At 67.3% G+C, this 46,638-nt stretch carries 41 protein-coding genes and 1 pseudogene; 25 read left to right on the top strand and 17 right to left on the bottom strand.

Annotation, left to right across the window (positions count from 1 at the left end; genetic code table 11):
• A partial coding sequence (locus B4L26_RS05585; protein ID WP_290716831.1) for an AAA family ATPase occupies positions 1-1,563 on the top strand: 1,563 nt, incomplete at its 5' end.
• Between the two features lie 262 nt (positions 1,564-1,825).
• Here B4L26_RS05585 and B4L26_RS05580 read toward each other — a convergent pair.
• A complete protein-coding gene (locus B4L26_RS05580; protein ID WP_290716829.1) occupies positions 1,826-2,584 on the bottom strand; it encodes a hypothetical protein in 759 nt (252 codons plus the stop codon).
• Between the two features lie 226 nt (positions 2,585-2,810).
• Here B4L26_RS05580 and B4L26_RS05575 point away from each other — a divergent pair, with 226 nt between their 5' ends.
• Positions 2,811-3,896: an alpha/beta hydrolase gene (locus B4L26_RS05575; protein ID WP_290716827.1), complete on the top strand. Its 1,086-nt coding sequence runs from the start codon at positions 2,811-2,813 to the stop codon at positions 3,894-3,896.
• Between the two features lie 21 nt (positions 3,897-3,917).
• Here the strand turns inward: B4L26_RS05575 and kstR are convergent, their stop codons facing one another.
• On the bottom strand, positions 3,918-4,583 hold the full coding sequence (gene kstR, locus B4L26_RS05570) for a cholesterol catabolism transcriptional regulator KstR (protein WP_290716825.1): 666 nt from the start codon (positions 4,581-4,583) through the stop codon (positions 3,918-3,920).
• 105 nt (positions 4,584-4,688) lie between these two features.
• Here kstR and B4L26_RS05565 point away from each other — a divergent pair, with 105 nt between their 5' ends.
• The 3 genes from B4L26_RS05565 (at position 4,689) to B4L26_RS05555 (ending at position 8,159) form a co-directional block, all read left to right on the top strand.
• Entirely contained in the window at positions 4,689-6,932 is a 2,244-nt protein-coding gene (locus B4L26_RS05565) for an acyl-CoA dehydrogenase (RefSeq protein WP_290716822.1), read from the top strand.
• Between the two features lie 88 nt (positions 6,933-7,020).
• Positions 7,021-7,605, top strand: a complete 585-nt coding sequence (locus tag B4L26_RS05560; RefSeq protein WP_290716820.1) for a hypothetical protein — start codon at positions 7,021-7,023, stop codon at positions 7,603-7,605.
• Positions 7,602-8,159, top strand: a complete 558-nt coding sequence (locus tag B4L26_RS05555) for a hypothetical protein (protein ID WP_290716818.1) — start codon at positions 7,602-7,604, stop codon at positions 8,157-8,159. Before B4L26_RS05560 ends, B4L26_RS05555 begins: the two co-directional genes overlap by 4 nt.
• A gap of 25 nt (positions 8,160-8,184) precedes the next feature.
• Here B4L26_RS05555 and B4L26_RS05550 read toward each other — a convergent pair whose 3' ends face one another.
• The 3 genes from B4L26_RS05550 to B4L26_RS05540 are packed head-to-tail and all read right to left on the bottom strand — an operon-like array spanning position 8,185 to position 10,622.
• The gene (locus B4L26_RS05550; protein ID WP_290716815.1) at positions 8,185-9,087 is read right to left on the bottom strand and encodes an alpha/beta fold hydrolase; all 903 of its coding nucleotides are present in this window, start codon (positions 9,085-9,087) and stop codon (positions 8,185-8,187) included.
• On the bottom strand, positions 9,087-9,977 hold the full coding sequence (locus B4L26_RS05545) for an alpha/beta fold hydrolase (protein WP_290716812.1): 891 nt from the start codon (positions 9,975-9,977) through the stop codon (positions 9,087-9,089). Before B4L26_RS05545 ends, B4L26_RS05550 begins: the two co-directional genes overlap by 1 nt.
• A 9-nt stretch (positions 9,978-9,986) precedes the next feature.
• Positions 9,987-10,622: a TetR/AcrR family transcriptional regulator gene (locus tag B4L26_RS05540; RefSeq protein ID WP_290716810.1), complete on the bottom strand. Its 636-nt coding sequence runs from the start codon at positions 10,620-10,622 to the stop codon at positions 9,987-9,989.
• A gap of 170 nt (positions 10,623-10,792) precedes the next feature.
• On the opposite strand from B4L26_RS05540, the gene B4L26_RS05535 reads away from it, so the two are divergent.
• The 14 genes from B4L26_RS05535 (at position 10,793) to B4L26_RS05470 (ending at position 25,040) form a co-directional block, all read left to right on the top strand.
• On the top strand, positions 10,793-12,262 hold the full coding sequence (locus B4L26_RS05535; RefSeq protein ID WP_290716807.1) for an aldehyde dehydrogenase family protein: 1,470 nt from the start codon (positions 10,793-10,795) through the stop codon (positions 12,260-12,262).
• A 34-nt stretch (positions 12,263-12,296) separates the two neighbouring features.
• Positions 12,297-13,190 (top strand): SDR family NAD(P)-dependent oxidoreductase, encoded by an 894-nt coding sequence (locus B4L26_RS05530; RefSeq protein ID WP_290716804.1) that lies wholly within the window; start codon positions 12,297-12,299, stop codon positions 13,188-13,190.
• Between the two features lie 22 nt (positions 13,191-13,212).
• Entirely contained in the window at positions 13,213-14,397 is a 1,185-nt protein-coding gene (locus tag B4L26_RS05525; RefSeq protein ID WP_290716801.1) for a cytochrome P450, read from the top strand.
• An 8-nt stretch (positions 14,398-14,405) separates the two neighbouring features.
• Positions 14,406-14,597, top strand: coding sequence for a ferredoxin (locus B4L26_RS05520; protein WP_290716798.1), 192 nt, complete (start codon positions 14,406-14,408; stop codon positions 14,595-14,597).
• Between the two features lie 117 nt (positions 14,598-14,714).
• Positions 14,715-15,506: an MlaE family ABC transporter permease gene (locus B4L26_RS05515; RefSeq protein WP_324550305.1), complete on the top strand. Its 792-nt coding sequence runs from the start codon at positions 14,715-14,717 to the stop codon at positions 15,504-15,506.
• Between the two features lie 28 nt (positions 15,507-15,534).
• Positions 15,535-16,386: an MlaE family ABC transporter permease gene (locus B4L26_RS05510; protein ID WP_290716796.1), complete on the top strand. Its 852-nt coding sequence runs from the start codon at positions 15,535-15,537 to the stop codon at positions 16,384-16,386.
• Positions 16,387-16,388: 2 nt separating this feature from the next.
• Positions 16,389-17,591 carry an MCE family protein gene (locus B4L26_RS05505; protein ID WP_290716793.1) on the top strand — a complete coding sequence of 401 codons (1,203 nt, stop codon included), beginning with the start codon at positions 16,389-16,391 and terminating at the stop codon, positions 17,589-17,591.
• Positions 17,588-18,610, top strand: a complete 1,023-nt coding sequence (locus B4L26_RS05500; RefSeq protein ID WP_290716791.1) for an MCE family protein — start codon at positions 17,588-17,590, stop codon at positions 18,608-18,610. The genes B4L26_RS05505 and B4L26_RS05500 overlap by 4 nt, the downstream gene beginning before the upstream one ends.
• On the top strand, positions 18,607-19,704 hold the full coding sequence (locus B4L26_RS05495; RefSeq protein WP_290716788.1) for an MCE family protein: 1,098 nt from the start codon (positions 18,607-18,609) through the stop codon (positions 19,702-19,704). Before B4L26_RS05500 ends, B4L26_RS05495 begins: the two co-directional genes overlap by 4 nt.
• A gap of 2 nt (positions 19,705-19,706) precedes the next feature.
• A complete protein-coding gene (locus B4L26_RS05490; protein WP_290716786.1) occupies positions 19,707-21,062 on the top strand; it encodes an MCE family protein in 1,356 nt (451 codons plus the stop codon).
• On the top strand, positions 21,059-22,180 hold the full coding sequence (locus tag B4L26_RS05485) for an MCE family protein (RefSeq protein WP_290716784.1): 1,122 nt from the start codon (positions 21,059-21,061) through the stop codon (positions 22,178-22,180). Before B4L26_RS05490 ends, B4L26_RS05485 begins: the two co-directional genes overlap by 4 nt.
• Positions 22,181-23,653: an MCE family protein gene (locus B4L26_RS05480; protein WP_290716781.1), complete on the top strand. Its 1,473-nt coding sequence runs from the start codon at positions 22,181-22,183 to the stop codon at positions 23,651-23,653. It begins immediately after the preceding gene.
• Positions 23,650-24,555: a hypothetical protein gene (locus B4L26_RS05475; protein ID WP_290716779.1), complete on the top strand. Its 906-nt coding sequence runs from the start codon at positions 23,650-23,652 to the stop codon at positions 24,553-24,555. The genes B4L26_RS05480 and B4L26_RS05475 overlap by 4 nt, the downstream gene beginning before the upstream one ends.
• Entirely contained in the window at positions 24,552-25,040 is a 489-nt protein-coding gene (locus B4L26_RS05470) for a twin-arginine translocation pathway signal (RefSeq protein WP_290716777.1), read from the top strand. The genes B4L26_RS05475 and B4L26_RS05470 overlap by 4 nt, the downstream gene beginning before the upstream one ends.
• A gap of 24 nt (positions 25,041-25,064) precedes the next feature.
• Here B4L26_RS05470 and B4L26_RS05465 read toward each other — a convergent pair whose 3' ends face one another.
• Both B4L26_RS05465 and B4L26_RS05460 read right to left on the bottom strand, forming a co-directional pair.
• The gene (locus B4L26_RS05465; RefSeq protein ID WP_290716774.1) at positions 25,065-25,682 is read right to left on the bottom strand and encodes a TetR/AcrR family transcriptional regulator; all 618 of its coding nucleotides are present in this window, start codon (positions 25,680-25,682) and stop codon (positions 25,065-25,067) included.
• Positions 25,683-25,695: 13 nt separating this feature from the next.
• Complete coding sequence (locus B4L26_RS05460) at positions 25,696-27,228, bottom strand: class I adenylate-forming enzyme family protein (protein ID WP_290716772.1); 1,533 nt, start codon at positions 27,226-27,228, stop codon at positions 25,696-25,698.
• A 145-nt stretch (positions 27,229-27,373) separates the two neighbouring features.
• Here B4L26_RS05460 and B4L26_RS05455 point away from each other — a divergent pair, with 145 nt between their 5' ends.
• Positions 27,374-28,582, top strand: a complete 1,209-nt coding sequence (locus tag B4L26_RS05455; protein ID WP_290716770.1) for an amidohydrolase family protein — start codon at positions 27,374-27,376, stop codon at positions 28,580-28,582.
• A 4-nt stretch (positions 28,583-28,586) separates the two neighbouring features.
• Here B4L26_RS05455 and B4L26_RS05450 read toward each other — a convergent pair whose 3' ends face one another.
• Both B4L26_RS05450 and B4L26_RS05445 read right to left on the bottom strand, forming a co-directional pair.
• Entirely contained in the window at positions 28,587-31,052 is a 2,466-nt protein-coding gene (locus tag B4L26_RS05450) for a GNAT family N-acetyltransferase (protein ID WP_290716767.1), read from the bottom strand.
• A 40-nt stretch (positions 31,053-31,092) separates the two neighbouring features.
• Entirely contained in the window at positions 31,093-32,127 is a 1,035-nt protein-coding gene (locus B4L26_RS05445) for a hypothetical protein (protein WP_290716765.1), read from the bottom strand.
• A gap of 112 nt (positions 32,128-32,239) precedes the next feature.
• On the opposite strand from B4L26_RS05445, the gene B4L26_RS05440 reads away from it, so the two are divergent.
• Positions 32,240-33,826, top strand: a complete 1,587-nt coding sequence (locus B4L26_RS05440; protein ID WP_290716763.1) for a class I adenylate-forming enzyme family protein — start codon at positions 32,240-32,242, stop codon at positions 33,824-33,826.
• A gap of 4 nt (positions 33,827-33,830) precedes the next feature.
• Here B4L26_RS05440 and B4L26_RS05435 read toward each other — a convergent pair whose 3' ends face one another.
• From B4L26_RS05435 to B4L26_RS05425, 3 genes are read right to left on the bottom strand one after another with little or no spacing between them, the layout of a single operon-like run.
• On the bottom strand, positions 33,831-35,387 hold the full coding sequence (locus B4L26_RS05435) for an AMP-binding protein (protein WP_290716761.1): 1,557 nt from the start codon (positions 35,385-35,387) through the stop codon (positions 33,831-33,833).
• Between the two features lie 46 nt (positions 35,388-35,433).
• On the bottom strand, positions 35,434-35,829 hold the full coding sequence (locus B4L26_RS05430; protein ID WP_290716759.1) for a Zn-ribbon domain-containing OB-fold protein: 396 nt from the start codon (positions 35,827-35,829) through the stop codon (positions 35,434-35,436).
• Positions 35,826-36,983, bottom strand: a complete 1,158-nt coding sequence (locus B4L26_RS05425) for a thiolase family protein (protein WP_290716757.1) — start codon at positions 36,981-36,983, stop codon at positions 35,826-35,828. The genes B4L26_RS05430 and B4L26_RS05425 overlap by 4 nt, the downstream gene beginning before the upstream one ends.
• Positions 36,984-37,154: 171 nt before the next feature.
• Between B4L26_RS05425 and B4L26_RS05420 the strand changes: the two genes are divergently transcribed.
• Together B4L26_RS05420 and B4L26_RS05415 are read left to right on the top strand one after the other, a co-directional pair.
• Complete coding sequence (locus B4L26_RS05420) at positions 37,155-38,462, top strand: phenylacetate--CoA ligase family protein (RefSeq protein WP_290716755.1); 1,308 nt, start codon at positions 37,155-37,157, stop codon at positions 38,460-38,462.
• Positions 38,459-39,148 (top strand): hypothetical protein, encoded by a 690-nt coding sequence (locus tag B4L26_RS05415; protein ID WP_290716752.1) that lies wholly within the window; start codon positions 38,459-38,461, stop codon positions 39,146-39,148. The genes B4L26_RS05420 and B4L26_RS05415 overlap by 4 nt, the downstream gene beginning before the upstream one ends.
• A gap of 59 nt (positions 39,149-39,207) precedes the next feature.
• Here the strand turns inward: B4L26_RS05415 and B4L26_RS05410 are convergent, their stop codons facing one another.
• Positions 39,208-39,849, bottom strand: a complete 642-nt coding sequence (locus tag B4L26_RS05410) for a TetR/AcrR family transcriptional regulator C-terminal domain-containing protein (protein ID WP_290716750.1) — start codon at positions 39,847-39,849, stop codon at positions 39,208-39,210.
• 23 nt (positions 39,850-39,872) lie between these two features.
• Positions 39,873-41,222, bottom strand: a complete 1,350-nt coding sequence (locus B4L26_RS05405) for an acyl-CoA dehydrogenase family protein (RefSeq protein WP_290716748.1) — start codon at positions 41,220-41,222, stop codon at positions 39,873-39,875.
• 101 nt (positions 41,223-41,323) lie between these two features.
• Between B4L26_RS05405 and B4L26_RS05400 the strand changes: the two genes are divergently transcribed.
• Entirely contained in the window at positions 41,324-42,421 is a 1,098-nt protein-coding gene (locus B4L26_RS05400) for an amidohydrolase family protein (RefSeq protein WP_290716746.1), read from the top strand.
• Positions 42,422-42,503: 82 nt separating this feature from the next.
• Here B4L26_RS05400 and B4L26_RS05395 read toward each other — a convergent pair whose 3' ends face one another.
• Positions 42,504-43,652 carry an acyl-CoA dehydrogenase family protein gene (locus tag B4L26_RS05395; protein ID WP_290716743.1) on the bottom strand — a complete coding sequence of 383 codons (1,149 nt, stop codon included), beginning with the start codon at positions 43,650-43,652 and terminating at the stop codon, positions 42,504-42,506.
• Between the two features lie 104 nt (positions 43,653-43,756).
• The gene (locus B4L26_RS05390) at positions 43,757-44,656 is read right to left on the bottom strand and encodes an enoyl-CoA hydratase (protein ID WP_290716740.1); all 900 of its coding nucleotides are present in this window, start codon (positions 44,654-44,656) and stop codon (positions 43,757-43,759) included.
• A gap of 64 nt (positions 44,657-44,720) precedes the next feature.
• Here B4L26_RS05390 and B4L26_RS05385 point away from each other — a divergent pair, with 64 nt between their 5' ends.
• The gene (locus B4L26_RS05385; protein ID WP_290716738.1) at positions 44,721-45,494 is read left to right on the top strand and encodes an SDR family oxidoreductase; all 774 of its coding nucleotides are present in this window, start codon (positions 44,721-44,723) and stop codon (positions 45,492-45,494) included.
• Positions 45,495-45,544: 50 nt separating this feature from the next.
• Here the strand turns inward: B4L26_RS05385 and B4L26_RS05380 are convergent.
• Positions 45,545-46,638 (bottom strand): annotated as a pseudogene (locus B4L26_RS05380) (HNH endonuclease); the annotation flags it as partial.

The raw sequence follows: 46,638 nt of genomic DNA, 5'->3' as shown, positions 1-46,638 counted from the left end.
CGCAAGTACATCGAGAAGGATGCGGCCCTGGAACGCCGATTCCAGCCGGTCCAGGTGGGCGAGCCCTCGGTCGAGCACACCATCGAGATCCTCAAAGGGCTGCGCGACCGCTACGAGGCGCACCACCGGGTGTCCATCACCGACGGTGCACTGGCCGCGGCCGCGTCGCTGGCCGACCGCTACATCAACGACCGGTTCTTGCCGGACAAGGCGATCGACCTCATCGACGAGGCGGGGGCGCGCATGCGCATCCGCCGGATGACCGCGCCGCCAGACCTGCGCGAGTTCGACGATCGCATCGCCGAGGCGCGCAAGGAGAAGGAATCGGCGATCGACGCCCAGGACTTCGAGAAGGCCGCGAGCCTGCGCGACAAGGAGAAGCAGCTCGTCGCGCAGCGCGCCGAGCGTGAGAAGCAGTGGCGCAGCGGCGACATGGACGTCGTGGCCGAGGTCGACGACGAGCAGATCGCCGAGGTCCTCGGTAACTGGACCGGCATCCCGGTCTTCAAGCTGACCGAGGAGGAGACGACGCGTCTGCTCCGCATGGAGGACGAGCTGCACAAGCGGATCATCGGCCAGGAGGATGCCGTTAAGGCGGTCTCCAAGGCGATCCGCCGCACGCGCGCCGGGTTGAAGGACCCCAAGCGCCCGTCGGGGTCGTTCATCTTCGCCGGCCCGTCCGGCGTCGGCAAGACCGAGCTGTCCAAGGCGCTGGCGAACTTCCTGTTCGGCGATGACGACGCGCTCATCCAGATCGACATGGGTGAGTTCCACGACCGGTTCACCGCGTCGCGGCTCTTCGGCGCGCCTCCCGGCTACGTCGGGTACGAAGAGGGCGGCCAGCTCACCGAGAAGGTGCGGCGCAAGCCGTTCTCGGTCGTGCTGTTCGACGAGATCGAGAAGGCCCACCCGGAGATCTACAACTCGCTGTTGCAGGTCCTCGAGGACGGCCGTCTCACCGATGGTCAGGGCCGCACGGTCGACTTCAAGAACACCGTGCTGATCTTCACGTCGAACCTCGGCACCTCCGACATCTCGAAGGCCGTCGGCATGGGCTTCTCGAAGTCCAACGACGGTGACTCGCAGTACGACCGGATGAAGCAGAAGGTCAACGACGAGCTGAAGAAGCACTTCCGCCCGGAGTTCCTCAACCGCATCGACGACGTCATCGTGTTCCACCAGTTGACGTCGGATCAGATCATCGAGATGGTCGACCTGATGATCGGCCGCGTCGAGAAGCAGCTCAAGGCCAAGGACATCGACCTGGAGTTGACCGACAAGGCCAAGTCGCTGTTGGCCAAGCGGGGCTTCGACCCGGTGCTGGGCGCGCGGCCGCTGCGTCGCACGATCCAGCGCGAGATCGAGGACCAGCTCTCGGAGAAGATCCTCTTCAACGAGGTCACCCCGGGCCAGATCGTCGTCGTCGACGTCGAGGATTGGGACGGCGAGGGCGACGGCGACGGTGCGAAGTTCACCTTCACCGGTTCACCCAAGCCGCGCGAGGTCCCCGACGCCCCGGCCGAGCTGACCGAGGTCGGCGACGCCAGCGGCGAAGCGGTCTAAGCTCACCGAAACCGATATCGGCCCGGCACCTGTGAGGTGCCGGGCCGACATCGTGTTCGGGGGAGGAGGTGGCGGGTAACCGGTTGCCACCAAGCCGACGCAGACAGGGCGAATAGGACGTAGACGGCAGCGGCCCGGTGCTTGCGTCATTGGGTCAGGGCGCCGTCGGTAGTCTCCCGAGGAAGCGGTCGGCGGGTGGGGTTCCGGTGACCTCGGCGAATCGACATGACCGGTACCTGCTCTCAGTGTTCGTGCATTGAGGTCAAGCTGCTATCGCTGCGTGCTCGCGGAGGTCGAAGTCATTGAGCAGGGGATCGTGTGCGGCGCCGAGGTAGCGCATCAGAACGAGCAGGGCAATCGCGTCAACGGCGAGCATCAACAAGCCGGCGGCCACGAGGTCGATGCGCATCACTCCACTGACACCGGGCAGGAACATGAGGGCCAGTGCGAGTGCGGCGCCGGCCTGCATCGGGATGGCAAGGGCAGTGAGCCGTGCGCGCCGCAACTGGGGAGCCGCGTGGGCGATGCCCACCCAGAGCAGCGCGCCGAAGATGAACAGTGATCCGGCCCAGGCCACGACATGGTCGTGCAGCGCAGTCGCGGCCGCTGCACCCAGATGCCAGTACCAGAGCGTGACTGCCGAGCCGATTGAGCCGACGAGCATCATCGGCACTGCGAACCGGTTGGGCAGGGGGCGGCGCAACGGCAGAGCTAAGGCGCAGGCGAGGGGTAGTGCGACGGCGAAGGCCTCGATGCCCGCCATGTAGGCGAGGTGACTCGACGCCAGGTCGAACGACGATCCGTGCCCGCCGTGGCCCATGTGGTGGCCGCCCATGATCCGGTCACCGAATCGGGTCGCAATGAACCAGCCGAGAGTCAGCTCCGCCGCGACCAGGGCGGTGACGGTGATGCGCTGGCGCCGGATCCGCCGTGCTGACACCTGTTGGGTGGACGGGCAATCGGGGGCGCGGAACCGGAGCAACCAGGAGAAGAAGGACACCAGAACGCTGCAGCAGGCCATCGCTTCCTCATCCTCTTCTGGGCGGAACTCGACCGCGCAATGTGATGTAGATCGACTCTAGTACCAATGGATGGTCTCACTCTCAAGCCAGGATGATGATGGCCGGAACCTGTCACAAAGCGGTTGCGAACCCGCAACGACGGCCCTCTCGGCTGGAACGTCGACGCTGCCCGCCCATACCCTTGAACTGTTACTGATGTGACTAGTGTGATTAAAGGGGTTTGTCATGGCTCTGCGCAGAGGACCGCGGCGCTCTGTCTTCTCGAGGCCGACCGTCTCGAAGCCGGCGTTCTCGTCGTCGGTGATCGGTGCCGCGGCGATTGCCGCGCTCGGTGTCGGCGTCGCGCTTGCGTTGCCGCACGTGGTGGATCCGGCGATCGCGGTCAAGCCGGTGGCCAAGCAGTCGTCGATCGATGCGGTCGTGCCCAGCCCCGGCCGCAAGGTCACCGTCGTCGTGTACTCCGCGGCGATGAACCGGCAGATCCCCGTCATCGTCCTGAAGCCGCGTGACGATAGCAAGCCGCGTCCGGTGTTGTATCTGCTCAACGGCGCCGGTGGAGGCGAGGACTCCGCCACCTGGGCGGACAAGACCGACTACGAGAACTTCTTCTCCACGAAGGACGTCTACGTCGTCACGCCGATAGGCGGCGCCTTCTCGTACTACACCGATTGGCAGCGCGACGACCCGGTGCTGGGTCGCAACAAGTGGCAGACCTTCCTCACCAAGGAGCTGCCGCCGCTGCTCAAGGACCAGTTCAAGACGAGTGGCGCCAACGCCGTCGCGGGTATCTCGATGGCTGGGACGTCGGTCATGAACCTGGCGATCTCCGCGCCCAAGTTCTACCGCTCGGTCGCCGCGTACAGCGGTTGCGCGCGTACGTCCGACCCGCTCGGCCAGGCATACATCCAGATGGTGGTGGGTGACCGCGGCCGAGGGAACGTCGTCAACATGTGGGGACCGGTCGGCGGGCCCGGCTGGATGGCCAACGACCCGTACCAGAACGCGCCGCGCCTGCGTGGGACCAAGATCTACATGACGACGGGCACCGGCATCCCCGGTCGCAACGACACCATGGGTGCCAAGCTGGTCGACAACAACCCGGTGGCGTTGGCCAACCAGGTGCTGGTCGGCGGACTGATTGAATCCGCGGTCAACCTGTGCACCCAGCAGATGGCGCAACGATTGGCGCAGCTGCACATCCCAGCGAAGGTCTACACCCGCCCCAACGGCACCCATTCGTGGACGTACTGGGAGGAAGACCTCAAGCGGACGTGGCCGATGATCGCCCGCGATCTGGGCGTCGCACCGTAGGGCGGCGTCGCACCGTACGGCTCAGGCCGCGCGGCCCTTCAGGAGAAGTCGGACGGTCAGCTCCATCCGGTTGGTGACGTCGGTCGCCGATGCGCGGCGGGTCAGCCACTGGACGAGGTTCGACATCCACACGTCGGCGATGACGCGGGCGATGGCGAGATCCTCCTCGTCGGGCTCGCGCTCGGCGCCCACGATGGCCCCGGCGAACAGCCTGTCGATGGTGCCGGCCACGTTGTCGACCTCGGCAGTTGCGGAGGCATCGGCGAACATGAAGGCGCGCGTCATCGCCTCGGTGAGCAGCGGGTCGCGCTGCATGGCGAACGTGATCATGTCCAGGACGGTGCGCAGACGCTCGACGCCGGTCTCCCCGGCAAGTTGGCTGCGGTCGACGCGGGCCTCGACGCGCTCGAACTCGCGCGACAGCGCGGTGACGAGCAGGTGGACCTTCGACGGGAAGTAGCGGTACAGGGTGCCGACGGCGACATCGGCCTTTTCGGCGACGGTACGCATCTGCACGGCGTCGTAGCCGCCCTTGGAGGCCAGAGCCAGGGTTGCATCGAGGATGCGACGGCGGCGCTCACGCTGCGCGGTCGAACCGCCAGTCGCGCCGGAGGCGGCGGAATCGTCGACCGCGGGCACGACGTCGCGCTCGTCGGCGTCAGCTTTGGCTGCTGCGCTTCGTGCCATATCTCGTCGGTCCTTTCGATCGCGGCTCTTCATTCGAAGACGGCCACATGGCATATTAGAACAGGTTCTAGTTAATCGTTTCAATACGACATGCAGGGGAATTCCGTGACAATTGCCACGTCAGCCGAGCAAATCGCGGTCTGCGAGGCCATCGCAGACTGGGCGGACGCCCGTGACACCACCGGGTTGGTCCGCGCCGAGCTCGACGATCCGGCCGACCGCTGGCGGACCCTCTGGCCTGAACTCGCCGAACTCGGCGTCTTTGCGGCAGCCGCCGACGAGGGCCGTGACGGCCTGGGGGCGCCTTTCGCCGACGTGGCCGCGATGCTGGCCGAATGCGGTCGGCGTCTCGTGCCCGGGCCCCTCGCCGCGACAGTGGCCGCTGCGGTCGCCGTCTCCCGCACCCCGGGGGAGCGGGCGCAGGAGCTGACGGCCGACATCATCGGCGGTGCACTGCCCGTCGTCGCGCCCGCCGACCACGTCACCTTCGGCCGCGACCTCCCGCCGGCCAACCCCGCCGGGCACATCGACCTGGGAGTGGTGCCCGGCTGGGTCCCCGATGCGGCGCTGCTGGTCAATCTGATCCTGCCCGGCCGGGGTACCAGGTGGTACTTGTTGCCACCGGGCGCCGGGAGCGAAGCGAGCGGGCCCAATCGATCCGGTTCGTCGACCGTCGAGGCGCAGGACTGCGACGGGATCGACGGCACGATGCGCTGTACCCGCGTAACTGTGACGCACCTGGATCTGGACGCCGCCATTGAATTGCCCCGCTCGGCCCGAGCCTCGTCGGTCCTCGCCGCCGGCAACACGGCCTACCAGTCCGGGGTGGCGAAGTGGTGTCTGGACACCGCCGCCGATTACGCCAAGGTCCGCACGCAGTTCGGTGCCCCGATCGGCTCCTTCCAGGCGGTCAAGCACATCCTCGCGGACATGCTCTGCCGCAGCGAGCAGCTCTCGGCCGCCGCCTGGGACCAGGCCGGCGCCGTGGACGACCTGTTGGCCGCCGGTGAGTCCGGCGACCTCGCTCTCGGCACGCAGGCCGGGTTGGCGACCCTCGTCGGCAACGTGCTAGTCGCCGACCTGCCGCTGGCCAACGCCAAGGACTGCATCCAGGTGCTCGGCGGTATCGGCTTCACATTCGAACACGACGCCCAGCTCTACTTGCGCTCGGCGTTGGCCGCGCGCGCCGCGCTCGACGGCGCATCGTCGGACCGCGTGCGCCTGGGTCAGTCCGCGATCGACGGGGAGCGGCGCCGATTCTCCGTCGACCTCTCCGACGTGGAGGACCAGCGCCCCGCGGTCCGCGCCACCGTCGAGCAGATTGCCGCCGCGCCGGAGTCACAGCGCCGCGCCGAACTGGCCCGCACCGGCTACCTGGCACCCCACTGGCCGGCGCCGCACGGACTGGGTGCCAGTCCCGCGATGCAGTTGTTGATCGACGCCGAACTCGAGGCCGCCGATGTCATGCGCCCCGACCTCGTCATCGCCGGGTGGGCCATTCCGACGATCCTCGAGCACGGCACCGCCGCACAGCGCGACCGGTTCGTCGCGCCGACGCTGGCCGGCGACATCACGTGGTGCCAGTTGTTCTCCGAGCCGGAGGCCGGCTCCGACCTGGCCGCACTGCGCACCAAAGCCGTGCGCGGTAGCGGACCCGACGGGCAGGAGGGCTGGCTGCTGACGGGTCAGAAGATCTGGACGAGCGCCGCCCAGGACGCGCAGTGGGCGGTGTGCTTGGCCCGCACTGACTCGGACCTGCCCAAGCACAAAGGGATCACCTACTTTCTGGTCGACATGGCCTCGCCCGGCATCGACATCCGCCCGCTGCGCGAAATGACCGGACGGGCGTTGTTCAACGAGGTCTTCCTCGACGACGTCTTCGTTCCTGACGATCTGGTCGTCGGAGAGGTCAACGGAGGTTGGCGCCTGGCGCGCACGACCCTGGCCAATGAGCGCGTTGCGATGGGCGGGTCGAGCCTGGGCAAGGAGATGGACGCACTGTTGCGCCAGATCGCGACGAGGAAGCTGCCGTTGTCGGCAGCCGAATCCAGCGAACTCGGCGAGCTGGTGGCACAGGCGCACAACGGACGGACCCTCGACGCCCGGGCGATCGCGGCCCGCCTGTCCGGACACGATCCGGGTGCCGCCTCGAGCGTGCGCAAGCTGATCGGCGTGACCCACCGCCAGTCGGTGCCGGACTTTGCGCTGCGGCTGCTCGGCGTCGACGGTCTTGTCGCCAGCGAGGCGTCGGAGCTGTTCCTGCTCAACCGCTGCCTCTCGATCGCGGGCGGCACGACGCAGATTCTCAAGACCGCGGCCGCCGAAAGAATCCTCGGCATGCCGCGCTAGGAATCAAGTCGTAATGCTTGACATCACCAAATCAAGTTGTAAGACTTGATTTGGTGATATCAAGTACCGTGACTTGAGGAGTGGGGCGATGTTCGTTGTCACCGCCGACCAGCGGGCGAGCCGGGCCAGTGCCGATCGGGTACCCGACCTGCTGCGCCACTATCGTGACTTGCCCGTAGTCCGAGGCTTCGAACGCACCGCCGGTGATGAAGTGGAAGCGGTGTTTGACGATCCAGCAATCGTGGGATCGGTCGTCGTCGACTTGGTCGCTTCCGGGTGCTGGTCGGTGGGCATAGGTATCGACGATGTCGATCAACCGCTTCCACGACAGACGCGAGCCGGACGCGGGCCGGCCTTCGAAGCTGCGCGCACAGCCGTCGAAGCGGCGAAAGGACGGCGCGTACCGCTGCAGGTCGTCGGACCGTCGGCCTGGTGCGTACACGCGCAGACCGCCGCCTGCTTGCTGGTCGATCTCGTCGCATCGCGCAGCGAGGCCGGTTGCGAGGCGGTGGCTCTCGTCGCCGCCGGTGACTCCCAGGCCAGCGCGGCAAAGAAACTGGGAATCAGTCCACAGGCCATGTCGCTTCGGCTGCGGGCCGCACGCTGGGATTTGCAGCCCGATAGTCAGACCCTCGTGACAGAGTTGCTCCGACGATGCGAGGAGGACCGATGATAGCCAGCATCCTTATGATGGCGGCGCTGCTGTTCGGCCTCGCAGGAATACCGGACCGCGCGCACCTAGTTCGGAATCCCGAGCGCAGCGACGCCGACGTCCGCCGTTTCGACGCAGTGATGGCTGGTGTCCTCGCAGTACTGCTGGCCGGTGCCGCGATTGTCGCCGCGCTCTCGACGGTGGTAACCGGCGTAGGTCTGGCAGCCGCGCAGATCATCGCTGTCTTCGTCGCCGGCGCCACCGGTGGGTATTTCGTCCGGACCGCACTCTCGATGGGCGGGATCCCAACGCGGAGCGAGAACTACGACGACCCCGACGGCGAGCCTCTCCTGCGCGGCGGACGGATCATCGGTGTGCTGGAGCGCACGGCAATCGCCGTCTGTCTCCTCGTTGGTTGGCCCGCCGGGCTCGCGGTGATACTGGGCGTCAAAGGCCTGGCCCGCTTCCCCCAATTGCGCGAGCACCACGCGAGCGAGCAGTTCATCATCGGCACCTTCGCCTCGGTCCTGTGGGCGTGCGCCGCGGCGGGGATTGGACATCTCGTCGGGGTTTGACTCAGGTTCGGTCGATAATTTTGACTCAGGTTCGGTCGATAATTCCGCGCAGAATGCCAGCCAACTCGACCGGCCGGTCGCTCTGGACCGAGTGGCCCGCACCCTCGACCTCGTGGACGCGCACATCGGCTGCGCGTGTCTGGAACTCCACGGCATCGTCGTCGCCGACAAACGACGACGCCGACCCGCGGATCAAGTCGAGGGGTACCCGCGCACCATCGACCTGCTCCCATAGCGGCGCGAAGTCGCTGAGCCCCGACAGGTCGTCGTAGCGCCATTCGAAGGCGCCGTCGATCGGGCGGCTGTTGGCGAGGACACCGCGGCGCACACTGGCACGGCTGCGCTGCGGGGACATCGCCGCGATGAGGTCGACCATCTCGTCGAAGTCGGCGAATCGGCGATTCTCGGCGGCGGCAAGGCTCGTCGTGCCGCGCTGCTGCGTCGACATCGCCTCCAGTCGCTGCGAGACCGACGGAGTGACGTCGACGATGACCCCTCGGCGGACCAGCTCAGGCGCCTCGCCGATAAGGGCGATCGTGGTCAATCCGCCCAGCGACATCCCGACGACGGCACTCGCGTCGGGCGCCCACGTGCGGATCAACGGCGCGAGCGTCGCTGCGGAGCGCTGCGGCGAGTAGTCGCGATCGGCCCGCCATGACGAGTGGCCGTGGCCGGGCAGGTCGATCGCCAGGGCGGGCACGCCGAGGGCCACCAGCACGGTGTCCCAGGTATGGGCGTTCTGCCCACCGCCGTGAATCAGGACGAGTTCGGGTGACTCCTCGCCCCACCGGATCGCGCTCACGCTGCCACCGTCGGCGGTTGTGGTGGTCAGTCGACACACCGGTGGGATCGGCCGTGCCGCATCGCCGAGCTCGTCGGCGATCTCAGTGAGGAACGCGAACTCGTCCTCGTCGTGCGCTCCGCCCATCACCGGGTCTGTGCGGCTCGGAAGAGGTCCAGGCGCGAACGGATCCGGCGTCGCAGGAAATCACCCAGTACAACTTCGAAAACAGCGTTGTCATCGCCGGCGACCATGTGGTGCGCACCGGCGACGGAGGCGAACTCCGCGTGCGGGACGACCTCGAGGAAGCGGGCGGAGTCGTCGATGCTCAGCACGTCGGACTCGCCGCCGCGCACGAGCAGCGTCGGGAGGCGCAAGCCCGAGGCGGCGGCGCCCAGGCTCGCCGGATCGATGAGCGGGTCGCGCTGCACGGCCTGGTCGGAAGCGTTGGCCAGGAACGCCGGATCCCAGTGCCAATACCAGCGGCCGTTGCGAAGCCGGAGGTTTTTCCGCAGGCCGTCGTGGTTTTTCGGACGGTCGCGGTGCGGCTGGTAGCGGGCTACGGCATCGGCGGCCTCGTCGAGGTCGGCGAAACCCTCGGCCGCCCGGTCGGACATGAAGTCGCGGATGCGGGCGGTTCCGCCGGGCTGCAGAAAGGGCGATACGTCCACCAGCACGAGTCCCAGCGCGAGGTCCGGGTGGCGACCGAGTGCGGCGAGCGAGGAGTTGCCGCCCAATGAAGCGCCGACCAGCACCGGTGGGCGCCCGAGGTATTCGACGATCTTGACGACGTCGTCGGCAAACCGGTTCAGTCCGTAGTCGCCGGTGGGCGACCAGTCGCTGTCGCCGTGGCCGCGCAGGTCGACGGTGATCGTCGACCAGCCGTCGCCCGCGAGCTCGCGCGCCGAGCGCCCCCACGAGTGCCGGGTCTGTCCGCCACCGTGCAGGAAGACGATCGGTGTATCGGCCGGATCGCCGTACTGGTCGGCGATCAGCTTGACGTCGGTGGAGGTGATGACGACCTGGTTCTCACTCACAATCGGACCTTAGCCCTCCTGTCGGAATCCCGATCCGAGAAGGACGAAGCGGGCCAACGTGCGCTTGGTGGTCTCGATGTCATCGGACGGGGCGAGCAGTCCGCGGCTGCCCAGGACGGTGCCCATGACCAGTGCCATGGCTAACCGCACCGAGGTCCGCAGGTCCTCGGTGGCACTCGTCTCCGACAGCACTATGTAGTCCATCACGCCCGCCAACAGCGCATCCACACACCGCTCAAGGGGAGGGGTGGAGTCCGGTGCGGGCTCCTGTGCGCCGTCGTCGGCAGCGGCGCTGACGGAGGCCAGCGAGATCAGGATCCGGTCGTTGGCGTCGAAGATGTCGTAGAGGCCGGAGATGAACCGGAGCGTGACGTCGAACGGCTCCTCGTCCACGGTCGTGGCTATCGACGCTGCGTAGTCCCGGATGAAGTCGACGACGGGGGCCACGGCGGCGGCCTCGAAGAGGGCGGGCTTGGTGGGGAAGTGGCGGAAGACCGCGGATTCGGTGACGCCAGCCCGTTGCGCGATCGTCCGCACGCTGGTGCCCGCCAGGCCGGTCTTGGCGAACTCCTCGTACGCGGCGTCGGTGATCAGGCTCTTGACCTGCTGTGTCGATCGCCGCTTGCGCAGCGGGCTCGCGTCCATAAGGAGAGTTTCGCACAGTTTTCCCGTTAGGGAGTAACACTCCCTTGACTCGATAAGACTCTTTATAGTTAAATCATTCGTGAGATTGAAATCACACCCCCAGCCCGGGATGTAGGCGCAGACCAGAGAGTTCGCCCCGCCCCGTGGCCACTACTCAACGAGGAGTACTCATGGCGGCAACGCAGCCCGAGGGTCGGCTCTACATCGCCGGGGAGTTCCGCGACGCGCGGTCCGGCAACACCTACCCGGTGATCAACCCGACCGACGAGTCGGTGATCGCGCTGGCCGCCGACGCCGGGGTCGAGGACCTCGAAGATGCCATCGCCTCGGCGCGTGGGTTCGCCGACACCTCGGACTGGGGCAATGACCGCGACTTCCGCAAGAAGTGCATGCTCCAGTTCCAGGACGGCCTGCGGGCGCGACAGGCTGAGTTCGAGGACCTCCTCGTCGCCGAAGCGGGCGTCGCGCGTGCCAACATGCTCACCCACGTCGGGTTCATGATCGAGGGGATGGACTTCTTCAATGACCTGATCACGTCCTTCCCGTGGGAGGAGGACCTCGGGCCATGGGAGATCCTCGGCAACCTCAGCGAGCGGCAGGTCCGCTACGAGCCTTACGGCGTCGTCGGCGCCATCACTCCGTGGAACGCCCCGTTCATGACCGCCCTGTGGAAGGTCCACCACGCGCTGGCCACGGGTAACGCCGTCATCCTCAAGAGCGCCCCCGACACCCCGCTCACCGCAGCCCTGATGGCGAAGGTCATCGACGAGGCCACCGACGTCCCGAGCGGTGCCTTCCACACGCTGAGCGCGTCGGACAAGGGGACCATCGGAGACGCGATGACCGCCGATCAACGCTTCGACCTCTACCACTTCACCGGTTCGCCCGGCGTCGGCCAGCGGATTGCCGAGCGCGCCGCGAACGGCATCCGGCACACCGTGCTCGAACTCGGCGGCAAGTCGGGCAACATCCTGCTACCCGACGCCGACCTCGACATGGCCTGCGGCCTCGGTGTCGCGATGTGTATGTCCAACAGCGGCCAGGGCTGTGCGCTCGCGACCCGCATGATCGTGCATGCGAGCATCTACGACGACGTCCTGGCCCGCCTGGAGATGATGGTCGGGCACCTGCCGTGGGGCGACCCCAACGATCCGGGGAACCTGGTCGGACCGATCATCCGCCTCGAGCAGCTCGAGCGGATGGAGGGGCTGGTCAAGCGCGCCGAGGCCGATGGCGCCCGCATCCTCGTCGGCGGCAAGCGCGGTCCGCAGGACAAGGGCTTCTGGTTCGAGCCGACCGTCCTCGTCGACGTCGACGAGAACGCCGAGATCGCCCAGACCGAGGTGTTCGGCCCGGTCCTGTCGGTCATCAAGTACGACGGTGACGACGACGAGGCCGTGCGCATCGCCAACAACACCCGTTACGGCCTGTCCGGCTACGTCCAGTCCACGAACGAGGAGCGCGCCTGGGCCGTGGCCCGCAAGCTCCGGGCCGGCACTGTCAACATCAACAACTCCTTCTACCTCTCACCCGACGCACCGTTCGGCGGCTTCGGGATCAGCGGCGACGGAGTGGAGCACGGCGTCGCCGGTTTCCGCGAATACCTGCGGATCAAGTCGATCGCCAGCCCGAGCCACTGACAACCACCACCACATCTTCGAGAGGACTCTCACCATGCGTATGAAGGACAAGGTTGTTGCCATCACCGGCGGCGGATCGGGACTCGGACGCGAAGGCGCCCTGATGTTCGCCGCAGAGGGGGCGAAGGTCGTCGTCAGCGACATCGTGCCCGGGCGCTCCCAGGCCGTCGTCGACCAGATCGTCGCGGCCGGCGGCACCGCATCGGCCATCGAGGCCGATGTGCGCGTCGAGGCCGATATGAACGCACTCGTCGAGAAGACGGTCGAGGACTACGGACGGATCGACGTCATGTGGGCCAACGCCGGAATCCCCGAGCCCGGCTTCGGTATGCAGCCGCTGCACCAGTCGTCGCTGGAGGACTGGAACAACATCTTCGCGGTCAACACGACCGGCATCTACCTGGCCTTCCGGGCGGCCGCGCGCTGGATGATCGACAACAAGCGCCCAGGCACGCTGCTGGCGACCTCGTCGGCCGCAGCGTTCACCGCTTACCCCGGCTTCCCGATGTACGCGGCGTCCAAGGCCGCCGTCAACGGGCTGGTCCGCGCCGCGTCGCTGGAGTTCGGGAAGTACGGGATCCGCGCGAATGCGATCTGTCCCACCCACGGCATGTCGGTGAACTTCGCACTGCCCGGAGACGCCGAGGTGTTGGGCAAGTCCTACGAGGAGATGATGGGCGAGTGGAACCCGGACAACCGCGCGATGCCGCTGCGGGTGGACACCCCGCCGGTCATCCGCGACAACGCGAACCTGGCGCTGTTCCTCGCCTCGGACGAGTCGCGCTACACCACCGGGCAGTCGATCGCCTCGGCTGACGGCGGCCAGTTCGCCCGCACCTCGATCATCTTCCCGACCGACCTGGGTCAGAGTGAGGACATCACCTCCGGCGCCATCCCCGACGAGCTGCGCGACCAGATCGACCGCTGATCGCGGCCACTGGGAGGACTACATGGATACGACGACGCGATTCGACCCCCGGATCTCTGGGTTGTCCCAGCAGGTCAAGGATCTGGCGAATCCGCAAGAGGTGTACAGCGCGAAGGCGCGCGACGTGCGCGCCGAGCACATCGACGGGGCGCTGCACCTGTACCGCCACGAGGACATCCTCGCGCTGAACAAGCACCCTGATGTCTTGGGCAACGGCGGGCGCGGCGGCAGCTTCGGCCACGATGCCCGGCTGATCCCGCTGGAGATCGACGGTCCCGACCACCGCAAGTGGCGCCGCCTGCTCGACCCGATGTTCGCACCGCGCCAGATGATGCGTCTGGAGAGTCAGATCCGTGACCTGTCGCGCGAGCTGATCGGCACCGTGCGCGAGGCCGGTGGCGGCGACCTACACGATGCGCTGGCCGTCCCGCTGCCGTGCCAGACGTTCCTCGGGCTGATCGGCGCGCCCGTGGAGGACCTCGACTTCTTCCTCGAGTTCAAGGAGGGCGTCTTGCACCCGAAGGGTGCGACGACCGAGGAGATCGACGCGAACATGGCTCTCGCCGGTGCCAAGCTACTCGAGTACTTCGACGGATTCCTCAAGGACAAGCGCAAGACGGCCGACAAAGACGAGGACGTCATCGCCGAGTTGATGCGGGCGGAGTTCGACGGTGAGCCGATCAGCGAGATGGACCTGATCAACGTCCTCTTCCTTTTCATGTTCGCCGGTCTGGACACCGTCACCGCGTCGATGTCGTGTCTGGTCGCCTGGTTGGGCAAGAACCCCGGCCGCCGGGCCGAGCTCATCGCCGATCCGGATCTGCTGCGCCCGGCGATCGAGGAGCTGCTGCGCTACGAGGGGCCGGTGCCGTCGGGCATGCGCTACCCCGAGACCGACGTCGACCTGGGCGAGGGCCTCATCGTCGCGGCCGGCGAGCAGGTCAACGCCTTCTGGGCCGCGGCCAACGTCGATCCGACCTATCACGTCGACCCGTTGACCGTGGATTTCCACCGCGAGAAGACCAGCCACATGACCTTTGCCGCGGGCCCGCACCGCTGCCTCGGTTCGCACCTGGCCAGGCTCGAGTTGAAAGTGGCGCTGGAGGAACTCTTCGCCATGGTCCCCGACTTCACCGTCGACACCAGCAACCTCCGCTACGACAATGTCGCGGTCCGGACCGTCACCAGCATCCCGGTGACGGTGTAGGGGCCGGTATGAAAGTGCGATTGGAGCCGGACCGGTGTGTCGGACATGCGCAGTGCTTCGCCGTCGACGAGGATCTCTTTCCCGTCGACGATGCGGGCTACTCTGCGGTCACCGTCTTCGAGGTGACGCCCGAGAACGAGGATCGGGTCCGACGTGGGGTCAGTGCGTGCCCGGAGCACGCGCTGGTGATCGAGGAATAGCCGGGCATACTGCCGGTCCACAAGGGGAGGGTGAGATCTGATGGTGTTCGACCTGGTCGATCCGATTCTGTACGTCGTCAAGGCGATCGCGTACCTGCTGTTCCAGCAGAGGCTGCCGTGAGCGCGGGGACCAAGTCCGCGGCTCGTGCGCCGTGGTACGCGCCTTTCGTCACCGCGGCGGGAGGCTTCTTCGGCCTGTCCTTCGCGGCTGGGCGCTGTCTGTTCCGCCGGCCGTTCTACTGGCGCGAGGCGCTGGACCAGGCCTGGTTCCTGGTCACGGTGGCCCTGCTCCCGACCATCCTGGTCGCGCTGCCCTTCACAGTGCTGGTGATCTTCACCCTCAACGTCCTGCTCGTCGAGTTCGGCGCGGCCGACTTGTCGGGGGCGGGGGCAGCACTGGGCTCGGTCACTCAGATCGGCCCGCTGGTGACCGTGCTGATCGTCGCGGGTGCCGGTGCCACCGCCATTTGCGCGGACCTGGGTGCCCGGACCATCCGCGAGGAGATCGACGCGATGGAGGTCTTGGGCATCGATCCGGTGCACCGGTTGGTGGTGCCGCGCGTCGTCGCGTCGTGCGTGGTGGCCCTGCTGCTCAACGCGCTAGTCGTCGCCATCGGCCTCGTTGGCGGATTCTTCTTCTCCGTTTACGTCCAGCACGTGAGCCCGGGGGCCTACGTCTCGAGTCTCACCCTGGTCACGGGCCTTCCCGAAGTGATCATCTCCGAGATCAAAGCCGGCACCTTCGGGCTGATCGCCGCGCTGGTGGCCTGCTATCGCGGGTTGACGGTCAGCGGCGGTCCGAAAGGCGTCGGCACCGCGGTCAACGAGACCGTCGTCTATGCCTTCATGGCGCTCTTCGCGGTGAACGTGGTCCTGACCGCGGTCGGAGTGAAGGCGACGGCCGGATGAGTGCGCGCACGACTGGGGGAGGTGCGAGGTGACTGATGTTTTGGCGACCCGTTATCCACGGGCGGCGCGTCGGGTCGGGGCGCCCGAACGATTCTTGAAAAACCTCGGCCGGCAGGCGGTGTTCTACCGCGATGCCGTCCGTCAGATCCCGCACGCCCTGCGCTACTACGCGACCGCGGTCCTGCAGTTGATCGCCGAGATCGGCATGGGTACCGGTGCGCTGGCGATCATCGGCGGCACCGTGGTGATCGTCGGGTTCATGACCTTCTCCGCCGGCACGCTGCTGGCGATCCAGGGGTTCGCCTCGCTCGGCGACATCGGCGTCGAGGCACTCACCGGGTTCTTCGCCGCCTTCATCAACGTGCGTATTGCCGCACCGGTTACCGCCGGTATCGCACTGGCCGCGACGATCGGCGCCGGTGCGACCGCACAACTGGGCGCCATGCGGATCTCCGAGGAGATCGACGCGTTGGAGGTGATGGCCATCAACTCGATGTCCTACCTCGTTTCCACGCGCCTGATCGGCGGCGTCATCGCCATCATCCCGCTGTACTCGGTGGCGGTCCTCATGTCATTCCTGGCGTCGCGCTTCTACACGATCTTCATCAACGGGCAGTCGGCCGGCGTGTACGACCACTATTTCTCGACTTTCCTCAGACCCAGCGACCTGGTGTGGTCGTTCGCCCAGGCCATCCTCATGGGTCTGGTGGTGATGGGTATCCACTGCTACCACGGCTACAACGCCGCCGGCGGCCCCGCAGGCGTGGGTGTCGCGGTGGGCCGTGCAGTGCGGTCCTCGCTCATCGCTGTCGTGATCGTGTGCTTGCTTGTGTCGCTAGCGATCTACGGCACCTCCGGCAACCTGAACCTGGCGGGCTGACGATGGCCGACACGTCGACCCGCAGCCACTGGCACGAGCCGCGCTACGCCGTGGCCGGCATCGTGATGCTGGCCGTTCTGGTGGCGGTCGTCGCGCTCTCGTTCTCCGCCTTTGCCGGCCGCTTCGAACGGACCAAAGAACTCGTCGTCGTCAGCGACCGTGCCGGTCTCGTCATGGATCCCGGGGCCAAGGTGAAGATGCACGGGGTGACCGTCGGCAAGGTCGCCGCGGTCAACACCGACGGCCGACTCGCCCGGATCACCCTGGCCATCGAGCCGTCGCAGTTCGGGTTGATCCCTGCCGATGCCTCGGCGCAGATCAAGGCGACCACCGCGTTCGGCGCGAAGTACGTATCCCTGCAGGCCTCCGATTTCGGCGGCCCGAAGGTCACCAACGGGCAGACCATCAAGGCGCTCAACGTGACGACAGAGGTCAACACGCTGTTTCAGAGCCTCGTCGGTGTCATGGACTCGATCGACCCGGCGAAGCTCAACGCGACGCTGAACGGGATCTCACAGGCGTTGAGCGAGCGCGGGCCCAAGCTGGGACAGCTGATCACCGAGGGCAACGCCGTCCTGTCCGAGATCAACCCGCTGATGCCGACGATCACCGACGACCTGCGGCGGTTCACCGCGGTGGCCGACACCTATGGCGACGCCGCCGACAACATCGTCACCATGCTGAGCAACGCCACCGTCACGTCGCGGACCATCGTCGACGAGCAGCGCAACCTCGACGCCCTGCTCGCCTCGGCGATCGGTCTGGGCAACTCTGGTTCCGATCTCCTCAAGGCGACCGGCACGAAGATCGTCGACGTCGCGCGGCTACTCGTCCCGACCACGGGCCTGCTGTTCAAGTACTCACCGAGCTTCAAGTGCGTCGCCGATCAGGCGTCGTACAACCTCGACTACGGCATGGGGCGCTTCGGCGGCAACACCACCGATTACTCGCTGGACCTCGACGTCGCGCTGCTCTTCGGTGACGACAGCTACGTCTACCCCAAGCACCTGCCGAAGGTGAACGCGAAGGGCGGGCCGAAGGGTGCGCCTGGCTGCTACTCGCAGATCACCGCGACCAACTACCCGACGCCGTACCTGGTCACCGATACCGGTTACAGCGAGGAGGCGTCGACGAGCCTACGCCCGGGGACGAACTTCTTCATCGAATACATCACGGGGATGATCGTGAACAAGGCGGGGAAATGAAGTCCACGGCCACGGCGGTGAAGTTCGCCGCGTTCGCAGCGGTCATGTTGATGATTCTGCTCGCGCTCGTCGTCGTCTTCGGGCAGATGCGCTTCGGGCCGACCAACGTCTACACCGCGCGGTTCACCTCCGCGTCAGGTCTGCATCCTGGTGAGGTTGTGCGCATCGCCGGTGTCGACGTCGGCCGCGTGAAGGATGTGAAGGTCGTCGACGGACGCAGCGCCGACGTGCGGTTCAGTGTCGATTCCTCCGTGCCGCTCACGAAGGCGACGCGGGCACTGATCCGCTACCAGAACCTGATCGGGGACCGCTTCCTGGAGCTCAAGGAGGGCGAGGGCGCCGTCACGCCGCTGGCGGACGGGGCGTTCATCCCTGTCACCAACACGAGCCCCGCACTGGATCTCGACGCACTCGTCGGCGGCTTCCGACCGCTGCTCAAGGCGGTGAACTCCCAGCAGGTCAACGCCCTGTCGGAGTCGTTGGTGCAGGTGCTGCAAGGGCAGGGCGGATCGATCGAGGCCATCCTGGCGCAAACTGCGGACTTCACCAACGGTCTGGCCGACCAGGACAAACTGATCGGATCGGTCATCACCAACTTGAACGAGGTGCTCGGCGTCTTCGAGAAGCGCAATGCCGAATTCGACACCGGGGTCGACAAGCTGTCCCAACTCATCAAAGGCCTCGCCGCCGATGCGCCGGGTTTCGCGAACTCGGTGGCCGGCATTTCCAACGCCTCGCGCAGCGTCGCGTCCCTGCTGGACCAGAGCAACGCCGACATCAGCCAGAACGTCGTCGAGTTGGGGCGGGTGTCGAAGGTCGTCAACAACGACTACGCCTACGTCGACCGGTTGCTCGGGGAGCTGCCCGAGAGCTATCAGAAACTGAGCCGACTGGGCCTGTACGGCAGCTTCTTCACCTTCTACCTGTGTGATGCGACGCTGAAGCTCAACGGCCCGGCCGGCAACCCGGTCTACATCGACATCGTCGGCCAGCGGGCGGGGAGGTGTGCGCCGCTATGAGGTGGATTCCCAACCCGCTGCGCGTGGGCACGATCGGCATCATCACCACCGTTATGGTCATCCTGGCGGGTCTGAACTACGACGCGCTGCCGCTAATCGGCGCGCACCGGATCTACGGCGGCCACTTCGCCGACACCGGTGGCCTCAAGGTCGGCGATGACGTCCAGGTCGCCGGGGTCACCGTCGGGAAGGTCGAGGACGTCCGCATCGACGGCGACGCGGTGCGCATCGACTTCTCGTCGACGACCCCCGTCGGGGACCGTTCGGAACTGGCGATCAAGACCCAGAGCGCACTGGGCCGCATGTTCCTCGATGTCTCCGTCCTCGGCGACCGTCCGCTGGCTTCGAATTCGGTGATCCCGTTGTCGCGGACACAGTCGCCCTACCTGCTGACCTCCGCGCTGGGCGACCTCACGGTCAACACGAAGGACCTCGACGCCGAGCAGTTGAAGGCGGCGATGGCGACGCTGAGCGACACGATGGAATCGGTCGCCCCGAGTCTGGGTGCGGTGCTGACAGGTGTGAACCGGCTCTCGACGACGATCGGCTCACGCGACGACGAGATCGAGAAGCTGCTGAAGAGTGCCGCCGCGATGAGCGATGTCCTGGGCAAGCGCAACGAGCAGATCAATGGGCTCATCCTGGCGGGCGGGCAGTTGTTCGGCGCGTTGCAGAGCCGCCGCCAGGCCATCGACCTGCTGCTGACCAGCGTGCGGTCGGTGTCCGACCAGATCAAGGTCCTCGTCGACGACAACGAGGCGCAACTGAAGCCGACGCTCGTCGAGTTCGAGCGCCTCATCACCTTGCTGGAGAAGCATCGCGGCGACATCACCAAGTCGGTGAAGCCGCTCCAGCAGTACGCGACCTCCCTGGGGGAGTCGGTGGCCAGCGGCCCGTTCTTCAGCGCCTACGTGATGAATCTGCTGCCCGGCCAATTCCTCCAGCCGTTCATCGATGCGGCGTTCGAGGAGCGGGGCTACGACTTGAGCAAACTCGGCCAGACGACCTTCCCGGTGCCGTGCGGTGACAACAAACCGGTCCCGCGGAACAAGGACACGTGTAGGCGGGGCATCCCGAGAACGGACGGGGGCTAGGCATGAGGATTGTCGAAGCGTATCGGGACGACATCGCAGATTTCCGCGCACGGCTCACCAAGCGGCGTCTCGCCACGGCCGGGCTCATCGTCGTCCTCGTCGCAGCGGGTTTGCTCGGCTTCAAGGCCTACCGTTATGCCACCCAGACCAATGTCACCGCGTACTTCGCCAACACCAACGGCCTGTACGTGGGCGACAACGTCAAGATCATGGGCGTCGACGTCGGCAAGATCGATCAGATCAAGCCCGACGGCGACAAGATGAAGGTGAAGTTCCACGTCCGTGGGAAGCACCGCCTGCCGGCCGACGTCAAGGCCGCTATCCTCTCGCCGACGCTGGTCAGCGCACGCTTCATCCAGCTCGCCCCCGTGAGCGCCGACGGCCCGCAGTTGGAGTCGGGTGCGGTCATCCCGATCGACCGGACCGCGGTGCCGGTCGAATGGGACGACTTCCGCAAGCAGCTCGAACAGCTGTCCACGATGCTGGGCGGCGCGGGCGACGACAGTCGCAGTGGCAAGCCGGGACCGTTGGCGCGGGTGGTGACGTCGTCGGCGGATGCGCTGTCGAACAAGGGCACCACGATCGGTGACACCATCACCGCGATGACACGGGCGATGACGGCGGTGAACGACGGCCGCCGCGATATGTTCGCCACGATCCGCAACCTGCAGCTGTTGGTCACCGCGCTCGCCGCATCCGACCAACAGATGGCGCAGTTCAACACGTCGATGGCCGACGTGACGTCCGCGCTCACCAACAGCCCCGACGAGCTGGCCGCGGCGCTGACCAGCCTGAGCGTGATGATGCCCGAGGTGACCAGGTTCGTCGGGGAGAACCGGGACAAGCTGTCGGGGTCGGTGGCGCGGTTGAGCACCGTGGTCAAGTCGCTGCAGTCGGTGCAGCCCGACATCGAGCAGCTGTTGCATGTCGGGCCCAATGCCTTCCAGAACTTCAACAACATCTACCAACCCGCGCAGGGCACGCTGACCGGTGCGCTGACGGTGACCCAGTTCCAGAATCCGCTGCAGTTCATCTGCGGCGCGATCCAGTCCGCTTCGGGCGAAGGGGCCGCGGCATCGGCCCGACGGTGTGCCGAGTACGTGGGGCCGGTCCTCAAGAACCTCGCGTTCAACTACCCGCCGGTGGGCATCAACCCGATCGCCGGGGTGCAGGCCCGTCCGGACCAGATCGACTACAGCCAGTCCTACTTGCGGCCGCCGACCGGCATGAAGGGCACTTCGGTGCCCGGTGTCTTCGTCCCCGCGAACCCCGCCGCTCGCATTGTCCGTGGCGGCACGGGTCTGCGCGGGCTGATGGGCACCGACGGGCTGAAGGCCCCGGGAAGGGGACCGCGATGAAGCGCACCGTCAAACCGTTCGTCGCGGCGGTGCTCGTCGCGACCGCGCTGGGGATCAGCAGCTGCGGCTACTCCAACCCGAACTCGTTGCCGCTTCCCGGGACGAAGGGCAAGGGCGGCTTCTCGGTGCAGATCGAGATGCCCGATGTGACCAACCTCGAGCAGAACTCGCCGGTGCTCGTCGACGACGTGAACGTAGGCACCGTCTCGAAGATCGAGCGCGACGGCTGGCACGCGTTGGTGACGGTCAAGCTGGAGGACGCGGTCGACTTGCCGGCCAACGCTGTTGCCCGCGTCGCACAGACGAGCCTGTTGGGGTCACTGCACATCGCGCTGGCCGCACCCATGGGCGAGCAGCCGGTCGGCCGCTTGGGACAGGGGTCGCGGATCCCGTTGAGTCGGGCGGGCAAGTACCCGACAACGGAGCAGACGCTGTCGGCGGTCTCCTTCGTCCTCAATGGCGGCGGTCTGGCGCAGCTGGGCGCAATCAACCAGCAGCTGAACGCGGCCCTCAACGGACACGAGGACCAGGCCCGCGCGCTGATCCGCAATCTCGACGTGTTCACCCGCAGCCTCGCGCAGCAGCAAAAGCAGATCATCGCCGCAACACAGTCGATGGACCGGCTCGTCGCGACGGTGAATCGGCGGTCTGACGCAGTCGACGCGGCACTGGTGGCCATTCCGCCCGCACTCGAGGTGTTGGCCGGCAACACCGCCGAGATCCGTGACGCGGTGATGTCGATCGGTGAGTTCGCCAACCTCGCCGACAAGGTCGTCACCGCCAGCGGCGACGACATTTCGACGAACCTGGCCAACATCTGGCCGGCGTTGCGCCAGCTGGCCAATGCCGGACCGCACTTGACCAAGTCGATGGGCCTGCTGCTCACGTTCCCGTGGCCGCAGGCCGGTATCAAGAAGTTCATCCGCGGCGACGCCGGCAACCTCAGCGCCACGATCGACCTGACGCTGGGGCGCGCCGACAACTCGTATCTGCAGATGACCGAGGGGGATGGGCGGCTCACGATGCTGGAGACGCTCCTGGGCCGCACCGTTGGCCGTCAGCCGACGCCGAAGACGAGGAATCCCCTCACTGCGCCGATCCTGCGAGGGGGGAGCTAGATGAGCCGCTTGGTCCGATGGCAGCTGGTCCTGTTCTGCCTGGTCACCGTGGTGTCGATTGTCGTCATGGCGGTGTGGTTCATGCGCGTGCCCGACAAGGCGGGCCTCGGCCGCTACCAGGTCGCGGTGGACCTCACCGAGTCCGGCGGGCTCTACGCCACCTCCAACGTGACCTTTCTGGGGCAGACCGTCGGCCGCGTCAAGCGGGTCGAGGTGACACCCGAGGGCGCCCGCGCGTACCTCGACCTCGACTCCGGCGTGCGCGTGCCCGCCGACAGTCGTGCCGAGGTGCACAGCCGCAGCGCGATCGGCGAGCAGTTCCTCGACCTGATCCCGCCGGTCACGGCGCCGGGTGCGTCGGCGAGCGGGCCGAATCCAGCGCAGAGCGGTGGCACGACGTATTTGGCCAACGGATCGGTGATCCCCTCGTCGCGGACGAGCGTGCCGCAGGACATCGCGCCGCTGCTCGACGATCTCGACGCGACGCTGGCGGGCGTGCCCAACGACAAGCTCGGCGATCTGCTGACCCAGTCGGCCGACGCGTTCGGGGGCAACGGGGAGAATATGTCGCGCCTGTTGGACGCCTTCCACGCGTTCACCGCCGACGCCAAAGCTAATCTTGTGCCGACGAAGAAGTTGATCACCGACCTGGTGCCGGTGCTGCAGTCCCAGCAGGTGTCCTCCGATGCCATCCGGCGGTGGGCGCTGAATCTCGCCCAGCTCACCGGCCAGCTGACCGGCCGCAACGATGCTTCGGTCCGGGCGATCATCGAACAGGGCCCCGGGGCGATGGGACAAGCGAACGCGCTATTCCAACAGTTCCGCCCGACACTGCCGCTGCTATTGGCCAACCTGGTCAGCCTCGGCGAGGTGGGTGTCACCTACAACCCGAGTCTCGAACAGATCCTCGTCGCGATCCCCCAGGGCGTCTCCGAGCTGGCGACGATCGCCGTGCCCAACATGGGCGGTACCAACCGCGGGTTCCTCTCGTTCAACACCAGCACGCTGAACTCGGTTCCGCCGTGCACGACGGGGTTCTTGCCGGCGTCGGACCGCCGCGACGGGTCTGCCGTCGATTCGCCGACCCGTACCTCGCGCGACCTGTACTGCGCGCTGCCGCAGAACACGCAGGTCGCGGTCCGCGGTGCGCGGAACCTGCCGTGCATGATGAAGCCGGGCAAGCGCGCCCCCACCGTGAAGATCTGCAAGAGCCCCTACCCGTACCGGCCGTTGGGCACCAATCCGTGGTACGGCAATCCGACGCCGACCACCAACAACGGTGCCACGGGCGGGCCGATCCAGCCGTCGGGCTACCGCCCGGACTTCTCCAACGGCGGGCTCACCGGAGCGGCCTACTATGACCCCCGGACCGGGTTCCTGGTCGATACCGATGGCAACTCATATCGGCAGCAGAACCTGAAGAAGTCGGATGGAAAGGCCAGGACGTGGCAACAGATGATGCCGACCGCGTGAGCACGTCGCGCGACGCCGTCGAACGTGCCCGGCTGCGTGCTCAACGCGCCCGCGAGGCAGCCGATCTGGCCGAGGCCGCCGCTGCCGCGGCAGAGGAGGCCGCCGCGGCGGCCGATCGTGCCAAGGCCGCCGCCGCGGCACTCGACGCCGACGACGAGGATGCCTTCAGCGAGCCAGAGGCCGTCGGCCTCGACAAGACCGACGACGAGCCCGCTGCCGACGAGGCCGACGCCACCGTTGGCGAGCTTGTCGATGACAAGGCCGACGACGACGAGGGCGACGACGGCGAGGGCGACGACAAGGGCAGCGAAGGCGTCGACGACGAGGCGGCAGGTTCAGGTGATGCCGAAGCGGAGTCGCACCCCGCGCCTGCCCGTCGACTGGGGGCCGCGCTGGCGGGCCTCGCGACGACGCGCCCGACCCGCGCGACGCTCATCGCCGCTGCGGCGGCCGCGCTCCTGATCGCCGCGGTGGTGGTGAACGCGGTGCTGTTCTTCCAACACCGGTCCGCAGTCGATGAGCAGAAACGTCTCGATGCTTTTGTCGTCGCCGCCCGGCAGGGGGTCGTCAACATGACGAGCATCGACCACACCCGCGCCAAGGCCGACGTCGACCGTGTTCTGGCCCAGTCGACGGGGGACTTCAAGGCCGACTTCCTCAAGCGTTCACGTGATTTCGTGGACGTCGTCCAGAAGTCCCAGGTAACTACGAAGGGGCAGGTCAGCGAGGCCGGCGTGGAGAAGGTGAATCCCGACGGCTCGGTCGTGGTGCTGGTCGCCTCGACGTCGAAGGTGACCAACGCCGCCGGGGCTAAGGACGAGGACCGCTCGTGGCGACTTCGGGTCACGATGGTCGACGGAAAACCCGGGCCCAAGATGGCGAAGGTGGAGTTCGTCCCATGACAAAGATCAAGGAACACCGCACCGCAGTGGTGGCTGCGGTGCTCGCATTGCTGGTCGCGCTGGCCGGTTACCAGTACTTCGTCGTCCGCGCCCACGACCGCGCTGTGGCGAGCGCCCGGACCGAGGCCGTCGCGGCCGCCTCGTCGGGTGCGGTGGCGGTGCTGTCCTACCGCCACGCCTCGGTGGACAAGGATCTCGATGCGGCGACCAAGCGCCTGACCGGACAGTTCCTGGACTACTACAAGAAGTTCTCCGTCACCGTGGTCGCGCCGGCCGCGAAGGAGAAGGGCATCGACACCAAGGCCACAGTCGTGGGCTCCTCGATCGTGAACGCCGCCCCGGATACGGCGACCGCCCTGCTGTTCGTCAACCAGTCGACGGTCTCGGCGGCGAACATGACGCCGACGATCTCGGCGAGCTCGGTGCGCGTCGTGCTCAAGAAGATCGACGGCAAGTGGCTGATCGAGAAGTTCGACCCGGTCTGACCCGGCCGACGCACGAGCAGGCCGCTACCCGCCGGTGATCGCAGCGGCGGCCCGCTCGAACGCCCGGAGCGTCTCCGCGCCGATGGAAGCCGAGTCGCCGGCGTCCTGCCACTGCCATAGCGCCGTGGACAGGCAGGACACTGCGAGTGAGGCCAGCAAGACTTGGTCGAAGCTGGGCCCCTCGTCGCCGCGCTCGCCCGCCAGCGTGCGCGAGAGGGCGTGTTCCCATTTCAACCGCATCCGCAGGCTGCGCGCTTCCAGGTCGGGCGTGGTCATGACGAGTCGGGTGAGGCGGTGTGCGTCCGAGGTCGCCTCGGTCAGGAAGCTCTGGGCGAACTGGGAGACCGGTTGGGCGAGGGCCCCCAGCTGCTGGGAGCGGTCGGGGCGGTCGGCGGTGAACCGGGCCAGCGAGCGTGCGGCTTCGTCCTCGTTCGCGAAGAGGACGTCCTCCTTGGAACCGAAATGTCGGAAGAAGGTTGCGCTCGAGCAGCCCGCGGTGCGGGCGATCTCCTCCACCGTCGTCTCCTGATAGCCCTTGGCCTCGAACAGTTCCAGGGCGGCGGTCTCGATGTCGCGGCGGGTCCGCGCACGGTTCTTGTCCCGCTGCGTCGGTGGATTCGACGGTGCCGCCGGAGCGCTCATATGCGAGAGTCTATCAAGATGTGAGAGTCTCGCACGCGACGGCTAGTCGTCGGCGCAGAAGCTTCCCGCTCGGCGAACGCGGCAGGTCGTCGACGAACAGGTACGACGTCGGGCGCTTGTAGGAAGCCAGTCGCTCGTGGGCCCAGTCCCGCAGTGATGCCTCTAGCTCGGCGGAGGAGCCGCGGTGGGTGGCAGGGTCAACGACGACCACGGCGATCACAGACTGCCCGCGCCGCTCGTCCGGAACGGCGAATACGCCGCAGTCGGCGACGCCGGATGCCGCTGCAATGGTCTGCTCCACCTCGACCGGCGAAACTTGGAAGCCGGACACCTTGATCATGTCCTTGGCGCGGTCGACGATGGTCAGCTTCGCCTCCACCCCCTCTCCGTCGATCACGGCGATATCGCCTGTCCGGAACCAGCCGTCGGACAGCCAGGGCGAGTCGGGCTGCGGTGTCGCGTATCCCGCGGCGACGCCGATGGAGGCGACCTCCAGCTCGCCGGGTCCGCTGCCCCCACCCGCGATCCGCCATGTCGTTCCGATCGTCGGAGAGCCGGGCGATCGCAGGCTCCAGTCCTGCGGCCGGTCCACCGGGTTGAACGCCAGCGCTACCGCTTCGGTCATGCCGTAAGACAGCAGGAATCCGACGCCGGTCGTCGCCGTGACCGACTCGGCTGCTGCTGCGGGGATTGCCGAGCCGCCCCACATGAAGTAGCGCAGCGACTTCAGGTTGCGCCGCGCCAGGTCGTCGCGCTCGGCGAGGCGGTGCAGAACCGGACCGGCGAGGGTGACCACGGTGCTGCCCTGGGCCTCGACGGTGTCGAGGCAGGCATCGAGGTCGAAGCGACGGAACAGGGTCACGGTGGCCCCGACTGATAGGGCTGCCAGCGTCATCGTCGCCCCGTACAGGTGGCACAACGGCACCGATACCTGGATGCGGTCCGCGCGGGTCAGCCCGAGGTGGTGGGCGATCTGGCACACCCCGCCGACGAGTGACCCGACGGTGTGCCGGACCCCTTTGGGTCGGCCGGTCGTGCCCGACGACATTGGGAGGTAGATCTCGGCGTCGGTCGGTAGCGCCGGGTAATCGCCCCGGAGCGCGGTGCTCGGCCGCGCCACGGTGGTCGGTGTGGGGAGCATGCTGCACCCACGGTGCTCCGCCCAGGCATGCTCTTCGTCGCACAGGATCCAGCGGGGCGCGAGGTCGTCGATGATCGGTTCGAGTTCGTGGCGGGTCCAGGAGGCGTTGGGCGTGCACACGGCGACGCCGAGGCGGGTCAACGCAATCAGGGCGATGACGAACTCGGGTCTGTTGTCCATCAGAATCATCGCCCGGGCGCCGGGAAGCACCCCGACCTCGCGATAAGCCGCGGCCGCATCGTCGACGAGGCCGTCGAGTGCGTCATAGGACCACTGGTGTGCCTCGAAGAGTAGGGCGGGCGCAGTGCCCGAGAGGGCTCGACCGGCCTGCAGGCAGTGGCCCGGGCCGGCGCTGATCGCGTCGGCGATCCACTGCGGGGTGGATGGCTCGTGTGCGTCGGCCATGGCAGTGGGACTCCTCTCCGCGGTATGCATCTTATCCGTTAGATAGTTTAGCTGTCTCTTGTGAGAGAGTCTCGCATGATGATAGAGTCTCACGCATGGCGGGCATAGGTCGCCCGCGACCAGAAGAGCGCGTGAAAGGACGACGATGGCCCTGATTGAGAACACGGTGGGCACCCTGCCCTACCTGATGACCGACTTCGACCAGCACTCGTACGAGGCGACCGACGCCTTCACGCGGTTCATGCCCGCGAACAAGCTCCACACCGCCGTGCGGCCGGTCGAGGTGCCCGGATACGACCGCAAGGTGCTGCTGGCCAACGACCGGATCGTCACCGCGCTGGAGAACGACCTCGACGAGGCATACGTCCCGGGGTCGCTGGTCGAGATGCTCAAACAGCGCGCCTCCGGTGAGGCCACCGACTCCGGCCGCTTCTACGAGCCGATCCAGCCCGAGTACCGCGACCGCGACAAGCGCATCATCCAGCTCGGCGAGCAGCAGATCGAGAAGGCCATCATGTACCCCGGTGGGTGGGCTCTGCTGGCCGAGGCCTACCTCGACGGCATCGAGCCGCTCTACGACAACATCGAGTCCTTCAACAAGTGGATCGACGAAGACTGGGGCTTTGCCTACAAGGACACCATCTACGCCCCGGCGATGATCTCCATGCGCGACCTCGACCGTGCCTGCGAGGAACTGGACCGTGTGCTCGACAAGGGCGCGCGCTTCATCGTGATGCCTGCCGGCCCGGCCTATGGCCGCAGCCCCGGCGACCCGTACTTCGACCCGTTCTGGGCTCGGATCAACGAGGCCCGCGCCGTAGTCTGCTACCACATCGCCGAGTTCTACTACCAGTCCAACGTCGCCGCCGACTGGGGTTGGGGTCTCGTCCCGCCGTTCCAGTTCTCCGCCTGGCAGTGGCAGAACACCTACGGCGAGCGCCCGATCACCGACACGCTCTCCGCGCTGATCTTCGACAACCTCTTCGGGCGGTTCCCCAACATCAAGGTATTGGTCAGCGAGTTCGGCTCAGAGTGGGTGCCACACTTCATCCGGCACATGGACAAGAGTCGAGGCATGGCCCGCAACGGTCGGTGGCTGGGCGGTCAGCTCAAGGAGCGGCCGAGCGAGGTCTTCAAGAAGCATGTGCGGGTGGTGCCCTATCCGGAGGACGACACCGTCGGCCTCATCGAGAAGCTCGGCTCCACCGAGACGCTGCTCATGGGTTCGGACTGGCCGCACGCCGAGGGGCTGCGCGAGCCGGCCGACTTCTACGATCGGGTCGAGGGCCTCGGCGACGAGACGCGCCGGTTGTTCCTGCGCGAGAACGGGATGAACCTGGTCGCCGGCACCTAGGGCCTCAGCGGGTCTCGAGGGTGGCTTCCCGGGCTACGCGCGCGACCGACGGTTCGGTCAGCGTGAGGTGGACCGAGGTGACGGTCGCACCGGCTCCGGGCGGTCCGACGCAGATCCGCCGCGCATCGAGTGCGCCGAGTTCAGGAACCGACTCGACCAGGGCCGACACGCGCAGAAGCAGGTCCACCAGTGCGTCGACGTCGACCGATGGGCGGTCCGCCGTACCGGCCAGGATCGGGTAGCTGCGCAGCGATTCGACCATCATCCGGGCGTCGCGGTCGGTGAGTGGCGTGATCCGGTAGACGATGTCGCCGTAGAGCTTCGCGTACATACTGGCCGAACCCAGGGCCAGCACCGGACCGAAGATCGGGTCGTCGACGACGCGCAGGGTGACGTCCTGACTCTCCCCGTGCTGATCTTCCCCGCGCCCACCGTCGTCTGGCGTTGCGTCCGCGTCGCGCAGGTCGGCGACAATCCCGAACGTGGCCAACAACCGCTTGGCGCGGTCGGCGTCCAACTCGCCCGGCCCGAAGCCGCGCACCAGGATGCGCGCCTCGGCGACGGACACGCCCTTCGGGGTTCGGATGATGCCGCCGGGCATGCGCAGCCAATTGTTGTAGGCGACCGCGTGCCCCAGCGCGGTCGCCGCAGCCTCGGGGAATCGATAGGACGGGATCGACCGCGACGGGGTGACGCGCAACTCCTCGACGACCCCTTCCTGGGAGAGGAAGCTGGCCAGGACGGGCTTGTTGGGCACCGATGTGGCGGCGTCGACGATGGCTTGCGCGATCGGCGCGGACCGTTCCACCAGCGGTGGGATGAACAGCACGATGACGGCATCGACGCCGCGGTCGCCCAACAGGGCTCCCAAGGCGACCCGGTAGTCGTCCTCGTCGCCCTCGGGTGTCAGGTCGACCGGATTGGACGCCGGACGGCCGATGTCGGCCAACACCCGCACGGTCTCCTCGGCGAGCTCGGCGAGCACCAGGCCGGCCGCACGGCACGCACCGGCCGCGAGGGAGCCCGGGCCGCCGGCATTGGTGAGGATGGCGATCCGCCGTCCCGGTGGAGGCGGCTGATTCGCCAACATCAGCGCGGTGTCGAACATCTCCTGCATCGTGCGGGCCCGGATGATCCCGGCCTGGGTGAACAATGCGCCCAGCACTGCCTCGGAGTCGTCGCCGGCCCCGGGGTGGACGGCAATCACCGGCTTCTTCACCGCCAGCCGGCGGGCGATACGGGAGAAGCGACGGGCGTTGCCGAACGTGTCGAGGTGCAACAGCACCAGACCGGTGTTGCGGTCGGTCTCCCACCATTGCAAGAGGTCGTTGGGCGACACGTCGAGCGAGTCGCCGAGCGAGACGAATCCGCTGAACCCCAATCCGACGCGGGCGGCGTGGTCGAGTACGGCCAGACCCAGTGGGCCCGACTGACTGGCCATCGCAACGCGACCGCCCGGCGGCACGGTGGGGGAGAACGTCGCCATCAGCCGCACGTCGTGGCGCACGCTGATCACGCCCATGCAGTTCGGTCCGACCACGCGCATGCCGTGGCCCCGGGCGAACCGGAGCAACTCATCCCCGCGATCCCCGGATCCGTCCATCTCGGTGCTGACGACGATGGCGGCGCCGACGTCGCGCTGCGCGCAGTCGTCGAGCACCTGTGGAACGTCGGCCGAGGGGACGGCGACGATCGCCAGGTCGAGTTCCTCGATGTCGAGAACCGAGGCGACGGTGGTGACGCCGTGCACCTGGGCCGCGTTGGGGTTGACCGCGTGGACGGGGCCGGTGAACCCACCGTCGAGGATGTTGCGCAGGACGGCTCCGCCCACCGAGCGGGCACTGCGACCGGCGCCGACCACCGCGACGCTGCGCGGCGCGAATACCGGGTGCAGGGATGAGGCGATGGCGGTGCTCGCACGGCGCTCGGACCGGACGAGTACCTGCCGCCGCGGGTCGACGGTCAACTCCAGGTGGGTGATCCCGCCCTCCTGGTCGAACTCGACGCGATAGCCCGAGCTCTGGAACGTGCGGATCATCGGCAGGTTCTCCGACACCACATCGGCCTCGAACACCTCGATACCGCGTTCACGCGCGGCCGCGGCGAGATGTTCGAGGAGCAGCCCGCCCAGGCCCATGCCCTGGTACGCGTCTTCCACTGTGAAGGCGATATCGGCGCGGTCGGCGGCAGTCTCGTTGCGGACGTAGTCGGCGACGCCGATCACGTGGTCGTCGAGCGTCGCCAGCAGGACCAGCCGGTCGTGGTAGTCGTTGGTGACCAGGCGGACCGCAGCGTCGCGGTCCATCGTGATGATCGGACCGAGCGAGCGGATCGCAATGGTCCGCCGTGAGAGTCGGCCGTTGAACCCCAGGACCACGTCGGCATCGTCGGGTGATGCCGGACGGATCAGGATCGACCGGCCGTCGCGCAACAGGCCCGGGCGCTCGAGGTCAAGCGGATAGGCGGTCATGGCGCCAGACTACGTAGCGCCGCCCCCGTCCGACCGGTGTTCACCAGTGGCGGCGTTCACCGTTGGCCGGCACCGTCTCGCCCCAGGCCATCCAGACGTCCGGGACCCGGTCATCGTCGGCGCGGTGCATCCGTCCTTCTTGCTGGGGGTTGGGCACCTGGCCCAGCCCCATGTGACCGTGCGGATCGGGTTCGCAGACCCACTTCTCTCCGCCGATGGTGTAGTCGATCCCGTCATGCCAATAGCCTTCGGCGCCGCGGGTGATGGTGAGGTCCATGTCGTGGCCGGCCGTCGTCCAGGTTCCGTCGCTGCGGGAGATGATGGCGACGCCGAACCCGCCGTTGCCGAACAGGAAGTGGCCGACCTCGGTGGAGTCGTCCTCCGCATAGTGGTTGGCCCACGAGTACCAGGTGAGGTACTCCGCATCCAGAAGCGGGTCTTTGCTCACGTACAGACGCCCGCCCGGCGGCATCCACGCCTCCTCCCAGAAGAGGAAGCCGCGCACGTGGCGGCCCAGGATCGTGCCCTCCACCAGCCACGTCTGCGTGAGGTAGAGCAGCGACGACTCCGGTCCGGGCAGGTACCACTGCAGCGGCGGGACCACGAGCGTCCCGGCGACGTCGATGACGTCGGTCTCGGTGTAGGCCATCGCCTCGGCGGTCAGCACCAGATTCATCGACCGTCCGTGCTCGTTGGCCGGTGCGGACAGGTCGAAGGCCCCGGAGTCGGTGATCGTGCGGATGATGGCGTCGCTGTCGGGTGCCAGGCGCGGCTCTTTGCGGACTGCCAGATCGATGCCATTGCCGCCCTGAAGCAGGATCAGCTTGCCGCCGAGGGAGTGGCTGTGCGCATCGGCATCCGGATCGCGGCGCGCCGGAATCCGGCGCATGATCGAGTAGAGGTGGCCGTCGTCGTCGCGCAGCGTGCCCCAGATGTACCCGGCTTCCAGGCCGAGGCCGTGGATGGTGCGGTCGGGGTCGAGGGCGGCGGTGGGGTCGAAGATGCGCGTCGAAGCGATCGCCGCGTGGTGGAACGAGCCGGTCGGCGTCGTCCGGGTGGTACCAGTGCTGGTCATTCGTGGTTCCCCAGGGTCGTCGGGTGCTAACGTCTATTAGTATAATTCATTATCTGATTATGATAACCGGTGCGACTGCCTCGCCGGTTTGTTTCGGGGAAGGGGACGCGTGATGGACCCCTCGTCGCTGCCCGGTTGGGGTGAGCGTCCCGAGCGGGGTCGTTCTTACTTCCGCGGTACCGACGCGGTCCCCGATTCGTCTGCCTTCGAGACGGTCGGCTCACGGTTCGCCGCGGTCGCTGCGGCACACCCCGACCGGACGGCCCTCGTCGTGGCCGGTGAGTCGGGCGATCCGACGACGATGTCGTGGGCCGAACTGTCTTCGCGGGCGGGTGCCGTTGCGGCGGGACTCACCCTTCATCGCAGTACGCGTGGTCGCATCGGGATCCTCGGACGCGACCGTGCCGGGTGGGTGTGCACCGCCTATGGAGCCGCGCTCGCCGGCCTGGCAGTCGTGCCCATGCCGAGTGCCGAACCCGACGAGGCGCTGGCGGGCTTGTGCGCCCGCAGCGGCGTCGACCTCGTCGTCGCACTGGCCGACCGGCCCGCCGTGGAACTGGGCGCGACCCCGGTGATCGGATTCGACGAGCTGGCAGTGACGGGGGACCGCCCCGATGCCGGGCCACCGGCGCGGGGGACGCGCAGCGCCGACCCGTTCCTCTATCAATTCACTTCCGGCACGACCGGTGCGCCCAAGATCGCCGTGTTGAGTCACCGGGCGGTGCTCGGCGCCGCGACGGCTTACGTTTGCGGTGCCGGAGCCGCCGACGGTGCGGTGGTCATGAACCCACTACCGCTCGAGCACGTCGGCGGATCGGTGGCCGGGATGATCGGGGCCCTCACCGTTGCCGGCACTTACGCGTCGGTCTCGGCGATCACGCCCGCGGCGATCGCCCGGGTCATCCGCATCGCTGCGCCGACCGTCGTTGGCATGGTTCCGACCATGCTCCTGGACCTGCTCGACAGCGGCGCGACGACACCGGCGGACTTCGGTTCGGTGGCCTCGGTCGTCGGTGGCGCTACCAGCGTGGACCCTGCGCTCATCGACCGGGTTGAAGAGGAACTGGGCATCACCTTCCTTGTCGCTTACGGGCAGAGCGAGGCGCCGTGCGCAACGTTGAGCGCTCGTGCCGACACGACCCTGCAGCGCACCCGCACCATCGGGCGTCCACTGCCGGGTCGTGACTGTTGCATCGCCGTCGACGGCGAGGTCGTCGACGAGGCGCAGGTCGGCGAGTTGTTCGTGCGCGGCCCGCTGGGAATGGACGGCTATCTCGCTGACGACGGCGCGCTGGCCGTGGTGACCGATGTGCGCGGCTGGATGGCTACCGGTGACCTGTGCTCGATGCAGGACGGAGTCATCACCTTCCACGCACGCAGCCGCGACGTGGTGATCCGGGGCGGGGAGAACCTCTATCCGGCCGAGATCGAGCCGGTGATCGCCGAGCACCCCGCGGTACGCGAGGTGACGGTGTTCGGCTTGTCCGATGCGCGCCTCGGCGAGACAGTCGCGGCCGCGGTTCTCCCGGTACCCGGCGCAACGATCGACACCGACGAGCTGGATGCCTTCGCGGCGGAACGGTTGGCTCGCAGCAAGCGGCCGACGCGATGGTTCATCGTCGAGGACTTCCCGCGCACCTCAACCGGCAAGATCCGGCGGGCCGACCTCGTCGGTCGGCTCGCCGGACCGGACGCCTGACCGCCTAACCGGTGGTCTGGGTGATATCCGTCTTGCCCGGGTAGCCCCCACCGCCGAACTGCGCGTCGAGAGCGTCGTAGTCGGTTTGCCCGTTGACCGTCGGAAGCTCGACGACGAACTCGACCGACTTGGGCTTCTTGTAGGAGGCGATCTGGGAGCGGACGTGTTCGATGAGTTCTTCGGCGGTGGCGCTCGCCCCCTCGTTGAGTGCCACGACCGCCTTGACCGACTGGGTGAAGGCGGCGTCGGGAACGCCGATGATCGCTGCCTTGGCGACCGCCGGGTGGCTCGCCAACGCACCCTCGACCTCGGGTGGGTAGATGTTCTCGGCGGCGGACTTGATCATTCGGGTCATCGTGCCCAGGAAGGAGATCGTGCCGTCGGCCTCGCGGCGCCCGGCGTCGGTGGTGCGCCACCAGCCCCCGGGCAGGAAGCGGTCGGCGTTGACCTCCGGCCGGTTCCAGTAGCCCAGGTGGACGGTCTCGCCGCGGACCGCGATCTCGCCGATCTCGCCGTCGGGCACCTCGTTGCGGTCGGTGTCGACGATCTTCACCTGCGTGAACGGCGACGGCCGGCCGCCGTTGCCCAGGCCCGGTTCGCCGAAGCCGCGCAGTAGTGCCAGGCCGGTGACCTCGGTCTGGCCGAACCCGCCGGACTGGCGGGCCCACAGATTCGGGTCGGCCGGCAGGGCGTCGCCCCACACCGGCGTGAACGCTCCGGCACGCAGGCTGCTGATGTCGAGACCCTTGGTCTTGTTGAGCTCCTTGATCTCGAAGATCGTCGGCGGCATCAGGAATGCCGCGGTGACCTTCTCGTCGGCGATCAGCTGCAGGATCTCGGCGGCTTCCACGCGTCGGACGTAGATGTTGGTACCGCCCATCAGGAATGTCGACAGCGACTCGAATTGGAAGTTGCCGATATGGAACAGCGGTCCGGAGTTGACGAAGACGGCGGCGTGGTCGGTGCCGGTGATCCGTGCGGTGGTCGCGGCCATCGTCAGGAGGTTGCGGTGCGAGAGCATCGAGCCACCCGGGCGGTCGATGATGGCGGCGGTGTAGATGACCAACAGCGGGTCATCGGCCGACACCTCGCCGGCGGTGGGTGCGGTGTCGGACGCGGCGGTGACCAGGGCCTCATAGCCGTCGGCGTCGGTGGAGTCGTGCTGCAGCCACACTGCGTCGGCACCGGCCAGGTCGCGGGCGGCACCGACGGCGTCGCCGATCTCCTCGGCCTGCCACACGACGACACGGGGATCGAAGTCGTCGATGACGAAGGCCATCTCCTGGGCGGACTGGCGCCAATTGGCCGGGCAGATCATCGCGCCCACGCGTGCGGTAGCGACGAACAGCTCGAGGAACCGGTGCGACGACTGGGCCAGCCACAGGATGCGGTCGCCGCGACCGACGCCGTGGTCGGTGAGAACGTTGGCGACTTGGTTGACGCGGCGCTCGAACTGCGTCCACGTGAGGCGGACCTCGTCGTCGATGACCGCGACGGTGTCCGGGTAGCGCCGCGCGTTCTCGCTGCTGACGTCCGACAGAGTGATGTGGTGGATGGACATGGTTGCTCCAAACTCGTTGTGATCACCGCCGGTGACGGTGGTGCGGTCAGGTGATGGCCGGCCGGAAGACCGGAAGGGTCGCGTTCTCGATCTCCTCGAAATCGACTTCGACGGCCATACCGATGTGTACGTCGTCGGGGTCGCAGCCGACGATGTTGGTCAGGTAGTTCCACCCCTCGTCGACGGCGACGACCGCCAACACGTAGGGGACTGTGAAACCCGCGGCCGGTGGCCGGTGGACGATGCTGAACGTGGTGACTGTCCCGGTGCCGGCGCTGGGCACGTAGGACCAGTCGGTCGACGCGGTGCCGGGCACGCAGAGCTCCGGCGGGAAGAAGTGGCGACCGGTCTGGTTGCACCGCGGCACCACGAGCCGGTGCTCGGCAGCGGCGGACCAGAACTCCTGCGACAGGGCGGTCGGCGGGGCGGGCTGGACCCTCATCGTGACCCCTTTCCGAGGATCGCCAGTTCGTAATGGCTGGCCGCCGATCCGGCATTGGCGGCCAGGGCGACCTCGACGTCGGCGAGTTGATGCACGGCGGTGCCGCGGAACTGGCGTACGCACTCGATCAACTTGAGCGTCATTTGCTGAGTGCCGTTCCAGGCGTAGGACAGGCAGCCGCCGTCGGGGTTGGTCGGCAGCGCCCCGTCCAGCGCGATCGCACCGCTCTCCACGAGTGGCCCGCCCTGCCCTTCGTCGCAGAAGCCCAAGACCTCGAGCTGGCGGATGACCTCGAACGAATTCGGGTCGTACAGGCTGAGCAGGTCGATGTCGCCGGTGCCCACGCCAGCCAGGTCGAAGGCGCGACGGGCGGCGCGCTCGCCGAGCCGGCCGACCTCGGAGTACGACGGCGGCGCGACGTAGGAACCGCCGGCCAACTCCATTCCGCCGCCGAGCAGGGTGACCGGGTCGTGGCGACAGTCGCGCGCACGGTCGGCACGGGCCAGCACGATGGCTGCGCCACCCTCGCCGGACAGGCAGACGTCGAGTCGGTGTAACGGGCTGGCGATGACGGGGGAGTCGAGGATGTCGGCGACCGTGTACGGGCCCTTGCCGTACATCACGGCCTCGGGGTTGGTGTGGCCGTTATTGCGGATGGTCGCCGCGACGGTGGCCAGTTGCTCGGGGGTTGTTCCGAACCGGTGCATGTGCTCGGCGGCGACGAGGGCGAACAGGGGGACCACGTAGCCGCCCCATACATCGGTGAATTCCGACGGGTCTCCGACGCCGACTGTCGCGCCCGGTCCGAACATCCCTGCCATCGCGCCACCGACCACGGCGACGTCGCACAGGCCGGCGCTGATCGCTGCTGCGGCCTTGAGTGCGCCGCGCGCGCCCGAGGTATCCAATAGTGAATCCGCCACCCACGAGAGCGGGCCGCCGAGCGAGCGCGCCCAGGACGCGCCGTCCGTGCCGTGTCCTCCGGGTCCGGGCCAGTCCACTGCGACGCCGTCGACCTCGCCGGGTGCGATCCCGGCGTCATCGAGGGCGCCGAAAACCGCCTCGGTCGCCAGGTCCAGCGCGGTCCGGTGGGGAAGCGAGCGCCCCTGCTCGGTGGCGTAGACGCCGACGACGGCCACGTCGTGCAGGCTCATCGCGCTCCCTTCGGTCGAACTGGCCGGTGCCTTGAATCTGACTCTATACCGTTAAATAGTCTTACTGATATAGTGTGCAGCAGATCACTTTACGATGCAAAGTTACAGAGGTCTCGCTGCGCCCGTTTTGGGTGGTTTGCGAAGGTTGTCGTACGAGAAGAAGGGGCCGACATGGCTGACAGTTTCGAAGTACTCGAGCCCGGGCTGGAGCGGGCGTCCAGGGAGGAGATCCACGCCCTCCAGGAGGCGGCGGTCATCGATCTGGTGCACCGCGCGTGGGACCACTCGGCGCTGTACCGAGAGCTCTGGGGCAAGGCTGGGGTGGACCCGGACAAGATCAATTCACTTGCCGACTTCTCGGCGCAGATCCCGACGCTGACCAAGGCCGACATCATCTCCTACCGCGTACGCACCGGTGACCAGTACGGCGGCCTGCTCATGGTCGACCCGAGTGAACTGACGTCGGTGACCTCGACCTCGGGAACCACCTCGGCACCGGAACTGCTGCCCGAGATCTGGAACACCACACCGCCGCTGGCCACGTGCTCGGCGCGCGATCTCTACGTCCATGGCCTACGGCCGGGTGATCGCGTGCTCGTCCCCGTCGGGGTCTTCCGCAATACTTTCGACGACCTCTACCGGCTCCTCGGCCTGGTGCCGGTGTACGCCGACAGCTGGTTGGGCCAGGGCGAGGGGATGCTCCGCGCGATCAAGAAGCACAAGGTCGCCTACCTGCAGGCGCATCTGCCGGCGATCATGGAGTTCGAGAAGCTCGAGGAGCACCACGATCTGCGCGAGGCCTTCGCCTCCATCAAGTTCATCTCCTACGCCGGCATGCCGATGGGTGAGGCGCTCAAGCGCAAGGTCAACGAGGAGTGGGGCGTGAAGGTGGTCACCTACACCAGCGCCGGTGACACCGGAACGGCCTGGGAGGGCCCCGGCCTCGACGGGTACCAGCTGTGGGAGGACACCGTCTTCCCCGAGGTGCTCGCCCCCGACTCCAACGACGCCGTCGCCGACGGCGAGGTCGGCGAGCTCGTCGCCACCGACATCGACAACCGCGCCACCCCCTACATCCGATTCCGCTCGGGCGATCTCGTGCGCGTGTCGCGCGAGCCGTCGTCGATCGGTCGGACGCACGCCCGGATGTGGGTCTCCGGCCGCGCCGGTGACGAGACGATCGTGGCCGGCAAGGCGATCGCCGTCGCCGACGTGTGGGCGATCGTCGAGGCGGAGCCCGAGCTCTCCGACGGGATGTTCCAGATCATCCGCGCCGCCGAGGGCGGGATGCAACGCCTGCGGCTGCGCATCGGGTACGCACCCGAGCGCACGTCCGACGTGGGTGAGCTCGAGGATCGCATCACCAAGAACCTGGCGTCACAGCTCGGCGTCGGCGTCGACGCGGCGATGCTGACGCTCGAAGACATCCTGAAGTTCAGTTCCAGTGTTGCCAAGTTCCCGAGGACGGTAAAAGAATGAGTCGCCAAACCATGATCGAGGCCGCGCAGCAGCTGCCGCGCGGAGACCTCTTCGGCATCGGTGTGTATCAACTCGACGGTGAGTTCATCGAGTTCGAGATGCAGGCCTCCGACGTCGAGCTGGACACGGCTTGGGCCAAGGAGTTCCTCTCCGCCGCCGGTGTCACCGCCGCCGACCACGTGCTCATCTCTCTCAGCAATCACGAGGGGCCGTGGCTGACGGCAGTCCTGTGGGCGCTGCGCCAGATCGGCGCGACGTACACCCCGGTCGAGGTCTACGGCTGGGACGTCGCCCGCTACGCGTCGATCATCGACCGTCTGCCGATCACCGTCATTTTCGGCGTCTCCGAGGAGACGGTGGGCGCGCTGGCCGGCCAGCACGAGGATCTGAGCGATTACCTCTCCGGCGTCCGCCTGGTCTGGGCGCGCCCGGGGGCGTATGAGCGGCTGGTGGAGGAGGGCGTCGAAGCTCGTCCCCTGGCCATGCTCGGCCCGGTGCTGGGCCTGGGGGAGACCCCCGGGGTCAACGAGGTTGTCGTCAACGGCGCGTCGTGGGAGATCAACGAGGGCGAGGGGCAGCTGCTCGCCTCGACGACCCCCGTTCGGACCGTGTCCGTCGTCAACGCTCCAACGGGATCGTCGGGCCGGATCGTCGAGACGGGGCCGACCACCCGCATCGCGCTCTGAGCGCTACCGCCATCGGGCGGTGACACAGATCGACCCTCCGGGCCGGGCCTCCACGGTGACTACACCGCGAGCCTGGCCCGGAGCCCGTCGATGAGGGTGTCGATGCCGAAGTTGAAGTAGTCGGCGCCGCGCAATTCCGCGAGGTGCGGTGTCACCTGCGCCAGCGCGGGTGGCAGATCTGTTTCGACGGCGGCCGAGGGTGCCATGGTCACCTGGTAGCGGCCGAACAGGTACGTGTGGATCATCGCGTAGGCGAGCAGTGCCTCGCTCTCGGAGAACCCGGCGTCGAGCAGGATCGCCATCACCGCGTCGACGATGCGCTGATCCGCGTGCAGCATGCGCTGCAGGAGCAGCCCCGCGATTCCGGGCTGGCGACGCAACTGTCGGTCGATGTTGTCGATCAGCGAGCGCAGCTGCTCCTCCCACGACCCCTCCGTGGGGATCTCGACGTCGGCCATCGTCGCCCGCGCGACCAGGTCGAGTAGCTGCTGCTTGTCGGCGACATGGGAGTAGACCGCCATCTGCGAGCGGCCCAGCTCACGGGCAAACCGCCGCATGGTCAGCGCCTCGAGGCCCTCCGTGCGGATCACGGCCAGAGCGGCGTCGACGATCTGTTCCTCGGTGAGCGTCGGTGGCCGTCCCTTGGGCCGCGCGGGCGACGCGGCGGCCGCGTCCCCGATATCCCCGGATGCCGCTGTCACGGTCGCAGTCTAGCTGTGCCCGGTCAGATCCCGAGTCGTTCCAGCTGGCGCTCGTGGGCCAGTGCCGGCCCGCCCAGCAGCAGGTCGGTGGTGCGGGCCCGGGCGCGCAACTTGTCCACGAATGCTTCGTCGGCACCGGTGAATACGGTGTCGATCTGCAGGGCGACCTGGCGGACGGCGGCCGAGCACCCGATGTGGGCCATCGCGGCCGCGACCGACGCGGCATCGAGGTTATCGCTGCTCTGGTATTTGACGGCGCGGTACCAGAGGGCCGTTGCGGCGCTGCGGGCCAATTCGAGTTCGGCCATGGCGCGGGTGAAGCGGTGCCAACCGGAGTCGCCCTCGTCAGTGGTGGGCGGGAGTTGCGACAGGTGCTTGAGTGCGCTGTCGACCATGCCGGTCTGCTCGCCGGCCAGAGCGGTGGTGGCCCGATCGACGGTGCGGTTCATGATCCGCCCGCCCGCGCCTTCGCGTCCTATCCGCCTGGCCGGTGCGCCGGCGAAGGAGATGTGGGCCAGCGGCCGGGTCGGATCCAGGCTGGGTAGGACCTCGACGGTGACCCCGGCGGCTGAGCGGTCCACGGCGTAGAGCGAGGGGCCGCCGACCGTGCGGGCGATGACGAGGATGACATCGGCGGCGTCGACACCGGGCACGTACCACTTGTCGCCGGTGATCGTCCATCCGTCGCCGTCGGCCTCGGCGCGGACCTTGACCAGGGCCGGGTCCCACGAGCCGGTCCGTTCCGCAGCCGCAAGGGTGCAGGAAGCAACGTCGACGGAGTCGTCGGTCGGCGAGGCGGCGATCGAGAAGGCCTGGGCACCCAGCCCCGCCGAGCCGAAGTACTCGGTATTGCCGAGGGTGAAGCCCGCCGAGTACGCAACCTGCGCCAGGCCAACGGGGCCCTCGAACGCTGCGGCCCGCCACCGCTCCTGCGGCAGGATCGTGGTCAGCTCCTCGTTGCGCTCGATTACGCGCCCGGTGACGTCGACGGCCAGCGCTTCGACGGCCGCATCGGCCTGCGCGGTCAGCGATGCGGTGGCCTCGACCAGCGGCAGCAGGCCGTCGCGGAAGGGGTTGTCAGTGGTCACCAGCAGGCGCGGCCCCAAGACCTCGGCGACGAATTCACCGGCGGCGGCTAGCACGCGGCACTGCGTCGCGGTGACGATGTTCGGCGAACACTCGATGCTTCCGCGCTGCAGTTCCCGGGCGGCGGTGAGGCCGACCAGCAGATCGCTCAACCGGCGCCGCAGGGCCCGGTCGTCCCACGTCCACGTCGAGCGCATCAGCGCCGAGAGCGTCTCGGCGTTGAGGTTCTCGAGATAGCCGTTGCGCTGCTCGTCGGTCAGGCTCTTGCTGCCGGTTTCTGATTGCACGATGTCCTCCAGGCCGTCGGGGTGTTCCCATTATTGCGCGAATACGTTACAGTGTAAAGTATGTGTAGCCCCACGCCGCACCGATCCCGAGGAGGACGACCATGACCAAGGCCCTGCCCGCCGAACTGCACGAGCCCGAGCACGAGAAGATCTGGGCGCACTCGGGTGACTCGCACCTGATGGAACCCGAGGACCTCTGGACCTCGCGACTGCCCAAGCGGCTGGCCGACCGGGCCCCCCGGTCCGAGCGCGGCGAGAAGTACGAGATCGTCTACATCGACGACAAGCAGATCGACCGGCAGCTCAACGACTTCATGGACGCCATGCGCCCGCCGGGCTTCAAGGACCTGACCATCCGGCTCCAGGACCTCGACCAGGAGGGTGTGCGCAGCCAGCTCGCCTTCCCGTCGATGGGCTTCTGGGTGTGCACGATCCGTGACCCGGAGTTGGAGAACGCAGTCGCCAAGGCGTGGAACGACTGGGCGATGGAAGAGGTCATGTCCGTCCAGGACCGCATCTTCGCCCCCGCGATCATCCCGCTCATGGACGTCGACAACGCCGTTGCCGAGGCCGAGCGGGCTGCCGAGATGGGCTTCAAGGCGCTCTACTTCCCCTGCGGGATCGACGACGACCGCGCGTGGGGCCTGGACATCTGGGAGCCGCTGTGGACCAAGGCCGAGGAACTCGACCTGCCGCTGACCTTCCACATCGGCACCGGCTCGGAGAACGTCGTCTACCGCGGACCCGGCGGCGCGGTCGTCAACTACATGGAGACGACCTACCCGGGCATGCGCGTGGTCACCCACCTCGTGGCCGGCGGTGCACTCGACCGTCACCCCGACCTCAAGGTCCTCGTCGCCGAGGGCGGTGCGGGCTGGGTGCCGGCGATCGGCGACCGCATGGACGAGGCCTACCGTCAGCACGGCATGTTCGTGCGGCCGCGCCTGTCGCGGCTGCCGAGTGAGATCGTGCGCCAGCAGGTGTTCGCGTCCTTCCAGCACGACATCAGCGCCGTGCAGGTCATCAAGGACACTGACTACTACAACGTGCTGTGGGGCGACGACTACCCGCACCTGGAAGGCACCTACGGCCACACCCAGGAGACGCTGCACACGGTGTTCGACGGCGTGGAGCCCGAGATCCGCGACCGCGTGCTGCGCGGCTCGTTCGAGGAGCTGTTCCCGACCGCCGTCAGCTGAGCCCGCAAACTGGAAACACCGGCCGCATCGAGGAATCGATGCGGCCGGTGTGCTTGTGGGGCCGGACGGTCAGAACCGGGTTCTAGAACCCGAGATTGCGGCCGATCAGGTCCAGCATGATCTCGTTGGTACCGCCGTAGATGCGCTGCACGCGGGAGTCTCGCCACTGGCGGGCGATCTCGTACTCGTTCATGTATCCGTATCCGCCGTACATCTGCAGGCAGCGGTCGACGATGCGCCACTGGGTCTCGGTGGACCACCACTTCGCGCCCGCGGCCTCCTCTGCGGTCAAGGTGCCCGCGTTGACCGCCAGGATGCACTGGTCGATGTACTGGGTCATGATGTCGACCTCGACCTTCATCTGCGCGAGGGCGTGGCGATTGACCTGGAACGTGCCGATGGGCTGTCCGAAGGCTTTGCGCTCGTGCGCGTAGTCGGTGGTGAGCTTGACGACGCGACGTGCCTGCGCCGCCGCGTGGATAGCGATGCCGAGGCGTTCGGCGGGCAGGTTGCGCATCAGGTGGTAGAAGCCCTTGTTCTCCTCGCCGATGAGGTTGCCAACCGGTACCCGGACGTCCTCGAAGAACAGTTCTGAGGTGTCGGCGGCCTTCTGGCCGATCTTGTCCAGATTGCGCCCGCGGGTGAACCCCTCCATCCCGGTTTCCACGACGAGCAGCGACAAACCCTTGTGGGGCTTGTCGGCGTCGGGGTCTGTTCGGCAGACCACGACGACGAGGTCGGCCATCGCGCCGTTGGAGATGAAGGTCTTGGATCCGTTGACGACGAAGTGGTCGCCGTCGCGACGCGCGCTGGTCTTGATGTTTGCCAGATCCGAGCCGGCGCCGGGCTCCGACATCGCGATTGCGGTGATGTATTCACCGGTGACGTACTTGGGGAGCCAGCGCTTCTTCTGCTCGTCGGTGGTCAGGTCGCGGAAGTAGCCGCAGAGGATGTCGTTCTGCACGCCCAGGCCGATGCCCACCGAGCCGGTGGCGTTGTACTCCTCGCTGATGATGGCGTTGAAGCGAAAGTCCTTGATGTCGGCGCCACCGTACTCCTCGGGCATCTCCCAGCCGAGCAGTCCGAGTTCACCGGCCTTGAGCCACGCCTCGCGCGAGGCGTGGCCCTGGGCCTCCCACTCCTCGACGTGGGGCACGCACTCGGTTTCGAAATACTTGCGTGCCGTCGCCCGGAACTCCTCGTGCTCGGGTTCGAAGATCGTTCGCTCCATGTTTCCTGACTCCACTCGCTGCGGCACCGAGGGTGCCTCTCATTAATTCGCTTAATATACTATCTAATTAAACCCGACGAACAGCTCCTTCGGACCGCCGGCAGTCAGGGTTCGTCGCGCCTGCTCGGCCGAATTGGCCCGGCATTGCGCCAGCCCTCAATGTCGGGGCCGGGTTTCGCGGCGGGGAACTTATCGTCGTGGAGTGCGGTCCAGTGGGCGTGCCCGAGCTGGTGCAGGTAGAAGCTGTGTTTGAGCGACTCCTGGAATCCCATCGCATCCACGGCCCCGTTGATGGAGTCCTTGATCAGCAGCCGTGCCATGGCGGGCCGGCGCGCGATGCGCTCAGCGAACGCGACGGTGTTGGCGGCCAATTCGTCGAGGGGAAAAACCTTGGCGACCATGCCCAGGCGGTAGGCCTCGTCGGCGTCGATGGAGTCGCCGGTGAGTAGCAACTCCTTGGCCTTGCGCGGCCCGAACTCCCATGGATGGGCCAGATATTCGACGCCGGGCATGCCGAGCCGGGTGGCGACGATATCGGCGAACGTCGTGTCCTCCGCGGCGACGATGAGGTCGCACGCCCACATCAGCATCAGTCCGGCCGAGATGACGTTGCCGTGCACCTGCGCGATCGTGATCTTGCGCAGGTCGCGCCAGCGACGCGTGCACTCGAAGTAATAGTGCCACTCCTGCAGCGTGCGGCGTTCGACGTGAGACGCGGCGGTGCCACCGTCGATCCGGAACGTCGAGTGCTGCGCCGGGCCGGGGAGTTCCTCGTCGATCGCGATCTGTGTTCCCATGTCGTGCCCGGCGGAGAAGCTGGGACCGTTCCCGGCGAGGATGATCACCGCCACCCGGTCGTCGGCCTCGGCCCGGCGCAGCGCCTCGTCCAACTCGACGAGCAGCCCGCGGTTCTGGGCGTTGCGGGCATCGGGTCGGTTGAGACTGATGCGCGCGATCGTGCCGTCGTGGAGCGTTTCGGTGGTGATGAACCTGGGCTCGGCCATGGTTGTATAGTACAATCCGTTAACTAATTGACCAAGCGGTTCGACAAATGTGAGGACGGGAACGATGGGGAAGCTCGACGGCACGGTAGCGCTCGTCACCGGTGGTGCGGGCGGGCTTGGCGAAGCCGCGGTCCGCGCACTGCACGACGAGGGGGCGGCGGTGGTCATTGCTGACCTTGCCGACGAGCGCGGTGAGCGCCTGGCTGCCGAGTTGGGTGACCGGGTGGCCTACCAGCGGGCCAGCGTCCTCGCCGACGACGAGGTTGGCGCCGCCCTCGCTGCTGCAGCTGCGCTGGGCGAGTTGCGCACCGTTGTCGTCGCACACGGCGGTTGGGGAGTCGCCGAGCGGCTCGTCGGGCGCGATGGCACACCGGCCACGCTCGAGGGGTTCAGCAAAACGCTGGACCTGTACCTGTCCGGGACGTTCAACGTCGCACGCTTGGCGGCCGCACACATGGCGGCCTTGGCGCCGCAGGAGTCGGGGGAGCGCGGGGCGATCGTCACCACCGCGTCGATTGCCGGCTACGAGGGTCAAATCGGCCAGACCGCCTACGCCGCCGCCAAGGCCGGCGTGATCGGCCTGACCATCGCTGCGGCCCGCGACCTCTCGGCCACCGGCATTCGCTACAACACGATCGCACCGGGCACCATGCGCACGCCGATGATGGAGACCGTCGGCCCCGAGGCGTTGGAGAAGTTCTGCGCCAATGTGCCGTTCCCCAAGCGTTTGGGCGAGCCTTCTGAGTTCGGTGACACCGCGGTGTTCCTCGCCACCAACCGGTACGTCAACGGCGAGGTCATCCGCCTCGACGGTGCGCAGCGATTCGGTCCGCGCTAGGAATCGATCCGCGGTTTCTAGAGCCTCGAGTCATACGTCGAAGGACGCCGTCAGAAGGGCGGGTCGCCGTCGGTTTCGCGGGGGTGTTCGCGGCGTCGGTGGTATTCCTGTTCGGCGTGCTGCCATTCTTCGGCGAGTCGTTGTTTGCGGTTGGCGGCGCGTTCGGCTCGTCGTCGGCGGTGCTTGTCCTTGGTCCGATTGCGCAACCGCGGCTTTCGGTGATCGAGTGCATCCCGAGCTTGCGAGGGATGTGTATCGAGATCTGGTGACGGGTCATGCCAGGTGAAGGTGTCAAGACTCGGGAACAAGTCCGTGTTGGTTTCGGCGGGTCCGGGGAACCGGATTCCTTCGGGTGAGACGACTTCGGAGACGAGGCGGCCATTGTTGTCGCGGTATTGGTCGTCGACCCAGCCGTGGGCGAAAGTCTTGAAGTTGTGGTGCATCCGGCACTTCGCCCCGAGTTCGTCGGGGCTGGTCTGCCCACCTTCGCCGGGGTTGTCGTGGTCGTACTCCTGCACGTGGTCGATATCGCATTTCCAGGCCGGTTGATCACACCCGGGGATGGTGCAGTAGCCGTCGCGGGCCCGGATGAACGTGTCCAGGGCGGTGGAGGGCCGGTACGGGTCCGACGGCAGATAGGTGGGTAGTGAAACCCCGGCCGACGCGGTGTCGGTGTTGTCGTCGGCGCTGTCGTCGCCTGCCTCACCCCTGCTTCCGGTGGTGGCTGACTGCGGGTTGAGCGGCCGTACGCGCACGTCGTCGCGGGCCAGCAGGTCGCGCAGGTGGGCGGCGGAGATGACACCGTGGCCGTCCATGAACGCGGGGTTGTCGTCACGTCCGTCGACGGTGGCCTGATCGGCGATCACGTGCACTAGTACCCGCCCCTTGGCGATGGCTTGGTTCTGCTGGTCGGCCACCCATGCCGCCAGCGCATCGGGTTCGGGAATCGCGGCGGCACAATCCTCACGGTCGCAGTCGCATTCGAACGCGGTACCGGTGAGCAACGCGAACAGGGCGTCACTGCTACGCGCCGCACCCGTACGGGTGTCGTGCGGGCAGGCCAGGGCGGCCAACGCGAGGACCGCGTTGTGGGCGATGGTCGCATTGTGGGCGGTCATCGTCGCCGAGCTTGTCAAGTTGTCTG

This window comes from Gordonia sp. UBA7599, assembly GCA_002477755.1.
Taxonomy (GTDB): Bacteria; Actinomycetota; Actinomycetes; order Mycobacteriales; family Mycobacteriaceae; genus Gordonia.
Note: the sequence above shows the minus strand (reverse complement) of the source record. Positions and strands in the feature narration are given on the sequence as shown.

Coding starts and splice junctions, on each gene's coding strand:
- B4L26_RS05580 (WP_290716829.1), bottom strand. CDS start 2,584: ATGGCCTGCTGCAGCGTTCTGGTGTCCTTCTTCTCCTGGTTGCTCCGG.
- B4L26_RS05575 (WP_290716827.1), top strand. CDS start 2,811: ATGGCTCTGCGCAGAGGACCGCGGCGCTCTGTCTTCTCGAGGCCGACC.
- kstR (WP_290716825.1), bottom strand. CDS start 4,583: ATGGCACGAAGCGCAGCAGCCAAAGCTGACGCCGACGAGCGCGACGTC.
- B4L26_RS05560 (WP_290716820.1), top strand. CDS start 7,021: ATGTTCGTTGTCACCGCCGACCAGCGGGCGAGCCGGGCCAGTGCCGAT.
- B4L26_RS05555 (WP_290716818.1), top strand. CDS start 7,602: ATGATAGCCAGCATCCTTATGATGGCGGCGCTGCTGTTCGGCCTCGCA.
- B4L26_RS05550 (WP_290716815.1), bottom strand. CDS start 9,087: ATGGGCGGAGCGCACGACGAGGACGAGTTCGCGTTCCTCACTGAGATC.
- B4L26_RS05540 (WP_290716810.1), bottom strand. CDS start 10,622: ATGGACGCGAGCCCGCTGCGCAAGCGGCGATCGACACAGCAGGTCAAG.
- B4L26_RS05535 (WP_290716807.1), top strand. CDS start 10,793: ATGGCGGCAACGCAGCCCGAGGGTCGGCTCTACATCGCCGGGGAGTTC.
- B4L26_RS05530 (WP_290716804.1), top strand. CDS start 12,297: ATGCGTATGAAGGACAAGGTTGTTGCCATCACCGGCGGCGGATCGGGA.
- B4L26_RS05525 (WP_290716801.1), top strand. CDS start 13,213: ATGGATACGACGACGCGATTCGACCCCCGGATCTCTGGGTTGTCCCAG.
- B4L26_RS05520 (WP_290716798.1), top strand. CDS start 14,406: ATGAAAGTGCGATTGGAGCCGGACCGGTGTGTCGGACATGCGCAGTGC.
- B4L26_RS05505 (WP_290716793.1), top strand. CDS start 16,389: ATGGCCGACACGTCGACCCGCAGCCACTGGCACGAGCCGCGCTACGCC.
- B4L26_RS05500 (WP_290716791.1), top strand. CDS start 17,588: ATGAAGTCCACGGCCACGGCGGTGAAGTTCGCCGCGTTCGCAGCGGTC.
- B4L26_RS05495 (WP_290716788.1), top strand. CDS start 18,607: ATGAGGTGGATTCCCAACCCGCTGCGCGTGGGCACGATCGGCATCATC.
- B4L26_RS05490 (WP_290716786.1), top strand. CDS start 19,707: ATGAGGATTGTCGAAGCGTATCGGGACGACATCGCAGATTTCCGCGCA.
- B4L26_RS05485 (WP_290716784.1), top strand. CDS start 21,059: ATGAAGCGCACCGTCAAACCGTTCGTCGCGGCGGTGCTCGTCGCGACC.
- B4L26_RS05480 (WP_290716781.1), top strand. CDS start 22,181: ATGAGCCGCTTGGTCCGATGGCAGCTGGTCCTGTTCTGCCTGGTCACC.
- B4L26_RS05470 (WP_290716777.1), top strand. CDS start 24,552: ATGACAAAGATCAAGGAACACCGCACCGCAGTGGTGGCTGCGGTGCTC.
- B4L26_RS05465 (WP_290716774.1), bottom strand. CDS start 25,682: ATGAGCGCTCCGGCGGCACCGTCGAATCCACCGACGCAGCGGGACAAG.
- B4L26_RS05460 (WP_290716772.1), bottom strand. CDS start 27,228: ATGGCCGACGCACACGAGCCATCCACCCCGCAGTGGATCGCCGACGCG.
- B4L26_RS05455 (WP_290716770.1), top strand. CDS start 27,374: ATGGCCCTGATTGAGAACACGGTGGGCACCCTGCCCTACCTGATGACC.
- B4L26_RS05450 (WP_290716767.1), bottom strand. CDS start 31,052: ATGACCGCCTATCCGCTTGACCTCGAGCGCCCGGGCCTGTTGCGCGAC.
- B4L26_RS05445 (WP_290716765.1), bottom strand. CDS start 32,127: ATGACCAGCACTGGTACCACCCGGACGACGCCGACCGGCTCGTTCCAC.
- B4L26_RS05440 (WP_290716763.1), top strand. CDS start 32,240: ATGGACCCCTCGTCGCTGCCCGGTTGGGGTGAGCGTCCCGAGCGGGGT.
- B4L26_RS05435 (WP_290716761.1), bottom strand. CDS start 35,387: ATGTCCATCCACCACATCACTCTGTCGGACGTCAGCAGCGAGAACGCG.
- B4L26_RS05430 (WP_290716759.1), bottom strand. CDS start 35,829: ATGAGGGTCCAGCCCGCCCCGCCGACCGCCCTGTCGCAGGAGTTCTGG.
- B4L26_RS05425 (WP_290716757.1), bottom strand. CDS start 36,983: ATGAGCCTGCACGACGTGGCCGTCGTCGGCGTCTACGCCACCGAGCAG.
- B4L26_RS05420 (WP_290716755.1), top strand. CDS start 37,155: ATGGCTGACAGTTTCGAAGTACTCGAGCCCGGGCTGGAGCGGGCGTCC.
- B4L26_RS05415 (WP_290716752.1), top strand. CDS start 38,459: ATGAGTCGCCAAACCATGATCGAGGCCGCGCAGCAGCTGCCGCGCGGA.
- B4L26_RS05400 (WP_290716746.1), top strand. CDS start 41,324: ATGACCAAGGCCCTGCCCGCCGAACTGCACGAGCCCGAGCACGAGAAG.
- B4L26_RS05395 (WP_290716743.1), bottom strand. CDS start 43,652: ATGGAGCGAACGATCTTCGAACCCGAGCACGAGGAGTTCCGGGCGACG.
- B4L26_RS05390 (WP_290716740.1), bottom strand. CDS start 44,656: ATGGCCGAGCCCAGGTTCATCACCACCGAAACGCTCCACGACGGCACG.
- B4L26_RS05385 (WP_290716738.1), top strand. CDS start 44,721: ATGGGGAAGCTCGACGGCACGGTAGCGCTCGTCACCGGTGGTGCGGGC.